Origin of the sequence: Blastococcus saxobsidens (genome assembly GCF_002938435.1) — a bacterium.
In the GTDB taxonomy this organism is placed as follows: domain Bacteria; phylum Actinomycetota; class Actinomycetes; order Mycobacteriales; family Geodermatophilaceae; genus Blastococcus; species Blastococcus saxobsidens.
The window spans coordinates 1-57,545 of the sequence record NZ_POQT01000014.1 but is presented as its reverse complement, the minus strand read 5'-3'; the positions used below and the strand labels follow the sequence as shown (position 1 = coordinate 57,545).

Below are 57,545 nucleotides of genomic sequence, written 5' to 3'. Positions count from 1 at the left end.
CCCGGATTGGCGATGCCGTCGGGGTCGAAGGCGCAGCGCAGCAGCTGCATGGTGTCGAGGTCCTCGGGGGTGAACTGCTTGGCCATCTTCATGCGCTTCTCCTGGCCCACCCCGTGCTCGCCGGTGATGGAGCCGCCGGAGGTGATGCAGAGCTCCAGGATCGCCCCGGCCAGCTCCTCCGCCTCGTGGGCCTGGCCCTCCACCGCGTCGTCGAAGAGCACCAGGGGGTGCAGGTTGCCGTCCCCGGCATGGAACACGTTGGCCACGCGCAGGCCTTTCGCGTCGGCCATGCGCTTCATCTCGGCCAACACCTCGGGCAGCTTGGTCCGCGGGATGACGCCGTCCTGCACGTAGTAGGAGGGGCTGATCCGGCCGACGGCGGCGAACGCCGACTTGCGCCCCTTCCACATCAGCGCCCGCTCCGCGTCGTCGGCCGCGATCCGGACCTCGAAGGCGTTGCGCCGCTGCGCGATCTCCTCGACCTGCCGGAACTGGGCCTCGACCTCGACCTGCGGACCGTCGAGCTCGATGACCAGCACCGCCACGGCGCCCGCAGGGTAGCCACAGTTGACAGCCGCCTCGGCGGCCTCGATGGCCAGGGCGTCCATCATCTCCACGGCGGCGGGCACGATGCCGGCCCCGATGATGTCGCTGACCGTGCCGGCTGCGTCCTCGACCGACCGGTACCCGACGAGCATCGTCTGCACCGCCTCGGGGACGCGGATCAGCCGAAGGGTCAGTTCGGTCGCGACCCCGAGGGTGCCCTCGCTGCCGATGAAGGCGCCCAGCAGGTCGTAGCCGGGGTGCTCGGGAGCGCGCCCGCCCAGGTGCACGACCTCGCCATCGGGCAGCACCACCTCAGCGCCCAACACGTGGTTCACCGTGAAGCCGTACTTCAGGCAGTGCGCACCGCCGGCGTTCTCGGCGACGTTCCCGCCGATCGAGCACACCAGCTGGGACGACGGGTCCGGTGCGTAGGCGAGGTCGTAGGGTGCTGCGTCCCGGGTCACCCACAGGTTGATCACGCCCGGCTCGACGGTCACCTGACGGTTGTCGGCGTCGACCGCGCCGAGAGAGCGCAGCCGGGACAGCACGAGCAGGACGCCGTCCGAGCTGGGCAGCGCGCCGCCGGACAGGCCGGTGCCCGAGCCGCGGGCGACGAACGGGACGCGAGCTTGCGAGCACAGCCGCACCGTGTCGACGACGTGCTGGCGGCTCTCGGCCAGGACGACGATCGCCGGCGTGACCTTGAAGTTTGCCAGGCCGTCGCACTCGTAGGTCCGGGTCTGGGTCCGGTCGGTCAGCACCCGCTCGGTGCCGACCGTCGCCCGCAGCCGTTCGGCCAGGGCGGCGGTCAGGTCGGAGACCGACGGTTCGGCGACGGCGGTCATGGCGTCACGGCATCCGCTCGTAGGCGGGCAGGGTCAGGAAGTCCTGGTACTCGTCGGCCACCGCGGTCTCCAGGAACAGCGCGCGGGCGTCGTCCCAGCGGCCGGAGGCGAAGGCCTCGCCGCGGGCCTGCTCGATGGCCTGCATCTCCTCGTCGGTGAGACGCTCGACCAGCTCGCGGGTGACCGTCTCCCCGTTCGACAGCTGCACGTCGTTGTGCAGCCACTGCCACACCTGGCTTCGGCTGATCTCCGCCGTGGCGGCATCCTCCATCAGGCCGTTGATGCCGGCCGCGCCCTGGCCGCGCAGCCAGGACTCCAGGTACTGGATGCCGACGCTGACGTTGGCCCGCAGGCCGGCCTCGGTGACCTCCCCGGGGGTGGAGCGCACGTCGAGCAGCTGCTCGGCAGCGACCCGCACGTCCTCACGCTTCTTGTCCAGCTGGTTGGGCTTGTCGCCGAGGACCTTGTCGAACACGTCCATCGCGGTCGCGACCATGCCGGGGTGGGCGACCCAGGAGCCGTCGAAGCCGTCGTTGGCCTCACGGGTCTTGTCCTCGGTGATCTTGTTGAACGCGAACTCGTTCTTCGCCGGGTCCTTCGAGGGGATGAAGGCCGACATGCCGCCGATGGCGTGCGCCCCGCGCTTGTGGCATGTGCGCACCAGCAGCTCGGTGTAGGCCCGCATGAACGGGACGGTCATCGTGACCGAGTTGCGGTCGGGGAGAGTGAAGTCCCCGCCCCGGGTCCGGAAGGTCTTGATGACGCTGAACATGTAGTCCCAGCGGCCGGCGTTCAGCCCGGCGGAGTGCTCGCGGAGCTCGAAGAGGATCTCCTCCATCTCGAACGCCGCGGGATAGGTCTCGATCAGGCAAGTGGCGCGGATGGTGCCACGCGGGATGCCGAGGTGCTCCTGAGCCAGGACGAACACGTCGTTCCACAGCCGCGCCTCGAGGTGGCTCTCCATCTTCGGCAGGTAGAAGTAGGGCCCCTGGCCGCGGTCGACCTGCTTCCGCCCGCAGCTGGCCAGGTAGAGCGCGAAGTCGACCAGGCTGCCGGAGGTCTGCTCGCCGTCGACGGTGATGTGCTTCTCGGGCAGGTGCCAGCCGCGCGGGCGGACGATGATCGTGGGCAGCTGGACGTCGTCGCGGACGCGGTACTCCTTGCCCTCGGGGCTGGTGAACTGGAGCGTGCCGTCGATGGAGTCCATCAGGTTCAGCGGCCCGTTGACGACGTTCTCCCACAGCGGGGAGTTGGCGTCCTCCTGGTCGGCCAGCCAGCACCTGGCGCCGGAGTTCAGCGCATTGATGGTCATCTTGCGGTCGGTCGGGCCGGTCATCTCCACCCGGCGGTCGACCAGACCGGGTGCCGGGTCGGCCACCCGCCACGAGTCGTCCGCACGGATGTGCGCGGTCTCGGGCAGGAAGCCCAGCGTGCCGCCGGCGGCGAGGTCCCGGAGCCGCTCCTGCCGGGCCCGCAGCCGCTCCTGCCGGCGAGGCTCGAACTCGCGGTGCAGCCGGGCGATCAGCTCCAGCGACTCGGTCGTCAGCACCTGCTCGTAGCCGTCGCGCCACTCCCCCCGGACCTCGACGCCAGGGACGTGGGGGGCACTGCTCATGGGAGGTTCTCCTCGGTTGCTACGGCGGCGGTACCAGCGCCGAGTGCATGGGCGGTGGACGCACTCTGATGCACCGCCCGGCGCCCGCGCCATCCCTTCCGGAAAACCCTTTCCGCTACTCGGAAACCCGCCGGCCTCCGCCCGGCGTGTGCCGCAGCCAGGCGCGGGCGAGCTGATCGGCGGTCCGGTGGAGCGCCTGCACGACCTCGGGCTGGCCGTGGTCCAGGCGACTGGCGGGAGCCGACACCGACAGCGCCGCAACTGCGTCAGCGCCCGGACCGACCGGCACCGCCAGGCATCGCACGCCCAGCTCCTGCTCCTCGTCGTCGACGGCCCAACCTCGCTCCCGGACCGCCGCCAGCTCCGCCCGGAAGGCCCCCAGGCTGGTCAGGGTGTGCGAGGTGTGCCGCGGCATCCCCAGCCGGAAGATCACCCGGCCGAGCTGATCCTCCTCGTGCCAGGCGAGCAGCACCTTGCCCACGGCGGTGCTGTGCGGGAGCACCCGGCGGCCCACCTGGGTGAACATCCGCATCCGATGGCGCCCCGGCGCCTGCGCGACGTAGACGACGTGGTCGTCCTCGAGGACGGCGAGATTGACCGTCTCGCCGCAGTCCTGCGCCAGCTCGGACAGGAACGGCAGCGCCCAACTGCTGAGCAGCCGCCGGGTGGCATCTCCCAGCGGGAGCAGCGCCGCTCCCAGCGCGTACCGGCGGTCGTGGTCCTGGCGCACGTAGCCACGCGCGGCGAGGGTCGCCAACAGCCGGTGGGCGGTGCCCAACGACAGGCCACTGCGCTGGGCGAGTTCGGACACGGGCAGCCGACCCCCGCCCTGCGCGAGGAGTTCGAGCAGCAACAACGCCCGGTTGACCGACTGCACGGTGCCGGACGGACCCTCCGCCACGGCACCCATTGTGGCACCGTCCCCGTCGCCCGCCGCCCCACGCCGGCCGGGGAGGCCCCGGTGCGGACGCTCAGGCGGTGGCGAACCCGGCGGCCTGCACCGCCGCGGCGCACACCGCCTCGTCCTGGTCGCCGGTGCCCCCACTGGCGCCGACGGCGCCGAGCAGTGTCCTGCCCCGGTACACGGGGACGGCACCGGTCTGGGGGGTGAACCGCCCGCCGGTCACGGTCGTGATGGCCGCGGCGAAAGCCGGCATGGGCATCATCTTCTCCTTCTGCGCCGCGCTCGGGACCCCGTACGCGGCGGAGGTCCACGCTTTCCCCTGCGCGACGTCGGCGCTGATCCACGGGGCGCCATCCATGCGCACCAGCGCGATCAGGTGCCCTCCGGGATCCATCACCGCGATGGACATCGGCACCCCGAGGTCGGTGGCGGACCGGCAGGCGGCGGCACACAGCCGCAGGGCATCGTCCGAGGTGAGCACGTGGCCATGACAGCAGCGGCCGGATCCGCCGGCAACCCGGGACCGCCACTACATTGAGGTGATGACGAGCAGCCCGCTACCGGATCCGCGCGTGCGCCCTGCCGTGGCCGCCGCCCCGGGCGGTGTCGGGCTCGTGGACCGGTACGGCCGCACGGCCACCGACCTGCGGGTCTCGCTGACCGACCGCTGCAACCTGCGCTGCAGCTACTGCATGCCGCCCGAGGGGCTGGACTGGCTGCCCAAGGTCGAGGTGCTGACCGACGACGAGATCGCCCGGCTGGTCCGCATCGGCGTGGAGCAGCTCGGCATCCGCGAGGTCCGCTTCACCGGTGGGGAGCCGCTGCTGCGCCCCGGCCTGGTCGGCATCGTCGCGGCGGCGACCGCGCTGCGCCCCCGGCCCGAGGTCAGCCTCACCACGAACGCCATCGGCCTGGCCCGCGTGGCCCCCGCGCTGGCCGAGGCCGGGCTGGACCGCATCAACGTCAGCCTGGACACCCTCGACCGCGACCGGTTCAAGCAGCTCACCCACCGCGACCGGCTCGACGACGTGCTGGCCGGTCTCGCCGCCGCCCAGCGCGCGGGGCTCACCCCGGTCAAGGTCAACGCCGTGCTCATGCGGGGCATGAACGAGGCCGACGCCGTCCCGCTGCTGGACTTCTGCCTGGAGCAGGGCTACCAGCTGCGGTTCATCGAGCAGATGCCGCTGGACGCCCACCACGCCTGGACGCGGGGCGAGATGGTCACCGCCGAGGACATCCTGGAGCGGCTGTCCGCGGCGCACACGCTCACGCCGGACACCGAGGCGCGCGGCTCGGCGCCCGCGGAGCGGTGGCTGGTCGACGGCGGCCCGGGGACGGTGGGCGTCATCGCCTCGGTCACGCGGTCCTTCTGCGGCACCTGCGACCGCACCCGGCTCACCGCCGACGGGCAGATCCGCAACTGTCTGTTCGCCCGCGAGGAGTCCGACCTCCGCACCGCCATGCGCGACGGCGCCTCCGACGAGGAGCTGGCCGACCGCTGGCGGATCGCCACCCTCGGCAAGCTGCCCGGCCACGGCATCGACGACCCGAGCTTCCTGCAACCGTCCCGGCCGATGTCGGCGATCGGGGGATGAGTGCCGTGCCTCCCGTCACCGTGCGCTACTTCGCCGGGGCCCGGGCCGCCGCCGGCACCGGCACCGAGGCCCGCGAGGCGGCCAGTCTCGACCAGCTCGTCGGGCAGATCGTCGCCGACCACGGCGAACGGCTCGAGCGCGTGCTGACCGCCTGCTCGTTCCTGATCGACGGCGCCCAGGCACGCGACCGGACCGCCCCGCTGTCCCCCGGAGCGGTGGTGGACGTGCTCCCCCCGTTTGCCGGCGGCTGACCGCACCGGAGGATGAGCGCATGAGCATCTTTGACAAGGCGAAGGCCAAGGCCGAGGAACTGCTGGGCCGCGCCGAGGAGCTGTACGGCCGGTCGCACGGGGATGCCGCAGCCACGGTCGCCGGCGAGGCGCACGTCATGGAGGCCGAGGCCGAGGAGGAAGCGCTGGAGCGCGGCACCGACCGGCCGGCCGACGACGACGGCCTCGCCGGCGCGCGCTAGCCCGGGCCGCCGAGCGGCGTCCGGCAGGGCCGTTCGTCCCTGTGTGCGGCCGCCGTACGGCGGGAATAATGGACGACATGGTTCCGGCGGGGGTCGCCGACGTCGCACCGTGGCGGGATTGGGCGTCCGCCGCGGACGGAGCGCTGCGCTTCCTGCACGGGCACGTCGGCTGGGACGTCTGGCTGGTCACCCAGCTCGTCGACGACCGGCAGGTGGTGCTCCGGGCCTGGCCGGAGCACCGCGTGCCGCCGGGCGCCGAGATCCCGTGGACGCAGAGCCTGTGCTGCGCCATGGTCGAGGGCCGCGGCCCGCGGCTGGCCACCGTCACCGCCGCCGTCCCGGCCTACGCCTCCCGCACCTCGGGGGCGATCCGGGACATCGCCGCCTACGTCGGCGTCCCCCTGGTCACCGGGGACCTGGAGCTCTTCGGCACGCTCTGCGGGATCGCCTACCGGGCCAAGCCGCGCAGCGCCGCCCGGGAGCTGACGGTGGTCGAGGCCGCCGGCCGGATGCTGAGCACGCTCATGGCCGCGGGCATGGAACCCCCGCCGCTGGTGGTGCCGCAGGAGCGGTCCGCCTGAGCGCGCACCCGCCGCCGACCTGCGACAGGATCGGCGCACCAGGCGGAGGGGGAGCAGGTGCGCGCCGAGCAGGTGACCGGGCCGGTGGCCGAGCACGGCGAGGGGCCGGTCTGGTGGCCCGGCTGGGGCGGGCTGCGCTGGGTGGACCTGACCGTCGGCGACGTCCTCTCCCTCGGAGCGGACGGAACGGTCCACCGCGTGCACGTCGGCGCCGTGGCGGCGGCGCTGCGCCCGCGGCGCGCCGGCGGTGCGGTCATCGCCGTCGAGCGGGGGTTCCTGCTGGAGGCCGCCGACGGTGCCCTCACGCCGCTGGGCGAGCTCTGGACCGACGACGGCGTCCGGATGAACGACGGCGGCTGCGACCCCGACGGCCGGTTCTGGTGCGGGACGATGGCCTACGACCAGACCCCGGGCGCCGCCGCGATGTACCGGCTGGACCCCGACGGCAACGCGCGGCAGGTCTTCGCCGACGTCACCGTCTCCAACGGCCTGGAGTGGAGCCCCGACGGGGCCCTCGCCTACTACGACGACACCGCCACGCACCGCGTCGACGTCTTCGACTACGACTCCGACGGCGGGCTGACCGGCCGCCGCCCGTTCGTCACCCTCGACGACGACGGCCTGCCCGACGGGCTCACCGTCGACGCCGAGGGTGGCGTGTGGGTGGCGCTCTACGGCAGCGGCGCCGTGCACCGGTACGACACGACCGGCCGGCTCGACGCGGTGGTCGAGGTGCCCACGCCCAAGGTGACCGCCTGCACGTTCGGCGGGCCGGGGCTGGACCAGCTGTTCGTCACCACGTCGCAGGAGGGCATGGCGCCGGGCGAGGACCCGCTGGCCGGAGCGCTGTTCCGCGTCGACACCGGCGTGCGGGGCCTGCCCGCCCGCACCTTCGCCGGCTGAGACCGCCGGTTCAGACGGGGACCGGCGCCGCCGTCCCGGACGGCGGGACGAGGGCCCGCGGCGAGGACCGGAAGCCCCGCGCGAGCAGGTGGACGGCGAGACTCATCTCCCAGGCGAACACCGGCAGCGCGGCGAGCGCGCCGACCACCGAGACCTGCTCGTAGCGGCCGAGGAGCACGGCGACGCCCGAGGCGAGGATCAGCGGCCCGCCGACGAGCCCGAGGGTGGCGATCCACCGCGGCACCAGCCCGGACCGGTGCATGATCCCGGCCAGCAGCAGGGTGTTCAGCCCCAGCGCGACGTTCGGCCCGAGCAGGAACGTCCAGTCCTTGACCGCCACCAGGGCCTCCTGGACGACCAGGAGCGCGCCGTCGTCGGCACCGGAGGCGTCCTCGCGCAGCGTGACGACCACCAGGACGGCGACCAGGCCGACGGCGATCAGGGCGCCTTCCATCAGCCGGCCCAGGGCGTAGCCGAGCGCGGCGGCGTGGTGCTCGCGCCGGAGAACGGGATAGAGCGCGATCCCGGTGCCCATGACGGCGGCGACCGTGACGATCTCGAGCAGCGCGCCCAGCAGCACCTGCCCGTCGGCCCCCGCACCGAGGACGTAGCGCGCGTCGCCCAGCACCGGCTGGAAGAGCCCCAGCGCCGGGATGGAGGCGGCAGCTGCCACCAGGAAGAACACACCCGCGACCATCGCGGTCCGTCTCGTCGAGCCCATGTCCCCAGCTTCCCTTTCGAGGTGTACGGCGTACACTGGCAGTCGTCACGGTAGGTGTACGATGTACACCTGTCAACCTCCCCGAGAGCTGCGAGGAGAGTGGGTGCGTGGCGGAGCAGTCCGAGCCGACCCGTCGGGCGCCGCTGAGCAGGGACCGGGTGCTGCGCACCGCCGTGGCGCGCGCGGACGCCGCCGGCATCGGGTCGATCAGCATGCGCGGGCTCGCCCAGGAGCTCGGGGTCGTCCCGATGGCGCTCTACAAGCACGTCGCGAACAAGGACGAGCTGCTCGACGGCATGGTCGACCTGGTCATCGAGGAGTTCGACCCGCCGGCCGACGGCCTGGACTGGAAGGCAGGGGTGCGCTCGCGCGTCCTGTCGGCGCGCCGCGCGGTGCTGCGCCACCCCTGGGCCCGGCTCGCGATCGAGTCCCGTACCCGCCGGACGCCCACCGTCCTCGGCTACATGGACTCCCTCGCCGGGGCGTTCCGCGGCGGCGGCTTCTCCGCCCACCTCACTCACCACGTGATGCACGCGCTGGGCAACCGCATCTGGGGGTTCACCCCCGAGCTGTTCGACGAGCCGCGGGGCGACGACGCCCTGCCACCCACCGCCGAGGAGCAGGAGGCCATGGCCCGGGAGTTCGCGCAGCGGTACCCGCACATCCTGGAGATCGCCATGGCCGCCACCGACGGCGACCTGTCAGGCGTGGGCGGGGGGTGCGACGAGCAGTTCGAGTTCGAGTTCGCCCTCGACCTGCTGCTCGACGGGTTCGAGCGGCTGCAGCGGCAGGGCTGGGTCAGGCGACCGGGCTAGCGGCCGGCCTACGGGCAGGCGACCCATTCCTCCTGGCCGTCGGTGAAGACCTGCCGCTTCCAGATCGGCAGCCGCTTCTTCACCTCGTCGACGAGCTCGGCGCAGGCGGTGAACGCCTCGCCGCGGTGCGAGGCGCTGACCGCGCAGGCCAGGGCGACGTCGCCGATGCCCAGCAGGCCGATCCGATGGCTGACCGCGACCGCGTGCACGCCGGGCCGCGCGGCGAACTCCTCGGCCAGCTCGACGATCACCTCGGTGGCGGTGGGGTGGCCGACGTACTCCAGCTCGGTCACCGACCGCCCGCCGTCGTGGTCCCGGACCACGCCGGAGAACGAGACGACGGCACCGGCGGCCTTGTCGGCCACGGCGTCCTCGTGCTGGGCGACGGACAGCGGCTCGTCGACGACCCGGGCGATCACGGCGCCGAAGGTACTCCGGGTGGCGGGACGTCGAGGTCGGCCGGATCCGCGAGACCGGCGCAGTCGACCTCGACCACCTCGTGCTCGGCCAGGTAGCGGCGGGCGCCCTCGTCGCCGGTCGCGGTGGCGATCACGCCGGCCCAGTGGTCGCGGCCGAGCAGCACGGGGTGCGCCCGGACGCCGTCGTAGGTGGCGACGGCGAGCGCGTCGGGGGCGGCGTGCGCGGCGAGGGCGGCCAGCGCGGCCGGCGTCATGCCGGGCATGTCCACCAGCGTGACCAGCGCGGCGTCGACGGTCCCCGGGAAGGCGCGCAGCCCGTCGAGGCCGGTCCGCAGCGAGGAGGCCATCCCGGTCTCCCAGTCCTCGTTCGCCAGCACGGTGGCCCCGGTGAGGTCGGCGGCGCGCCAGACGTCGACGGCCCGTGCGCCGAGGACGACGAGCACGACGTCGCACGCCGCCCGCGCCGTCCGCACCGCCCGCTCGACCAGCAGGCTGCCCTCGTACTCGACCAACGCCTTGGGCATCCCGTAGCGGCGGCCGCCCCCGGCGGCGAGGACGACGGCGGCGACGCTGCTCATGCCCCCACCCTCCCAGGACCCCGCGGATGACGATCAGGTCTCCTGATCGAAATGGGTCCTCCCTCGCGGTCGACGGTGAGGGAGGACCCAGAACGATCAGCTTCCCTGATCATCAGCGCGTGTAGACGGCGACCTCGGTGGCCTTCACCGTCGCCCACACCTCCGCGCCGACGGTCAGCCCGAGCTCGGCGAACGCGGTGGCGGTCACGTCGGCGACCAGTGGCACCTCCCCCGCCAGGTCGCACCGGACCGTGGCGCCGTGCGGGGTGGCGCCCACGACGCGCGCCCGCCACACGTTGCGCGGGCTGCCCTCGGGCCGGGCTACGTAGAGGGCGACCGACTCAGGCCGCACCGCGGCGAACACCGGGCCCGTCGCGTGCTCGGCCACCGCGACCGTCGCGCCGCCGTCGAGCCGGACCTGGCTGCCCTCCCCCGTGCCGGGGAGCAGCGAGAGGCCCACCAGCCGGGCGACGTAGTCGGTGCGCGGCCGGCGGGCGATCTCCTCCGGCGTCCCGGCCTGCACGACCCGGCCGTCCTCCACGACGACGACGCGGTCGGCCAGCGCCAGGGCGTCCACCGGGTCGTGGGTGACCAGCACGGTGCTGCCGGGGAAGTCCGCGAGGTGCCGGCGCAGTTCCGCCCGCACCACCAGCCGGGTACGGGCGTCCAGCGCCGACAGCGGCTCGTCCAGCAGCAGCAGCGCGGGCCCGCCCACCAGCGCCCGGGCGAGCGCCGCCCGCTGCGCCTGCCCGCCGGACAGCTCCGCGGGACGCCGGCCGCCCGTGCCCGCCAGCCCCACGCGCTCCAGCCAGGCCTCGGCGGCCGCCCGCGCGGCCGCCTTGGCGGTGCCCCGGGTGCGCAGGCCGAAGGCCACGTTGTCGGCGACGCTCAGGTGCGGGAAGAGCAGCGCGTCCTGGAAGACCATGCCCAGCGACCTGCGGAAGGCCTCGAGGTGGACGCCGTCCCCGTCCCAGGTGCGCCCGTCCACGACGACGACGCCGTCGTCCGGCGGCAGCAGCCCGGCCAGCACGCGCAGCAGCGTGGACTTGCCCGCGCCGTTCGGGCCGAGGACGGCGAGCACCTCGCCGTCGGCGACCTCGAGGTCCACGGCCAGGTCGAGGGTCCCGCGGCGCACGGCGACCGCTGCGCGGAGGCTCACGCCGTCGCCCGCCCGAGCCAGCGGTCGCGCAGCAGCAGCAGGGTGGCCAGGGAGACCGCCAGGAGCAGCACCGACAGCACGATGGCGGCGTCCGGATCGCGCTGCAGCGCCAGGTAGACGGCCAGCGGCATCGTCTGCGTCGTCCCCGGGAAGTTGCCGGCGAAGGTGATGGTCGCGCCGAACTCGCCCAGCGCCCGGGCCCAGCAGAGCACCGCGCCGGCCGCGACGCCCGGTGCGACGAGCGGCAGGGTCACGCGGCGGAAGGTCGTCCACCGGCCGGCGCCCAGGGTGGCCGCGACGTCCTCGAACCGGGCGTCGGCGGCCCGCAGCGCGCCCTCCACGCTGATGACGAGGAACGGCATCGCCACGAACGTCGCGGCGATCACCACGGCGGTGGTGGTGAACGGGATGGTTACGCCGAAGGCCTCGTCCAGCCACGACCCGACGATGCCCTGGCGGCCGAGGACCAGGAACAGCGCGACGCCGCCCACGACGGGGGGCAGCACCAGCGGCACGGTGACCAGCGCCCGCAGGACGGTGCGGCCCCGGGCCCGCGACCGCGCGAGGACCCAGGCGAGCGGGACGCCGAGCAGCAGGGAGACGGCGGTGGCGAGCGTGGCCGAGACGAGGGAGAGCCGCAGCGCCTCCCCGACGCCCGGCGCGCCGAGCTGGGTGCCCAGCTGGGACCACGGCGTGCGTACCAGCAGGCCGACCAGGGGCAGGGCGAGGAACAGCACCCCCAGGGCCGCGGGCACCAGGAGCGGCGCCGGGACGCGGGCGCCGTCGTGGCGGCTCACGGGGCGGCGAAGCCGGCGCCGGCCAGCGCCTCGCGCCCCTCCGGGGACAGCACGAGCTCGACGAACGCGCGAGCGGCCGCCGGGTTGGGGGCGTCGGCGAGCACGCAGACGGGGTAGTCGTTGGCCGCCTGCTCGGCCTCCGGGAAGGAGATCCCCTCGACGGCGCCCTCCGCCGAGTCGACGTCGGAGGCGTACACCAGGGCGGCGTCCACCTCGTCGAGCTCCACCTTGGTCAGCGCGGCGCGGACGTCCTCCTCGAGGGTGTCCGGGCGCGCGGTCACCCCGGCCGCGGCGAACACGTCCTCGGCGGCCGCCCCGCAGGGGACCTCGGCGGCGCAGACGGCCAGCGCGAGCTCCTCGCGCGCGAAGTCGGCCAGCCCGGTGACGCCCGCCGGGTTCCCGGCGGGCACGACGATCTCCAGCACGTTCCGGGTGAAGACCTGCGGCTCCCCGTCGGCCAGGCCGGCGTCGGTGACCACGGCCATCTGCGCCTCGTCGGCCGAGGCGAACACGTCGGCCGGTGCACCCTGGGAGATCTGCGTGGCCAGTGCCGAGCTGCCCGCGAAGCTGAACCGCACCTCCAAGCCGGGGTGGTCGTCGGCCAGCCGGTCCCCCAGCTCGGTGAAGACGTCGGTGAGCGAGGCGGCGGCGAAGACGGTGAGCGTGCCGGTCAGCTCGTCACCGCCCCTGGGCTCCGCTCCGTCCGCCCCGGCGCAGCCCGCGGCGGTCAGCGCGAGGACCGCCAGCCCGGCGAGCCGCCGCCTCACGGCACGTCCACGCTGACCTGGGTGGCCTTGACCGTCGCGACGGCGCGCACGCCCGGCTCCAGCCCCAGCTCGTCGGCGGCCTCCCGCGACATCAGCGACACCAGCCGGAAGGGGCCCGCCTGCAGCTCCACCTGGGCCATCACCGCGTCCCGGACGACGCGGGTGACGATGCCGGCGAGCCGGTTGCGCGCCGACGACGGAGTGGCCCCCGGCTCGGGCGCCTCGCGCAGTTCGGTCGCGAGCCGCGCGAGGCCGGGGCCGTCGACGACGGTCGGCCCGCCCTCCCGCCGGGCCGACAGCCGGCCGCTGTCGATCCACCGGCGCACCGTGTCGTCGCTGACACCGAGCAGGGATGCGGCCTCAGCGATCCGGTATTCAGCAGCCACCATGCCACCATAGTTCCGCATGTGCGGACGATCAACGCCCATCGATCCGCATACGCGGTCAGGGCCGGCTAGGCGACGTGGACCGGCGCCCGTGGTCAGTGGCGGAGGGACCCCCGGGGAGCGCCCGGCCAGACCGTTGGCGCATCTGTGGACGCGGCCCGACCGTCCACAACCGCCGCGGGACCCGTCGGCGGAACGGGGGCAGCATGCCCCACGTGATCGATGAAGCCTGGCTCGCGGGCCTGTTGCAGGACCGGGCCCTCCTCCTCTCCGACGCCGGGATAGGCGAGCTGGCCACCACCCTCGGGACCGCGGGCGTCGACCTCGGCACCGGCGGCCTCCTTCCGCAGGCGCTGCTCGCCGCGCTCGACGACACCTGGGAACGCGGCTGGCAGCCGGCCGACGTCGCACACGCCGCCCGCCGCCAGGTGGGAGCCGGTTCGGTGCCGCTGGTCGTGGCGCTGATCGCCGAGCACGCCCGGCGGACCGACGCGATCTCGCGGGCACCCGACGGCTGGGTGGCCCAGCTCGCCGAGCTCGGCGCACGGGAGGCCGGGGACTCCCCCGTGCCGACGGCCTGCCACCGGCTGCAGCGGCGGGCGCCGGCCGAGGCGTGGCGCATCGCGCTGTTGCTGGTCGGGTTGCTGCGCACCACGCCCCGGATCGAGGTCCTCGTACCGCCGCCGTCGCGGTGGGGCGCCGCGCGCGTGCGCCCGGACCGGCCGGCCGCCGACGACGACCGCGCTCTGCGGCGCATCCGCGGCCTGCTGGCCAAGGCGGAGTCGACGGAGTTCGCCGAGGAGGCGGAGGCGCTGACCGCCAAGGCCCAGGAGCTCATGACCCGGCACGCGGTCGACGCCGCCCTGCTGGCGGAGGCCACTCCCGCAAGCACCCACGTCGGCACCCGCCGGGTCCACGTGGCCGATCCCTACGTACGGGCGAAGATGCAGCTGTTGGCCGCGGTCGCCGAGGCCAACGGCGTGCGGCTGGTCTGGTACCAGGGCCTGGGGATCGCCAACCTGGTCGGCGTGCCCACCGCTCTGGACGCGGTGGAGCTGCTCTTCACCTCGCTGCTGCTCCAGGTGTCGCAGGCGCTCTCCACCGCCGAACGGGCCGCCGGGCTGCGCTCGGCGGCACGGACTTTCCGCCGGGCGTTCCTGCTGGGCTACGCACACCGCATCGGGGAGCGCCTGACCACCGCCCGCCGTCAGGCGACCGCCGAGGCAGCGACCGAGCGGGGCGTCGATCTCCTTCCCGTGCTCCGGTCACAGCAGGCCGCCGTCGAGGCCAGGGCGGCCGAGCTGTTCCCCCGCGTGCGGGCCACCCGCAGCCGTGCCTCGGTCGACGCGGGTGGCTGGTACGCGGGCCGGGCTGCGGCGGAGCAGGCCGACGTGGCAGCGCGCCGGGAGTCGCTGGACTGAGCGCGCCGCGCCCTCCCGATTCCGAGATGTTCCCGCGCGGGAACGCCCACCCGGCCACGTTCCCGGTCCGACAGGTTCACCCGTCGCCCCGGCCCCGCACCCCGCGCGTTCCGAGACGTTCCCGCGGGAACGTCGGGCGGGGCGGGACCGCGGCATTCTGTCAGTGGGGTCACCTATCGTCCGAACATGCGTTCGAACGATGAAGGCGGCGTCCGGCCGCTCGACGAACTGGCGGCGGCGATCACCTCCGGAGCCGTGCGACTCGCAGCGGCCACCGCGTCCTGGCTGAGGATGGTGGCCGAGTTCGACGCCCGGGGCGGCTGGCACGGGGTGGGCATCCGCTCCTGCGGTCACTGGTTGGCGTGGCAGTGCGGCATGGGCCCCGGCGCCGCACGGGAGCACGTGCGCGTGGCCCGGGCGCTACCCGCCCTCCCCCGGATCGAGGCCGCGTTCAGCTCCGGTCGGCTGTCCTACTCCAAGGTGCGCGCCCTCACCCGCATCGCCGAGCCCGACTCGGAGGCAGCGCTCCTGGAGTTCGCCCTCTCGGCCACCGCGCACCAGACCGAACGCTTCTGCCGCACGTGGCGGCGCATCGACGACAAGGCGGCCGCAGGCGACCAGAGCCGGGCCGCCCTCGACCAGTCGTTCGAGTCCTGGACCGACGACGACGGGTTCCTCGTGCTCAAGATCCGCATGCCCGCCGAGCAGGGCGCCCCGCTGCTGACGGCGGTCGAGGCGCGGGCCGAGCGGGACCTGCGCCGCGACAGGGCCCTGGCGACGAAGGCGGCCGCCGGTCATGCCGCCATCCGGCAGGCGGGCGGCACCGTGGACGAGGACGTGGAGGATCGGTGCGCCGGGGACGCCGAGGTCGGCATGGCCCGCGAGCGCGCCGCGGCCCGTCGCATCGCCGCTCTGGCCGAGCTGGTGGAGGCCGGGACGCATGCCGACCGCCGCCCCGGTGATCCACCCCGGCGCGAGGTCGTCGTGCACGTCGACGCCACGGTCCTGGCCGATGACACCGCTGCCGGACGGGCCCACTTCGAGGGTGGGCCGGCGATCACCGGCGCCCAGGCACGCCGGATGCTCTGCGAGGCGACGGTCGTCGCCATGATCGAGCAGGGGCGGGAACCGCTGGCCGTGGGCCGCCGGAAGCGCCGCGCCACGCGCCCGCAGAGGCGCGCGCTGCTCCGGCGTGATGGCGGGTGCGCCCGACCCGGCTGCCCCGAGACGCGGATCGAGCGCCTCCACGCGCACCACCTGCGGCACTGGCTGTTCGGGGGCAGGACCGACCTCGACAACATGGTGCTGCTGTGCGACGTCGACCACGGACTCGTCCACGACCAGGACCTGGTCATGAGCCGCGCCGACGGCCGCCTCGTGGTCAGCACTCCCGACGGCCTCCGCGTGTGGGGTGCTGCCGACGCGGCGTTCGCCAGCGGACTCGCCGGGGCTGCACCGGAGCCGGTCCAGGGCGACGACGTGTACGCCGGGGTCCACCCCTTCGACACGACGATCGGCCGACGGCCGATCGCGGCGCCTGCGGCAGGCCGCGCCACGGCTGGAGCGAGCGTGACATCGAACCCCGATCCGGACCCCGCCGCGCCGACCGCGCCGACCCCGCCGACCCCGCCGACCGCATCGTCCCGACGACGTGCCGGCGCCGGGACCGCATCGCGCACGCCGCGTTCGCGCCGGAGGTCGCACCGGAGGTCGGGCACAGGCCAGCACCCCCGCAGGACCTGCCTCCGCACCGCGACAGGGGCAGTGATCCGCGGCTCACGCGGGACCGTCAGCACGGTGGTCGAGACCTGCACGCGGCTTCCGCTCGTCGAGGAGGTGCTCTTCCCCGAGGGCGCGCCCGCGCCGGCCGGCCCGCCGCAGGCCCCGTACGAGCGGCTGGACATGGCCCACGCCATCGGCGTGCTCATGGGTAATCGCGACCTCGTCCGCCGGCTCGCCGCCGAGTCGGGCGTTCCGGTCGATGGCTGACCGGGGACGTTCCCGCGGGAACGCCGCGTGCACCTGCACACAGTTTGTCGATCTCGGGGCACGGGGAGAGGGAGCCGGTGCCCCGCGCCTCCACCCCCTCCTCGGCCGACGACAACCCCGCCGGGGCGAGCGCCTCCGTGCGCACCCGCCGGATCCGGCAGTTCGCCCGCGAGGTGCTCGGCTACGACGGCTTCCGCCCCGGTCAGGAGCGCGCGATGCAGTCCGTGGTCGGCGGGCGGGACACCCTCGCCGTGCTGCCGTCGGGGGCGGGCAAGACCGCGATCTACCAGGTCGCCGGACACCTGCTCGACGGGCCGGTCGTGGTGGTCTCGCCGCTCATCGCGCTGCAACGGGACCAGGTGGAGCGGCTGGCCGAGCTCGCCGACCAGGCCGGGGCCGCCGCGCAGCTGAACTCCACGCTCTCGGCGGCCGACCAGCGGGAAGCCCTGGACGGCCTGCGGGACGGAACGGTCCGCTTCCTCTTCCTGGCCCCCGAGCAGCTCACCAAGCCGGACGTGGTCGACGCGGTCGCCGAGACCAAGCCGGCGCTGTTCGTCGTCGACGAGGCGCACTGCGTCTCGGCCTGGGGGCACGACTTCCGCCCCGACTACCTGCGCCTCGGCGGCGTCATCGAGCAGCTCGGCCACCCCACCGCCCTGGCTCTCACCGCAACCGCGGCCCCGCCGGTCCGCGCCGAGATCGTCGAGCAGCTCGGGATGGTGGACGCGGAGATCGTGGTCGCGGGCTTCGACCGGCCCGAGATCCGGCTGGAGGTCGACCACCACGCCGACGCGCACGGCAAGGACCAGGGCGTGCTCGACCGGGTGCTGGCCGAGGTCGGTGAGGGCCGCGGTCCGGGCATCGTCTACAGCGCCACGCGCCGCGGCACCGAGGACGTCGCCACCGCGCTGGCCGACCGCGGGCTGCGCGCCCGCCACTACCACGCCGGGTTGAAGAAGGCCGACCGCGAGGACACCCAGCGCGCCTGGATGGACGACGAGCTGGACGTCGTCGTCGCCACCACCGCGTTCGGCATGGGCATCGACAAGCCCGGCACCCGCTTCGTCGTCCACGCCGAGCCGGCCGACTCGATCGACAGCTACTACCAGGAGATCGGCCGGGCCGGCCGCGACGGCGACCCGGCGCTCGCCGTCCTGGTCTACCGCCAGGAGGACCTCGGCCTCCGCCGCTTCTTCGCCGCCGGGACACCCGCCGAGGAGGAGCTGCAGCAGGTGGCCGGGCTGGTCCAGGCCGCGGCGGCCGCCGGCATGGACGACGGCGTGGACGTGAAGGAGCTGCGCGAGGAGACCGGCCGCGCCGCCACCCCCCTGGCGCGCGACCTCAACCTGCTCGAGCAGGTCTCGGCGGTGGTCCTCGACGAGGAGGGTGCCGCCTTCCCGGCCGAGGGTGCGCCCTCACCCGCCGCGGCTGCCACGCAGGCCCGGCAGCTGGCCGAGCACCACGAGAAGGTGGACCAGAGCCGCGTGGAGATGATGCGCGGCTACGCCGAGACCACCGAGTGCCGGCGGCAGTTCCTCCTCGGCTACTTCGGCGAGCAGCTCGACGAGCCCTGCGGCAACTGCGACAACTGCTCCGCCGGCACCGCGCAGGAGCACCCCGGTGCCGACGACCACGACACCCCCTTCCCGGTGGAGACCCCGGTCGAGCACACCGAGTGGGGCCACGGCGTCGTGATGCGGGTAGAGGACGACCGGGTCACCGTGCTGTTCGACGAGGTCGGCTACAAGACGCTCGCGCTAGCCGCCGTGCTCGAGCACGACCTGCTCCGGACGCGCGCCTGAGCGGCCCCCAGGGCGGGAGCGCTCGGGCTGCGGGACGCGCGCCCGGGCTTGATCATCAGCAGGACGACGGGTCGAGGCCTCGAACAGACGGGCAGTGACCCGAGGAGAAGGAGTGCGCGCGTGAAGGTCCTGGGCATCAACGCGATCTACCACGACCCGGCGGCGGCGCTCGTCGTCGACGGGAAGATCGTGGCCGCCGCCGAAGAGGAGCGGTTCAGCCGCCGCAAGCACGGGAAGCGCCCGCTGCCCTGGAGCGCCTGGGAGCTGCCCGAGCTGTCGGCCGCCTGGTGCCTGGCCGAGGCCGGCCTGCACCCGGAGGACCTCGACGCCGTCGCCTACTCCTTCGACCCGGCCCTCATGGGGTCGCCGGAGGACTCGGGGCTGAACGACCCGGGCGACGTCATGCGGAAGATGTACGCGGAGAAGGCGCCGGAGTTCCTCGCCCACGCGCTGCCCGGGCTGGACCCCGCGAAGGTCCGCTTCGTGAAGCACCACGTGGCGCACGCCGCCTCGGCGGGGCTGGCCGCACCCGCGCAGGACAACTCCGTGCTCGTGCTCGACGGGCGCGGCGAGGCGCACAGCCACCTGGCCGGCCGCTACGTCGACGGGCAGCTGGAGATCCTGGCCGGGCAGGCCCTCCCCCACTCCCTCGGCCTGCTCTACGAGGACCTCACCGACCACCTCGGCTTCCTGCGCAGCAGCGACGAGTTCAAGGTCATGGCCATGGCCTCCTACGGCAAGCCGCGGTTCGCCGGCGAGCTGTCCGAGCTCGTCGTCGCGACCGAGGACGGCGGCTTCCGCACCCCGAAGATCGACTTCTCCGAGTTCGCGCCGCGCCTGGGCAAGGGCGACGACTGGACGGAGGACCACGCCGACCTCGCCGCCAGCGTGCAGCAGCGCACCGAGGAGGTGCTGGTCGAGCTCGCCCGCTGGCTGCACGAGCGCACCGGGGACAGGACGCTCACCCTCGCCGGCGGCGTCGCGCTCAACTGCGTGGCCAACACCCGCATCTTCGCCGAGACGCCGTTCGAGCAGGTGTGGGTGCAGCCCGCCGCCGGCGACGCCGGCACCGCGCTGGGCAGCGCCCTGCACGTCGCCCGCGGCCTCGGCGAGACCACCGAGCCGATGCCGGGCGCCGACCTCGGCCGCGGCTGGTCCGACGAGGAGATCGAGCAGTACCTGACGACGGCGGCGATCGAGTACGAGCGCCCGCGCGACGTCGCCGACGCCGTCGCCGAGGTGCTGGCGAACAACGGGATCGTCGCCTGGTTCCAGGGCCGCAGCGAGTACGGCCCGCGCGCGCTCGGTCACCGCTCCCTGCTGGCCCACCCCGGCTACGAGGCCAACCTGGAGCGGATGAACGACGTGAAGGGGCGGGAGCAGTTCCGCCCCGTGGCGCCGATGGTGCTGGCCGAGCGGGCGCCGGAGATCTTCAGCCGCGGTCCCATCCCCTCGCGCTACATGCTCTTCGTGCACGACGTCGCCGCCGAGTGGCGTGACCGCATCCCCACCGTCACCCACGTCGACGGCACCGCCCGCATCCAGACCGTGGACCGCGCCGAGGAGCCGCTGGTCGCCCGCATGCTCGAGTGCTTCGAGCGGCGCACCGGCATCCCGGTCGTGGTGAACACCAGCCTCAACACCGCGGGCCGCCCGATGGTCGACGACCCGCGCGACGCCCTGGAGTGCTTCGGGTCCGCTCCGGTGGACCTGCTGGCGATCGGCCCGTTCGTCGTGCGGCGGTCGAAGGCCACCTCCCGCACCGGCCTGGACTGAACCGCCCGCGCCCTCGCAGCCGAACGCCGGGACGAGGGCCGCACGGCCGTCCGTCGCGCAGGTGACGGTTCTGCATCGACCGTCGCCCCAACGGGGGACGTCCGTTACTCCTGCTCAGGCAGGGGTACCGGCCCGACAGCAACCCGCCAGGACCTGGCGGGTCGACCACATGGGAGGACACGATGTCTGCAGCACACGGCAACACCGGTGCGGACCGGCCGGGCATGACCTGGCCGCAGATGCTGGCGCTGGCGTTCGGCGTCATCTACCTGCTCGTCGGGATCGTCGGGTTCTTCGTCACCGGCTTCGACGACTTCTTCGCCCACGACACCGGCGAGACGCTCCTCGTGTTCGAGATCAACGGCATGCACAACGTCGTGCACATCCTGATCGGCGCCGTGGGCATCGCGCTCTCGCGCACGCTGGCCGGCGCCCGGACCTACGGCTGGCTGCTCGCGGTCGGCTACGGCGCCGCGTTCGTCTACGGCCTCATCGCCATCGGCGAGACCTGGGACTTCCTCAGCATCAACGCCGCCGACAACGTCCTGCACATCGCCACCGCGATCGTGGGCCTCGTCATGGCCCTCGGCCCGGTGCGGGACGCCGTGACGGGTCGCACGCGCGCCTGACACATCTCGGGGCCACCACGGTGGCCACCGGCGCAGGAGCCGGGTCCGGTCGTCCCCAGGGGCGGCGGGGCCCGGCTCCTCGGCGTTGCACGCCGGGATGCGGGCGCACCCCGATGCGACGACGGTCACGTCCCGGCGCTACGTTGCCGGGCATGGACTTCGCTCTCTCCGCCAAGGCCGAGGACGTCTGCGCGCGCGCGTGGGACTTCATGCGGGAGCACGTGTTCCCCGCCGAGCCGGTCTACGACGCCTGGCGTGCCGAGCGCGGCCACGACAACCACGAGCACCCGCCGGTGCTGGAGGAGCTCAAGGCGGAGGCGCGCAAGCGCGGCCTGTGGAACCTCTTCCACCACGAGGTCGGCGGGCTGTCCAACCTCGAGTACGCCTCCGTCGCCGAGATCACCGGCTGGTCGCCGGTGATCGCCCCCGAGTCGATGAACGTCGGCGCGCCGGACACCGGCAACATGGAGACGCTCATGCTGTTCGGGACGCCCGAGCAGAAGGATCGGTGGCTGAACCCGCTGCTGGAGGGCGAGATCCGCTCCGCCTTCGCGATGACCGAGCCCGACGTCGCCAGCTCCGACGCCCGCAACATCCAGACCTCGATCGTCCGCGACGGCGACGAGTACGTGATCAACGGCCGCAAGTGGTGGATCACCGGAACGGCCGACGAGCGCTGCCAGATCTTCATCGTCATGGGCAAGACCGACCCCGACGGCCCGCCGCACCGGCAGCAGTCGATGGTCCTCGTCCCCCGCGACACCCCAGGGCTGGAGATCATCCGCCACCTGCCGGTGTTCGGCTACCAGGACCAGCACGGCCACAGCGAGCTGCGGTTCACCGACGTCCGGGTGCCGGTGAGCAACATCCTCTCCGGCGAGGGCGACGGCTTCATGATCGCCCAGGCCCGGCTCGGCCCCGGCCGCATCCACCACTGCATGCGGGCCATCGGCATGGCCGAGCGCGCGCTGTCGCTGATGGTCGCGCGCAGCAAGAACCGCGTCGCCTTCGGTCGCCCGCTGGCCGACCAGGGCACGGTGCGCGAGGCGATCGCACTCTCCCGCATCGAGATCGACCAGGCCCGGCTCTACGTCCTCAAGACCGCCGACTTGATCGACAAGTACGGCGCCAAGGGGGCCCGCACCGAGATCTCGGCGATCAAGGTGGCCGCGCCCAAGGTCGCGCTCGACGTCATCGACCGGGCCATCCAGGTGCACGGCGGCGCCGGGGTCAGCAACGACACGGTGCTGGCCCGCTTCTACGCCAGCGCGCGCACCCTGCGCATCGTGGACGGCCCGGATGCGGTGCACATCCGCGGCGTCGCGAAGGAAGAGCTGGCCCGGGAGCGCCCCTACACCGGCTGAGGGGGTCAGGGGCTGCGGGGGTCAGGGGCTGAGTGTCGTCCCGAAGCCACCGCCGGCCAGCTTGGCCATCAGCTGCGTGCGGTCCAGGCCCGCCGCGGCGAGCTCGTCCCCGTGCTGATCGGTGTCGATCTGCTCGGGCAGGCCACTGCCCTCGATCCGGTCGGCGGTGTCGTTGTCGCCCTCCGTGCGGAGCACCCGCACGAGCTCCTCCTTGGCCAGCAGCACCTGGATCCTCCATCCCTCGGTTCCCAGGAGTGTGCTGCCGGTCACACCGCACCGCAACGGGATGGGCACCTCAGCCGCGGGCGGCCCGCCGCAGCAGGAAGGCCCCGGCGGCCGCCAGGACGACGGCCACGAGGAGCTGGGCGACCCCGACGACGACCCGGTCGCCGGCGAACCACGTCGGTGACGACACGAGCAGCACGACGGCGATCCCCACGAGGAGCAGCCCGACCAGCCGCCCGCTGGGGGCACGGGGGGACGGCGACGGCGACGGCTCGTGCGCAGACATGCCCCCACCCTGCCGCATCCGCCCACGGGCGGTCATCGGCGGTCGGCCGGGTCCGGCGAGCGGCGGGACGGCGGGCCGCGCCGGGCCCCCGCTGGGGGCGCGCCGGGCGGTCGGATCGGCGTAGGTTGCGAGCACGAAGGTGGAGTCGACCCGGAGGTCCCCGTGCCCCAGACGTCCCCGCAGGCAGCCGTCCTGACCGAGCTCGAGCCGGTGGTCGCGGAGAACCTCGACCGCCACATCCGGATGGCCAAGGAGTGGCACCCGCACGACTACGTGCCCTGGGACGAGGGGCGCAACTTCGCCTTCCTCGGTGGCGAGGACTGGTCGCCCGAGCAGTCCCGGCTGGACGCGACGGCCAAGGCCGCGATGTTCGTGAACCTGCTGACCGAGGACAACCTGCCCAGCTACCACCGCGAGATCGCCACCCGGTTCGGGCGGGACGGCGCCTGGGGCCAGTGGGTGGGCCGCTGGACCGCGGAGGAGGGGCGGCACGGGATCGCACTGCGCGACTACCTCGTCGTCACCCGCGGCGTGGACCCGGTGGAGCTCGAGCGGGCCCGGATGGACTACATGACGACCGGCTACGACTCCGGCGACAAGAGCCCGCTCGAGGCCGTCGCCTATGTCTCCTTCCAGGAACTGGCCACCCGGGTCTCGCACCGCAACACCGGCCGGGCCACCGGCGACCCGGTCGCGGACAAGCTGCTGGCCCGCATCGCCACCGACGAGAACCTGCACATGATCTTCTACCGGAACCTGGTGACCGCGGCGTTCGACATCGACCCCGACGAGACCATGAAGGCCGTGGCCACCGAGGTCATGAACTTCGAGATGCCCGGCGCGAACATGGCGAACTTCCGGAAGAACTCGACGATCATCGCCAAGGCAGGCATCTACGACCTCCGGCTGCACCACGACGAGGTGGTCGCCCCGATCCTGCGCACCTGGAAGGTGTTCGACCGCAGCGACTTCGGGCCCGAGGGCGAGCAGGCCCGCGAGCGGCTGGCGGAGTTCCTGACCGGGCTCGACGCCCAGGCGACCAGGTTCGTGGAGAGCCGCGAGCGCATGCGGGCCCGCATGGCGGCCAAGGGGGAGACGCCCGTCCAGGTCTGAGGGTGGTGGCGAGGTCTGAGGTGGTGGCGAGCCCCGCCGGCGCGGCGCTCAGAGCGGGCAGGCCATGACGATCTCGTCGCGGTCGTCACCGGGCGCGACGCGGATCGCACCGGGCAGCCGGCCGACCTCGTGGTAGCCCAGGCCCTTGTAGAACTCGTCGACACCCGTGCCGCCGCGGGCCGTCAGGTGCAGGAACTCCCACCCGCGCTCGCGGGCGATCCGGTGCACCCCGTCCATGAGGACCCGGCCGAGCCCCTGGCCCTGGCGCGAGGGGTGCACCTGCACCCGCAGCACGGTTCCCCAGTGGCGGCGCAGCGGGCTCAGCGACCCGACGACGCTGGCGAAGCCGGCCATCCCGCCGTCGACGGTCAGCAGGGCGAGCACGTCCCGGCCGGAGTGGACCCCCTCGAGCAGCTTGTCCAGCAGCGGGACGACGTCCTCCTGCGTCACCGGGGGCACGAAGCCGACGGCTCCCCCGGCGTTGGTGACGTCGGTCCAGCAGGCGAGGAGCTCCGAACGGAGCGCCTCGTCGACGGAGGTGACGGGACGGACGACGGCGGCGGGCACACCGGCATTCTCCGCTCCCCCGCCCCGGCCCACGCGGGGGCGGTCCCCCGGTCGCCGTCGGAGGCCTTGTCATGCAAGCAGGTGCTTGCCTATGGTGTCCGCGTGGGGGACGTGTTCAAGGCCCTCGCCGATCCGACCAGGCGGGCCATCCTCGACGAGCTCCAGGAGCGGAGCGGCCAGACGCTGTTCGAGCTGATCACCCGGCTGATCTCCCGGCACGGGCTCACCTCCACGCGGCAGGCCGTCTCCCAGCACCTGGAGGTCCTCGAAGGCGCCGGGCTGGTCCGGACGCGGCGCGAGGGCCGCTACAAGTTCCACGAGCTGGACACCGCCCCGCTGAGAGCCATCACCGACCGGTGGCGGATCGATCCCTGAGGAGGGAACCGTGCGGATCACCCTGACCAGCGTGTTCGTCGAGGACCAGGAGAAGGCGCTGCGCTTCTACACCGACGTGCTCGGCTTCGTGAAGAAGAACGACGTGCCGATGGGCGAGCACCGCTGGCTCACCGTCGTCTCCCCCGAGCAGCCCGACGGCGTGGAGCTGGTGCTCGAGCCCGACGACCACCCGGCGGCGAAGGCCTACAAGGCGGGGCTGGTCGGCGACGGCATCCCGTACAACTCGTTCACGGTCGCCGACGTGCAGGCGGAGTACGACCGGCTGACCGGCCTGGGCGTCACCTTCACCCAGCCGCCGACGGCGATGGGCCCGGTGACGACCGCCGTGCTGGACGACACCTGCGGCAACCTGCTGCAGATCGCCGCGATGAACTGAGCGCTCACCCCTGCCGCGTCGGCGGCTCGCCCTGCGCGAGGGCCTCCTCCGCCCGCGCCCGGTCGTAGGCGCACGCGTCGGTGACGTCGTCGACCGGGGCGGGCGGGGCCTCCGGGGCCGGGCCACCGACCTGGTCCGCCGGCGGGGTCTCCTGCGCGGGCGGCGCGGACGGCTCGACGGCGGGCGGGTCGATGGCGTCCTGGACGAGCCGCCGCATCCGGTCGTAGTCCGGGTAGGCCGGGTCGATCACCGTGTCGTCGAAGACGACGCTGCGGATCCCGGCGTCCTTGACCAGGAACGCCAGGTCGACGAAGTCGTCGAGCACCGAGCGGGGGATGTCGGTGCTGACGATGTCCTCGGTGGTGGCGGCGAGCTCCTGGTAGCGCTGCAGGAGGGTGACCGGGTCGGCCGCCTCGACGATCGCGTCGATCGTGCAGCGCTGCCGCGCCATCCGGTCGTAGTCGGACAGCCCGAAGCGACCGCGGGCGAAGGCCAGCGCGGTGGCGCCGTCCATCTCCTGGTTCGGCCCGGGCGCGATGTAGTCGTCGGGGAGCTGACGGGTGTCCGGGATGCCGTTGATCGGCACGTAGTAGTTGACGTTGACGGTGATGCCACCCAACGCATCGACCAGCCGGCTGAACCCCTCCAGGTTCACCAGCACGTAGTAGTCGATCCGCAGCCCGAGCGCCTCGCCGACCCCCAGCTTGAGGAAGTCCGCCCCCGGGTCGTCCGTGGCGCCGAGGATGTCGGGGTGGGCGGCCGGGCCGTTGCGGTAGACCGCGTTGAGCAGGCTCTCGCTCTCGCTGCCCGCGTCGAAGCCCTCCGGGTACACCTCGGCCAGCGGGGAGGTCGCCGGGAACGGCAGGTCCTCGAGGTTGCGGGGCAGGCTGAACAGCACGGTGTCGCCGGTCTCGGTGTCGGTGCTGGCCACGATCACCGTGTCGGTGCGCACGCCCTCACGACCCTCGCCGCCGTCGCCACCCAGCAGCAGCACGTTCACCCGTTCCCGGTTGCCGAACAGGTCCTGGGCCTCGGGCAGCGTGGCCGACCGGCGGTCGTCGGCGAAGACGCCGTCGATCAGGTCCCGCGAGGTGACGACGACGTGCCCGGCCAGCGCGGCGGGCACGGCGATCCCCGCCACGAGCAGCGCGACGACGGACGCGCCCAGCACGTGGCGCCCGCGCGGCATGCCCCGCGGGACCAGCATCCGGTAGCCGGTGACCACCACGACGATCCAGAGCAGCGCCAGGACGCCGATGCCGGCGGTCGCCCACAGCAGGACGTCGGAGTCGACCGCGGTCCGGGCGGCCAGCCGCTGCCCACCCGTCGCCAGCCAGGCGGCGCCGGCGGCGAGCAGCAGGAAGACGGCGAGCACGATCGCGCCCAGACGGCGGCGACCGGCGGCGAGGTAGCCGGCCCCCGGCACCAGGGCGCCGAGGGCGGTCCAGCCCAGCGCCGCGCCGAAGCCGCGCCGACGGCCCGGGGTCTCGGGTCCCTGACCATCGCTCCCCGGCATGGGCGGTGCCGTCCCGACGGTCATCCCGCCACCTCTCGCCGCCGCTCCATTCCGCCATGATCGCACCGTTCGAGCAGGTGGGGGCGCCTCCGACGTCGTCGTCCGGCGGGACCGCCCGATCCAGGGACACGGCCGCCCCGGCAGCGTCCCTCCGCCTCCGTAGACTGCGGTCCCGTGCGCCTGGCCACCTGGAACGTGAACTCCATCCGTACCCGCGCCGACCGGGTGGCGACCTTCCTCCAGCGGCACGACGTCGACGTGCTGGCGCTGCAGGAGACCAAGTGCCGCGACGACCAGTTCCCCGAGATGGTCTTCAACGCCCTGGGCTACGAGGTCGCGCACGTCGGCCACTCGCAGTGGAACGGGGTCGCCGTCCTGTCCCGCGTCGGGCTGGCGGACGTGCAGGTCGGCTTCCCCGGCATGCCGACGTGGTCGGCGAAGGAGGGCCAGGAGCCGGCCGCCGAGGCCCGCGCGCTGGGGGCGACCTGCGCCGGCGTCCGGGTGTGGAGCCTCTACGTGCCCAACGGCCGCACGCTGGCCGACCCGCACCTGCAGTACAAGCTCGAGTGGCTGACGGCCCTGCGCTCCGCCGCGGCGGGCTGGCTGGCCGAGGACCCGTCCACCCCGGTCGCCCTCGTGGGCGACTGGAACATCGCGCCGCAGGACGACGACGTGTGGGACATGTCGGTGTTCGCCTCCTCCACGCACGTCTCCGAGCCCGAGCGCGCCGCCTTCCGCGCCGTGGTCGAGGCGGGCTTCGCCGACGTCGTCCGGCCGCACACCCCCGGGCCGGGGGTCTACACGTACTGGGACTACACGCAGCTGCGCTTCCCGCGCCGCGAGGGCATGCGGATCGACTTCGTCCTCGGCTCGCCCGCGCTGGCCGCTCGCGTGGAGGGCGCCTTCATCGACCGCGAGGAGCGCAAGGGCAAGGGCGCCAGCGACCACGCGCCGGTCGTCGTCGACCTGACCTGAGGCAGGCGTCCGTGCTCGTGCTGCTGCCACCCTCGGAGACGAAGGCTCCCGGAGGGGACGGCGCGCCCCTGGACCTCGCCGCCCTCTCCGCCGCGGAGCTCACCCCCGTGCGCACCGAACTCGTCGAGTCGCTCGTCGAGCTCTCCGGGGACGTGCCGGCCGCGCGGGCGGCCCTGGGGCTGTCCGCCAAGCAGGACGCCGAGATCGCCAGGAACGCCGCGCTCTGGTCGGCGCCGACGCTGCCCGCCCTGCAGCGTTACACCGGCGTCCTCTACGACGCGCTCGACGTCGGCTCGCTGAGCCGCGCCCAGCGGGGCCGGGCCGACCGCCGGCTGGCCGTGGGGTCGGCCCTGTTCGGTCTGGTCGGCGCGGGCGACCGCATCCCGGCCTACCGGCTGTCCGCGGGGTCGGCGCTGCCGGGCCTGCCGACGCTGCGCTCGTTGTGGAAGCCGGCGCTCGGCCCGGTCCTGGCCGGGTTCGAGGGGCTCGTCGTCGACCTGCGCAGCGGCTCCTACGCCGCGCTCGCCCCGGTACCGGGCGCGGTGACCGTCTCGGTCCTGAGCGAGCGCGCCGACGGCACCCGTGCGGTGGTCAGCCACTTCAACAAGACGCACAAAGGCCGCCTCGCCCGGCTGCTGGCCACGACGACCGCCGAACCCTCCGACGTCGGAGCGCTGCGGCGGCTGCTGAGGCGGGCGGGGTTGCACGTGGAACATGACGGCGGTACGGCCCTGACGCTCGTCGTCCCGGCCGAGTGAGCCAGAACTCTCGACCTGTTCGCCTGGTTGGTTGCGCCCAACCGGTCAGCCGTGACATAACTGCGGGGACCGCGCCACTCCAACAGTCGGGAACAGCGGTCCGCGACTCCGGCGACGGGCCGGGCAGAAGGGCATCGGTGGACGGACCCACGGACCGCATGATCGCCGCGGAGGGTTCCCTCGCCGATCGTGCGGCCACCCGACTGCGCCGCGACCCCGTCCGGGTCGGCGCCGCGCAGCGCCTGCTGCCCACCGGGAACCGCCCGGGCCTCGACCGGCTGGCCGAGCTCGCCGCACGGCTGATGGGCACGGCGGGCAGCCAGGTGTCGCTGCTCGTCGACCACCAGCTGATCGCCGCCGGCACGGGCGCGGCCGCGGTCGGCAGCACCGGCCCGCTCGAGGAGTCGCTCTGCACCGTCACCGCGGCGCTGCCCGCGGGCGAGTGCCTCGTGGTCACCGACGCGCGCGACGACCCGCGGGTCGCCGACCTGCCGCCGGTGCGCGCGGGCGCCGTCGGCTCCTACCTCGGCACCGCGCTCACCGACGGCAGCGGTCAGCCGGTCGGCGCGCTCTGCGTCTTCGGCCCGGAGCCGCGCCGGTGGGCGCCGTCGGAGATCGCGACGCTGCAGCAGCTGGCCGCCTCGGTGATGACCGAGCTGGAGCTGTCGGCCCTGCTGCGCCAGTACGAGAACGAGCGGCTGCGCTGGGAGCTGGCCAAGGAGGCGGGCGAGGTCGGCACCTTCGACTTCGACCCCTCCACCGGATTGCTCCTGTGGGACGAGCAGCTCCAGCGGATGTTCGGCTACGACCCGGTCACGTTCGACCGGTCGCTGGACGCCTTCAACGCCCGCGTGCACCCCGACGACATGGGGTGGCACGCCGACGCCCTGCAGGCCAGCGTGGACACGCTCGGCGAGTACGACGTCGAGTACCGGATCGTGCTCCCCGGAGGCCAGACCCGCTGGATCCACGCCCGCGGGCGCCATGTCCCCGGACCGGACGGGCGCACCGACCACCTCATCGGCGCGGCGTACGACACCACCGGTGAGCGCGAGGCGTCGACGCGCGTCACCCGGGTGCTCGAGGCCATGCCGGCCGGCTTCTACTCCCTGGACCGCGAATGGCGGTTCACCCACGTGAACGCGCAGGCGGAGCGACTGCTCGGGCTCAGCCGCGACGAATTGCTGGGCGAGGTGCTCTGGGAGGCCTTCCCCGCGACGCGCGGCAGCATCTTCGAGCAGAGCTACCGCGAGGCCGTCAGCAACGGCGATCCCGTCCTGTTCGACGCCTACTACCCGCAGCCGCTGGACGGCTGGTACGAGCTGAGCGCCTGGCCGACGCCCGACGGCTTGTCGGTGTACTTCCTGGAGGTGACCGAACGACGCGCGGCGCAGGAGCAGGCCGAGCGGTCGGCCCGGCGGCTGGCACTGCTGGCCGGTGTCAGCGCCGACCTCGCCGGTGCCCTGGACCCGCAGACCGCGACGGCCCACCTGCCCGAACTCGTGGTCCCGGCGCTCGCCGACTTCTGCATCGTGACGGTCGTCGGCGCCGACGGCCGCGCTCGCGACGTCGGCTCCTGGCACGCCGACGAGGACATGCGCCCCGTCCTGGACCGCTACACGCAGCTGCGGTTGGACGCGATGCCCCCGGACTCCCCGGCGCTCACCGCCCTGCGCAGCGGCGTGGCCGTCCGCCGCGACGGGCGGGACGTGGTCGCCCTCCTGCTGCCCGGGGAGGCCCGCGACCTCGCCGCCCGGCTCGCGCCGCGGGAGGCCGTCGTCCTGCCGATGCGCGGCCGCAACCGCACGCTGGGCCTGCTGACGGTCTACTACGCCGACGGCACGCCCGCCCGCGAGGAGGACCTCTCCACGGCCCAGGACGTCGCCGAGCGGGTCGGCCTGGCGCTGGACAACGCCCGGCTCTACGGGGCGCAGCAGCAGCTGGCGGAAGGGCTGCAGCGCAGCCTGCTCACCGAGCCGCCGGAACCCGACCACGCCGAGATCGCCGTCCGCTACCTGCCCGCCGCGGAGGCCGCGCGGGTCGGTGGCGACTGGTACGACGCCTTTCTGCAGCCGGGCGGCACCACGATGCTGGTCATCGGCGACGTCGTCGGCCACGACACCGAGGCTGCCGCCGCCATGGGGCAGCTCCGGGGCCTGCTGCGCGGCATCGCCACCTACAGCGATGCCGGACCGGTGGAGGTGCTGCGCGGGCTGGACACCTCGATGACCACGCTGCAGATGACCACGCTGGCCACCGCGGCCGTGGCCCGCTTCGAGCAGACGCCCGACGAGCTCTCCCGGGGGATCACCCGCATGCGCTGGGCCAACGCGGGGCACCTGCCGCCGCTGGTCATCAACCCCGACGGCAGCGTGGCGGAGCTGGCGGAGTGGAACGGTGACCTGCTGCTCGGCGTCGACCCGGAGGTCAAGCGCCGCGAGTCGGTGGTCACCCTCGACCGCGGCGCGACCGTCCTGCTCTACACCGACGGGCTGGTCGAGCGGCGGGACTCCGACCTGGACGAGGGCATCGTCCGGCTGCGCGAGGCGCTGATCGAGCTCGCCGACCTGCCGCTGGAGGTGCTGCTCGACGAGCTGCTCGAGCGCCTGGTGCACGGCCGGCCCGAGGACGACGTCGCGCTGGTCGCCGTGCGCCTGCACCCGCAGGACCGCCCCCGGCCGGTCGAGGCCGGCCCGAACCGCGTGCCGCCGACCGTCCCGCCGGAGCGGTTGCCCGGCGACTAGCTCCGGTCGCGGCGGACCGGCGCCTTGCGCCCCTTGATCATCGTGGCGCGCAGCGCCTGGACGACCTCGTCGGCCGCGGACTCGGGCACCTCGACCAGCGCGAACCGCTGGTGGATCTCGATCGAGCCGACGTCGCGGCCGGACAACCCGGTCTCGCCGGTGATCGCCCCGACGAGGTCGCCGGGCCGGATGCCGGCGTCCCGGCCGGCGCCGACGAACAGCCGGGCCACCCGGCCGCCCGACGACCGGCCACCCCGGCCCTCGCCGCGGCCGTCGCCACGCGCCTCGCTCCGAGCGCCCCGGCCGCCGGCCGGGCCGTCGGGACGACGCCCGGAGGCCTTCTCGCCGCGGTCGGGGCGGAATGCGACGTCGGGGATCTCCTCGTCGTCGTCGGTGCCGCCGGCCGCCTCGTGCGCCAGCTTCACCGCCGCCAGCGCGACCTCCACCAGGTCGAACTCGTCGGCGAGGGTCTCCACGACCACGCGGAAGCGGTCGAGGTCGTCCTCGAGCAGCGTCTCGCGCAGCGCGGCCCGGGTGAGGTCGAGCCGGCGGGCACGCAGGTCGGCGACCGTGGGGACCTTCTCGACCTTGATCGGCGCCCCGGCGACCCGCTCGATCGTCTTGAGCATCCGGTGCTCGCGCGGCTCGGCCAGCGTGATGGCCACCCCCTCACGCCCGGCCCGGCCCACCCGGCCGATGCGGTGCACGTAGGACTCCGGCGCCGACGGGACGTCGTAGTTGACGACGTGGGTGAGCTGCTCGATGTCCAGGCCGCGCGCGGCGACGTCGGTGGCGACCAGCAGGTCCGCCGTCCCGCTGCGCAGCCGGCCCATGACCTTGTCCCGCTGCTCCTGGCTCATGCCGCCGTGCAGCGGCTCGGCGCGGTACCCGCGGCCGTTGAGCGTCTCGGTGAGGGTGTCGACCTCCTCGCGGGTGCGGCAGAAGACGATGGCCGCGGTCGGCGCCTCGACGTCGAGGATCCGGCCGAGCGCGGCCGGCTTGGCCCCCCGGGGCACCACGTAGGCGGTCTGCCGGACACGCGGGGCCTCCCCCGCGACCGCCTGCTCCTTGGCGATGGTGATCCGCACCGGGTCCGACAGGTGCCGCCGGGCGAGCGCGTCGAGCCGGCGGGGCATCGTCGCGGAGAACAGCACGGTCTGCCGGTCCTCCGGCGTCGCCTCCAGGATCGCCTCGAGGTCCTCGGCGAAGCCCATGTCCAGCATCTCGTCGGCCTCGTCCAGCACGACCGTGGTGACCTGGCCGAGATTCAGCGCGCCGCGGTTGAGCAGGTCCAGCGCGCGGCCCGGGGTGGCGACGACGACGTCGACCCCCGACTCCAGCGAGCGCAGCTGCCGGACGATCGGCGCACCGCCGTAGACGGGGAGGACCCGGGCGCCGAGGTCCTTGCCGTAGCGGTGCAGCGCCTCCGACACCTGGACGGCGAGCTCGCGGGTGGGCACCAGCACCAGCGCCACCGGGGCACGGTCGGTGCGGTGGGCCTCCAGGCGCTGCAGCACGGGCAGCGAGAAGGCGGCGGTCTTCCCGGTGCCGGTCGCGGCCTGCCCGAGCAGGTCCCGCCCCTCCGCCAGCGGCGGGATCGCCTCCTGCTGGATCGGGGTGGCCTCCTCGTAGCCGAGGGCGGCCAGGGCGGCGAGCAGCTCGGGACGCAGCCCCAGGTTCTCGAAGCTGGCGCCGTCGCCGGGGGTCTCTCGTTCGTCGCTCATCGGCGCCCATCCTTCCCCGGTCGCGACGGCCCCACGCACCCGGGCGTCCGCGACGCTGCCGACATGGCCGCCGCCGCGCTCACCACGCTTAAAGCTTCTGCGCCTCTCTAGCGCCTCCGCTAGACGACCCGAGAACCTCCGATATGCGCATGGCCGCGGTCATGGCCGCCCGATAACCGCGCGCATGCGCATATCGGCGGGAGCGGGTGCATGCGTCGGTCAGCCGGAGACCGGCCCGTCGGAGCCGGCGGGGTACTCCAGCAGCGGCACCTCGTCGGCGGCCCACGCGGCGAGGATCGGCTCGACGATCCGCCACGACTGCTCGGCCTCGACGTCGCTGATCGACAGCGCCGCCTCGCCCGCCAGGAGCTCGTGCAGCAGCAGCCCGTAGGCCGACAGCCGGGCCGGTGGCAGGTCCACCTCGAGCGACCGGCGCTCCAGGTCGAACGGGCGCCCTGCACCGTTGAGGTTCAGCTCCAGGCTGATGCCGTCCGGGAGCAGCCGCAGCCGCAGCACGTCGGGCGGGACCTGGCCGCCGGCCGCCGTCCCCTGCTCGAACGCCAGGTGCGGCACCGGCTTGAACCGGAGCACGATCTCGTGCCGGTCGGCCCCGAGCGCCTTGCCCGAGCGCAGCCGGAACGGGACGCCGGCCCAGCGCCAGTTGTCGATGCCGACGGTGTACTCGGCGTAGGTCTCGGTGCCGCGGTCGGACTCGACGCCGTCCTCGGCCGTGTAGTCCGGCAGCTCGCGCCCGCCCACGCGCCCGGCGGTGTAGCGGGCGCGCACGGTGTCCCGCCGCACGTCCTCCGGCGAGCGGACTGCGCGCAGGACGTCGGCCTTGCGGGCGGCCAGGCTGCGGGCGTCCAGCGCGGCCGGGGGCTCCATCGCCACGACGGCCAGCATCTGCAGGAGGTGGTTCTGCAGCATGTCGCGCAGCGCCCCGGCGGTGTCGTAGTAGCCGGCCCGCCCCTCCAGGCCCAGCGTCTCGTCGAACACGATGTCGACCCGCTCGACGTGCTGGGCGTTCCACACCGGCTCGAACATCCGGTTGGCGAACCGCAGCCCCAGGATGTTGAGCACGGTCTGCATCGCCAGGAAGTGGTCGGTGCGGAAGACGCGCTCCTCGGGGACCAGCCGGTGCAGGACGGCGTTGAGCCGGCGGGCGTCCTCCAGGCTCCGGCCGAACGGCTTCTCGACGGCGATGACCGCGCCCTCGGGCACCCCTGCCTCGGCCAGCGCCTCGAGGGTGGGCAGGAAGACGGTGTTGGGCAGCGCCAGGTAGAACACCGGGACGCCGCCGGCGCGCTCGACGGCGGCCCGCAGGTCGGCGGCGACGGTCACGTCCCCGCGCCGGTGGCCCAGCCGGCCGACGAGCCGTTCCCGCGACTCCTCCGGGACGTGACCGGCGTGCTCCGCCAGCCGCCCGCGCGCCCAGTCGCGGTACTCGTCGTCGGTCCAGTCCTCCCGGCTGACGGCGAGCACCCCCACCGGCTCGGCGAGGACGCCGGCGGCCACGAGCTCGGCGAGGCCGGGCAGCAGCAGGCGGCCGGTGAGGTCGCCGGTGCCGCCGAGGACCAGGAACGAGCGCGTCAACGCCGCGCCTCCTCGGCGCGGGCCAGGTTCCAGCCGCTGGTGATGACCCCGACGTGGCTGAAGGCCTGGGGGAAGTTGCCCAGGAACGCGCCCGTGGAGGGGTCGATCTCCTCGGCGAGCAGGCCCAGCTCGCTGGCCCGCCCGCACAGCGAGTCGTAGAGGTCGTGCGCCTCGTCCAGCCGCCCCTGCCCCGCCAGGTTGTCGACCAGCCAGAAGCTGCAGAGCAGGAACGCCCCCTCCCCGCCCTCCAGACCGTCCGGCGACTCGGTGTGCAGGTAGCGGTAGAGCAGGCCGTCCCCGGCGTCGAGGTGCCGGCGCACCGCCTCGGTGGTGGCGACCATCCGCGGGTCGTCGGCCGCGACGAGCCGGCGCAGCGGCAGGGTGAGCAGCGAGCCGTCCAGGCCGCCGCGGTTCGCCTCGCCGGGCGGGGCCAGGTGCTCGGTGAACGTCTTCCGATCGGGGTCCCAGGCGCGCTCGAGCAGCGTGCCGTGGATCCGTCCGGCCTCCTGGCGCCACCGCCCACGCGGGTGCGGCAGCCCGCAGAGCTCGCCGATCCGGAGCGCGCGGTCGACGGCGACGTGGCACATCGCCACCGAGTAGGTGAACGGGCGGCCGGCGTCGCGGATCTCCCAGATCCCGTTGTCCGGGGTCTGCCACCGGGCGATGGCCTGCTCGGTCAGCTCCTGCAGGGTCGCCCACAGCGGCTCGTCCAGCACGCCGCCCGAGCGCACCCACTGGTAGGCGACGTCGAGCAGTTCGCCGTAGACGTCGTTCTGCACCTGACGGGCCGCGCCGTTGCCCCACCGGACGGGCCCGGACCCGCGGTAGCCCGACAGCGCCAGGTCCTCCCACTCCATGCCGGGGCGCCGCCCGTCGATGGTGTAGCAGATGCTCGCGCGGTCGTCCCGCTCCACGTTGCGCAGCGTCCAGGCGAGGAAGGCGTCGGCCTCCTCCTGCATGCCGATCCGGCGCAGCGCGTAGCTGGAGAAGGCCGCGTCCCGCACCCAGGTGAACCGGTAGTCCCAGTTGCGGCCGCCACCGATCTCCTCGGGCAGCGACGACGTGGCCGCCGCCATGATCGCCCCCGTCGGCGCGTGGTCGAGCAGCTTGAGCGTGAGCGCCGACCGGCGGACGAGGGCGTCCCGCGGGCCGGTGTACTGCAGGGAACCGGCCCACCGGCGCCAGGCTGCCGCGGTCTGGTCGACGAGCTGGTCCGGGTCGGTGCGGAACCGGGACTGGGTCTGGCCGGACCACTGGAGCGCGACGGTGAGCCGCTCGCCGTCGCGCAGGGGAACCCGGCCACGGATCGCGCCGTCGCGGCCGACGGTCAGCGGGGCGGATGCCGAGAGCAGGATCTCCAGGCCGGGCTGCGCCGCCCAGGAGATCCGCCAGGCACCGAGCTCCTCCCGCACGAGCACGCCGTCCATCGGGGCCAGCCGGACGTCCACCTCCACCGGGCCGCCCACGGCGCGGGCCAGCCGGAGCAGCTCGCCACGACCGGAGGGCACCGGCTCGGAGAGGTCGGCGCCCGAGCGGAGGGTGAGGCAGTCGGTCAGCTCCAGGCGCCCGTCGGGGCCCTGCATCTCGGTGACCAGGATCCCGGTGTCGGGCAGGTACCGCTGGCCCGACTCCCGCAGGTCGACGGGTGCGACGTCGAAGCTGCCGCCCCGCGCGGTGTCGAGGATGCCCGCCAGGAACGGCCGGCTGTCGAAGTCCGGGAGGCACAGCCACGGGATCGAGCCGTCCCGGCCCACCAACGCGCAGGTGATGCCGTCCCCGATCAGGCCGTGGTCCTCGATGGGCAGGAATCCGTCGGTTCGGACGAGCGGGCGCATGGGCAAGGCAGTCCTCGGCTGGACGACAGGTCGCCCTGGACCGTTCCCCCGCCGGCGGCGCGCAACCCCCTCGGCACGTGACGGTCCCGCGACGACCGATCTCTGCACCTCTCTAGCGTGGGAGCTAGAGAGGTGCAGAGGTGCCCAGAGGTACCGGGCTACTCCTCACCGGGGCGGGGGATGCGGCGGGCCTGACGGCGCTTGCGCAGACCTCGCAGGGTGCGGACGGCGACCAGCAGCTCGGCCAGCTCCTGCCGGTCGCCCGCCGTGATGTCGGCGAGCTGACCCGCCGCGCGTCGCTGCGCTCCGTCCCAGCCCTCCTCCCAGCGCGCCACGAGGTCGGCCGGGCTCGCGTCGTCGCCCGACCGCAGGCCCAGGACGTCCTCGGTGAGCGAGGACTGCTCCATGGCCAGGTCGTCGCGCAGCGAGGCCCGGGCCATCGAGGGCCAGCGCCGGTCACGGGGCAGCGCGGTCACCAGGTCGCGCAGCGCGACCAGGCCCAGCCGCTCGCCCAGCAGCTGCATGACCTGCCCGGCCAGCGCCACCGGGGCGCCCGTCCGCTCGGTCACCACGGCCAGGTCCAGCGCGGCCGGCAGCAGGGACGCCGCCGACACCCGTGCCGCGAGCTCCTCGGGCAGCCCCGCCTCGCGCAGCCGGGTCGCCCGTGCCGTGTAGGCCTCGGCCTCGCTGCCCTGCAGCCACTGCGGCAGGCCCGCCTGCACCGCCGCCACCGGGTCGGCGAACCTCGCCGTCACCTCGGCCAGCGGCGGTGGGTTCTCCGCGGTGAGATCCGGCTGGCGCAGCAGCCAGCGGGTCGTGCGCTCGGCCAGCCGGGTGGCCTCGGTCCGCACCTCCACCTGGACGGCGGCCGGCACCCGGTTGTCCAGCGGCCGGACGGCGTCCCACATCCGGTCGATCGCGAAGACGGCGCGGGCGACGGCGTGCGCGCGCACGACCGCCGGCAGCCGGACGCCGGTCTCCTCGACCAGGCGGAACAGCCCGGTGACGCCGGCGACGTTGACCGCCCGGTTGGTCAGCGCGGTGGCGATGATCTCCCGGCGCAGCGGGTGGTCGGTCACCGCGGCCGGGAAGCGCTCGCGCAGCGGTGCCGGGAAGTAGTCGACCAGCAGTTCCTCGAACGCCGGGTCGTCGGGCAGCGCGGACTGCAGCACGGCGTCGCCGGCCTGCAGCTTGGCGTAGGCCAGCAGCACCGAGAGCTCGGGGCTGGTGAGCGCCTGGCCGTCGCGCCGGCGCTCGGTCAGCGCGCGGTCGTCCGGCAGCGCCTCGACGGCGCGCAGCAGCCGCCCGGAGCGCTCCAGGAACCGGATGAAGCGCTCGTGGGCGTCCATCAGGCTGCGCGCCGACGCCGTCTCGGCGGCGAGCGTGGCGTTCTGCGCGTGGTTGTCGGTGAGGACGGCGGCGGCGACGTCGTCGGCCATCTCCCCCAGCAGCGCCGCCCGGCCCTCGGGGTCGATCCGGCCCTCGGTCACCGGCCGGTTCAGCGCGATCTTGATGTTGACCTCGTGGTCGGAGGTGTCGACGCCGGCGGAGTTGTCGATGGCGTCGGTGTTCACCCGGCCGCCGGACAACGCGTACTCGATGCGGCCCCGCTGGGTCAGCCCCAGGTTGCCGCCCTCCCCCACGACGCGGACCCGCAGCTGCCCGCCGTCGACCCGCAGGGCGTCGTTCGCCTTGTCCCCGACCTCCAGATGGCTCTCCGCCGCGGCCTTCACGTAGGTGCCGATGCCGCCGTTGAACAGCAGGTCCACGGGCGCCAGCAGGATGGCCCGCATGAGGTCGACCGGGCTCAGCGAGGTCACGCCGTCGGCGAGCCCGAGCGCGGCCCGCATCTGCTCGGAGACCGGCACCGCCTTGGCGGTGCGCGGCCAGACGCCCCCGCCGGCGCTGATCAACGACGGGTCGTAGTCCGCCCAGCTCGACCGCGGCAGCTCGAAGAGCCGCGTGCGCTCGGCGAACGACGTCGCGGCGTCCGGCGTCGGGTCGACGAAGACGTGCCGGTGGTCGAAGGCGGCCACCAGCCGGATGTGCTCCGACAGCAGCATCCCGTTGCCGAAGACGTCACCGGACATGTCACCGACGCCGACGACGGTGAAGTCCTCGCGCTGCACGTCCAGGTCCAGCCCGCGGAAGTGCCGGGTCACCGACTCCCACGCGCCGCGGGCGGTGATGCCCATGGCCTTGTGGTCGTAGCCGACCGAGCCGCCGGAGGCGAAGGCGTCGCCCAGCCAGAAGCCGCGCTCGAGGGCGACCGAGTTGGCCAGGTCGGAGAAGGTCGCCGTCCCCTTGTCGGCGGCGACCACCAGGTAGGAGTCGTCCCCGTCGTGGCGGACGACCTTGGCCGGCGGGACGATCGAGCCGCCGACCAGGTTGTCGGTGAGGGTCAGCAGCGCACCGATGAAGAGCTTGTAGCAGGCCTGGCCCTCGGCGAGCACCTCGTCCCGGGAGGCCCCCTCCGCCGGCGGCCGCTTGACCACGAAACCGCCCTTGGCGCCGGTGGGCACGATGACGGTGTTCTTCACCATCTGCGCCTTGACCAGGCCGAGGATCTCGGTGCGCAGGTCCTCCCGGCGGTCGGACCAGCGCAGCCCACCACGGGCGACCTTGCCGAACCGCAGGTGCACCCCCATGACGCGGGGCGAGCTGACCCACACCTCGTGCTTCGGCCGGGGGTCGGGCAGGTCGGGCACCTCGGCGGGGTCGAGCTTGAGCGCCAACGGTCCGCCCGCGTAGTACGTCGTCCGCTGGGTCGCGGTGACCGCGGCCAGCAGCGAGCTGAGCACCCGGTCGGCGTCCAGGGAGGCGACCTCACCGATGGAGCGGCGCAGCGCCTCCACCAGGTCGGCCTGCCGGGCTTCGCGCCCGGTGACCCGTCCCGGGGAGAAGCGGGTCTCGAACAGGGCGACGAGCCGGGCCACCACGCCGGGGTGGGCGGCGAGCGTCTGCTGGACGTAGGCCTGGCTGAACGGCAGCCCGGCCTGGCGCAGCCACTGGACGTAGGCGCGCACCACGGTGACCTGGCGCCAGTTCAGGCCGGCCAGCATGACCAGCGCGCCCAGGCCGTCGTCCTCGGCCTCGCCGCGCCACACCGCGCCGACGGCCTCGGTGAACCGCTCGGGCAGCGAGCGCAGCAGCGGCAGCTCGACCTGCGGGACGGCGACGCCGAAGTCGTAGATCCAGGTGGGCGGGGCGCCGATCCGGTCCAGCTCGTAGGGACGCTCGTCGACGACGTCGACGCCCATGTTCTGCAGCATCGGCAGGATCTGCGACAGCAGCAGCCGCTCACCGACCCGGTAGACGCTCAGCCGGCGCTCCCCCGGCGCCGCCTTGCTCGGCGTCCAGAGCCGCAGCGCCAGGTCGCCGGCCTGCAGGCCCTCCAGCCGGGCGAGGTCCTCCACGGCCCGCTCGGCCGGGAAGTCCTCCTGGTAGGCGGCCGGGAAGGCGTCCGCGACGCGCGCGAACACCGTCTCGGCGTCCGCGCCGAACCGCGCGGCCAGGGCGTCGGAGAGCTCGTCGCCCCAGCTGCGCGCGGCGGCTGCCAGCTCGTCCTGCAGGGCGTCGACGTCGACGTCCACCCGGCGCGGGGCGCCCTTGCGCCCCACCGGCAGCCGGACGACGAAGTGCAGCCGGGCCAGCACCGACTCCGTCGAGCGGGCGGTGAACTCGATGCTCGTGCCACCCAGCCGCTCGAGCAGCAGCTTCTGCATCGCCAGCCGCACCTCGGTGGTGTATCGGTCGCGGGGCAGGTAGACCAGCGCCGACCAGAACCGGCCGGTCGGGTCCTGCCGCAGGAAGAGCCGCGTCTGCCGGCGCTCCTGCAGGTGCAGGACCGCCGTGGCGACCGGGAGCAGCTCGTCCGCGTCGAGCTGCATCAGCTCGTCGCGCGGGTAGGTCTCCAGGACGTCGAGGAGCTCCTTGCCGGTGTGGCTGTCGGCGGGCACCCCCGAGCGGGAGATCACCTCGGCGACCCGGCGCCGCACGATGGGGACGTCGAGGACGCTGCTCGTGTAGGCCGACGACGGGAAGAGCCCGACGAACCGGTGCTGCCGGCGGGCACCCGACGCGTCCGCCGGGGCCGTGACGGCGACGAGGTCGAGCCAGGCGCGCCGGTGCACCGAGGAGCGGGTGTCGGCCTTGGTCACGCTGAGCAGGTGGTCGGCCGGTGCCTGGCCCGCCTCCGGGGTGACCGCCTTGCCGCTCATGTCCGCGTCGCTGCGCAGCACGCCCAGCCCGGTGCCGGGCACGGGGCGCGCGGTGGGCCGGGCACCGGCGGGCAGCTCGACCTCGCGGGCACCCAGCAGCACGAAGTTGCCGTCGGCCAGCCAGCGGAGCAGCGCCGCGGCCTCGGCCGGGTCGTCCGACGGCGTGAAGGTGCCGGCCGCCGGGGGCGCCATCCGGTCGAGCCGAGAGGCCAGCTCGCGGACCCGCTCGCGCAGGCGGGCGGTGTCCTCGTGCACGGCCCGGACGTCGTCGAGGACCGTGCGCAGGCCGGCCACGAGGTCCTCGGCCGCCTCGGCGTCGAGCGGCCCGTCGAGCACGACGGCCATCCAGGACTCGGCGACGGCGTCCGCACCGCAGGCCGCGACGTCACCGCTGTCGCAGAACTCGGTGATCCGGCCGCGGAGGTCACGGCGGACCACGAGCACCGGGTGCACGATGTGCTCCAGCGCGAAGCCCTGGCGGACGACCTCGGCGGTGACGGAGTCGACCAGGTACGGCATGTCGTCGGTGACCAGCCGGACGACGGCGCGGGCGCGCTCGCCCGCCGCCTGCTGGACGTCCACCGTCGCGGCGCCGGGCGGCCGTACCTCGGCCACCGCCAGGTGGCCGAGGGTGAGCGCGGCGAGCTGCGTCGGGTCGTGCCCGACGACCTCCTCGGCCGGCTCGCTCCAGTAGTAGCGCCGCATCAGCGCCGGCAGGTCCTCGGCCCGGCAGCCGGCGGGCAGCGCCCCGTCCGGGCCCGCTCCCCCGGCGGCGACCTGGGCCGCCCGGGCGAGCACCCGACGCTTCTCCTCGCGAGCGGCCTCCAGCGCGGCGAGCTCGGTCAGCGAGCCGCCCGGGGAGCCGCTGTTCCGGTCGCGCACCGGGATCTCCGGGGCGACACCGGTGTCACTGGCCATGAAAGGCCACGCTACTGCCCGGTGAGAGGTGCGTCATGGCGACGCGGCGGGCAGCCCGGAACGGCGGCGGGTCAGCGGTCGAGCAGTTGGTCGGCCGCCCAGCCGGCCAGGGCGAGGATCAGGCCGCCGAGCAGCGCGGTGACGAACCCGTCGATCTCCAGCCGGCTGGTCAGCGCTGCGGTGATGCCGAGCAGGGCCGCGTTGATGACGAGCAGGAACAGTCCGAGGGTCAGCACGACGAAGGGCAGCGAGAGCAGCCGCAGGAGCGGGCCCACGATCGCGTTGACGATGCCGAAGATCAGCGCGATCCACAGGTAGGTGCCGTACACCCCGAGCGGGCTGTCCGGGTTCTCGACGACGTCCAACCCCGGCAGGACGTCGTACTTCGTGAGGGCGAAGAAGACCGCCCCGAGGACGACGACCTTGAGCAGGAACTTGATCACGAGGGCGACGCTAGCGGTGCCCGGGCCGCCGTCGTGGGATCTGGACCGATATCGGCGTCTCTAGCGTCGTCACTAGAGGCGCCCAGACGCCGATCGACGAACACCCGTCGGAGGTTTAGCCGGTGGGGCCGACGTATGGCCGCGCCGTGACGCGGCTGGACGTCGGGCGGCGCGGCTGGAGCCGGTGGCCGACACGCGCTAGACCGTTCTACCGATCTCTAAGGCCTGGGGTAGAGAAAGCCATACGGTGGTCGACATGGACCCCGTGCGGAACCCGTACGCCCCCGGCGCCGGCCAGCGCCCGCCCGAGCTCGCCGGCCGGGACACCGAGCTGACCGCCTTCGACGTCGTCCTCGAGCGCATCGCGCACGGCCGCCCGGAGCGCTCGCTGGTGCTGACCGGGCTGCGCGGCGTCGGCAAGACCGTCCTGCTCAACCAGCTGCGCTCCGCGGCCATCTCCCGCGGCTGGGGCACCGGCAAGATCGAGGCGCGGCCGGAGCAGTCGCTGCGCCGGCCGGTGAGCTCGGCGCTGCACATGGCGCTGCGCGAGCTCGGCCCACGGCACGGCGACCAGGACTCGGTCGCCGAGGTGCTGGGCGTCGTGAAGGCCTTCGCCCAGCGGGTGGCGCCGGCGGACGCGAAGGTCCGCGACCGCTGGCAGCCGGGCATCGACGTCCCCGCCGCCACCGGACGGGCCGACTCCGGCGACATGGAGATCGACCTCGTCGAGCTGCTCAGCGACGCCGCCGGCGTGGCCGCCGACATCGGCAGCGGGATCGCGCTGTTCATCGACGAGATGCAGGACATCGCGCCCGACGACGTGTCGGCCATCTGCGCCGCCTGCCACGAGCTCTCCCAGCAGGGTGCGCCGCTGATCGTCGTGGGCGCGGGCCTCCCCCACCTGCCGGCCGTCCTGTCCGCCTCCAAGAGCTACTCCGAGCGGCTGTTCCGGTACCTGCGGATCGACCGGCTGGACCGCGAGGCGGCCGACCGCGCGCTGCTCGCCCCCGCCGAGCGCGAGGACGTCACCTTCGAGCCCGCGGCGCTCGACGCCCTCTACGAGGCGGCCGACGGCTACCCCTACTTCGTCCAGGCCTACGGCAAGGTCACCTGGGACGTCGCCGCCTCCTCCCCCATCACCGCCGACGACGTCGCCATGGCCGCCCCCGCCGCCGAGGCGGAGCTCGCCGTCGGGTTCTTCGGCTCGCGCTACGACCGCGCCACGCCCGCCGAGCGCGAGTACATGCACGCGATGGCCGAGCTCGGGGGACCGAGCGGCGCCGCCGTGGCCACCTCCGAGGTGGCCGCGGCCCTGGGGCGGAAGCCCGCGTCCCTCTCCCCCGCGCGCGACTCGCTGATCAAGAAGGGGCTGGTCTACTCCGCCGAGCGCGGCCAGATCGCCTTCACCGTCCCGCACTTCGGCAGGTACCTGCTGCGCCACCCGGACTGAAGAAGGACCCCGCTGCCCCCCACCACTCGCCCTGCCCGGTGCGCCCGCCCGGGTCGACCCTCGCCGGCGACCGTCGAGCCGCGCCATGGCGCGGCCCGGGAGACGCCCGCGCGGGTCAACCCTGGCCGGCGACCGCGGGGAGCGCCGGAACCGCGCCGGAGCACCGGTCAGCCCACGGGCGGGAGGACCTCGGGACCGGCCTCTGCCGGGCGGTCGGCACCGAGCGGGTGCGCCCGGACGGCCAGCACGGCGACGTCGTCCTCGACGCCCTCGCCGAGCATCTCCTCCAGCAGCCGGTCGCAGACCTCGCGCAGGGAGAGCCCCGCCGACCGCTCGAGCAGGGCCCGCACCTGGGCGCGGCCGTCGTCGAGCGGCACCCCGCGCCGCTCGAAGAGCCCGTCGGTGAAGAGCAGCAGGGTGGCGCCGTCCGGCAGTTCGGCCGTGCCGTCGCGCCGGGCGCCCGACCACCCGATGCCCAGCGGTGGGCCGACGCGCACGGTCAGGTCGAGGACGCGGCCGTCGGGCAGCAGCAGCATCGGGTCGGGGTGGCCTGCCGATGCCCAGTGCAGCCGGCGGACGCCCGCCGCGCGGTCGTCCTCGTCGTGCTCCATGCGGCACACCAGCGCGGTCGCCATGGCGGGCACGCCCAGTCCGACCAGCGCGTGGTCGACCCGGCTCAGCAGGTCGGCCGGCGCCTCCTGCCGGTCGAAGGCGATACCGCGCACCAGGGTCTTCACCTGGCCCATGGCCGCAGCGGCCTCGATGTCGTGGCCCATGACGTCGCCGATGACCAGCACCGTGTCGCCGTCGGGCTGGAGGAAGGCGTCGTACCAGTCGCCGCCGATGGAGATGCCCTGGGTCGCCGGGCGGTAGCGCACCGCCAGCTCCAGGTTGTCCGGCTGCACCGGCGGTGAGAGGAGGCTCATCTGCAGCCGCTCGGCCACCTGCTGGCTGGCCAGCGCCAGGCGCGCGTTGTCCAGCGCCAGGGCGGCCCGCCGGGCGGCGATCTCCGCCGTCCGCAGCTCGGCCGGCGTGTGCGGCCCGCGCTCGACCCCGTTGACCAGGGTGAGCGCGCCGAACACCTCGCCGCGGGCCATCAGCGGGAAGGTGGCCACGGCCGAGGGGGCCAGCGGTGCGAGCGCCGCGCGGCTCTCGTCGCTGGTGATCATGGTCCGGAAGTGGTGCTCGCCGAGCTCGGGGATGACGACCGGTCGCCCGTCGCGCAGCGCCACCGGCACCGGCGCCGTCGCGTCGTTGGTGGCCACGCGCGAGTCGGCGTACCGGTGCATGGCCTCGACCAGGGCCGGGTCGCGATGGGCCCGGCCGACATCGCGCCGGGTGCCGTGCGCGTCCACCACGCTGACCAGGCACCAGTCGGCCAGCAGGGGGACCACCCGCTCGGCGAACCGTGCCACCGCCTCGTCGGTGTCGAACGTCGAGGTCATCGCCAGGTTGATGTCGCCGAGCAGCATCAGGTGCCGGCCGGCCTCCTCGGCGGCACCCGCCGCGCGCGCGGCTTCGGCCACCGCCTGCTCGCGCGCGGCGACGGCGGCCACCCGCTCGTCGTCGGCCCGGCGGCGCTCGCTGACGTCGTCGTAGCTCACCACCAGGCCGGCATCGGTCAGGAAGGCGTCCGCACGGAACCACTTGCCCAGGGGCTCGAACCACGCCTCGACACCGTCCGCCCGGCCGGTGCGGAGGACGGAGCGGTAGAGGGACTCGAAGGGACCCCCGACGGCCTCCGGGAACTCCGCCCAGATGTCGCTGCCGACGAGGTCGGCGACCTCCCGGTCGAGCACGCGGGCCCCGGCCGGGTTGACGTAGGCGCAGCGCCAGTACTCGTCGAGGACGAACAGCGGGCGGTCCATGCCCTCGACGGCCTGCAGGAGCAGATCGCCACGCACCGGCGTGGTGTCGTCCCGCCCCATGCCACAGCTCCCCCGGTCGGCCGCGCCGACCGGCAGCAGATGACGCAAGCCTGAATGGTGAGCCCACGCAGATCAATGCGGCCGCCCGGAGGTCACCCTCCCCCGATCGGGGTGACCCTGCGCACAGTCGATCCGGAGATACCCGCGACCGGCGGTTGGCGCGGCGTCATCCGGGGCACCACCCTTCCCGTCGAGACCCGAGCCGAGGGGGAGGCATGGTGCGACTCGTGTGGCCTGTGCGCCCGCTGCCCGACGGCCGCGGCGAGGTGTGGCGCTGGCGCCTCGCCCGCCTCTCCGAGCTCTCCGCCGCACGGGCGGGGCTGCGCGCCCGGCTCTGCGGCGTGGGTCGTCCTCCCGGGGGCGACGACCCCTCCAGCGAGCAGCTGATCCTCGCCTTCGACGAGCTGGCGTCCAACGCCCTCCGGCACGGCGCGCGGCCGGTCGTCGCGACCGTGGTGGCCGGCAGCGGCGGGTGGCTGCTGGACGTGAGCGACCGGGCGCCGCACTCGATGCCCGCGCCGACCTGCGACCGGGATCCCGCCCATGGCGGCATGGGTCTGCAGCTGGTGGCCCGGCTGTCGGTCGCGCACGGCTGGTACGTGGACGAGGACCGCAAGCACGTCTGGGCCTGCCTCCCGACCGAGGTCGACGACCGGGAACCAGCGATCGCCTGAGAGCGAAACGCCCGCGACCCCCGCTGCACGGAGCAACGGGGGTCGCGGGGAACGCGCGGAGCGCCTACGCCGAGTGGGGCCCGGAGGGTCCCGCGCAGGCGTAGATCAGCGGCTCGTCGCCGCAGGGGACGGCACCTGGTCGCGGTGTCGTCCGGAGGACGACGGTGTCATCTCGTCACGGGATCACGAAGGAGAGCGAGCCCTTGCCGTAGGTGGGCACCTCGATGTCGAGGTCGACCCGGTTGAAGGCGGCCAGCATGCCCTCCAGGTCCCCCGGCAGCTCCTCGCCCGGGGCGTACAGCTTGTGCAGCTTGGAGTGCGGGGCGCCCGGGGTGTTGAACAGCGCGGAGAGCACGTTCACCACCTCGTGCAGCGCCTCGACCTGCATGCCGGACAGCTCGCCGTCCTCCTCGACCGCGTCCTGGGCCCCACCGGGGGGCAGCAGGGCCAGGGCGGAACCGGTGTAGGCGGCCGCGCCCAGGTCCATGAGGCACAGCGCGTTGACGTTCATGTACGGGTCGACGTAGACGGCGACGGACACCGGGCGGTCCGGCGTCGGGGTCACCGGAGCGCCCGGGGAGACGGTGACCGGCTTGCCGACCAGACCGGTCAGCATGTCGCGGACGTCCTTGGCGGCGGGCAGCTGCACGCCCGCGGGGGCGGTCACGCGATCACCCCGTCCAGGTGCTCCTTGAAGGTGTCCTCGTTGAACGGCTTGGCGATGAGGAACATGGCGCCGGCGTTGGCGGCCTTCTCCCGCATCTCCGGCGAGCCCTCGGAGGTGACGAAGCCGAACGGCACGGCCGAGCCGGACGCGCGCAGCGCCTGGAGGCACTCGATGCCGGTCATGTTGGGCATGTTCCAGTCCGACAGGACCAGGTCGGGGTTCTCCGAGCCCACCTTGGCCAGCGCGTCGGCGCCGTCCTCGGCCTCGACGATGTCGTGGTCGTCGTACCCCGCCTGGCGCAGGGTCCGGATGACGATCTGCCGCATCACGCGGCTGTCGTCGGCGATCAGGATCTTCACAGTGGCACCTCGTTCTCGCGCAGTGGGACTAGTGGGTGGGGGAGGAAACCGGCAGCGGCGGGAGCGCGCCCTGCACGGAGATGGAGACCGGCTCGCCGCGCCACACCACGTCGACGCGGCACACGTCGGCGGGGTTGCGGACGACCGGGGCGTTCCCGACCTGCGGGAGGCTCAGGCCGGACGGACCGGGGAGGGCGGCCTTGACGTTGCCGCCGACCACGTTGGCGATCTCGCCGAAGGCGTCCTCGACGTCCTCGTGCTCGAGCACCTCGGGAGCGGCCTCGCCCAGCAGGGCGCGGGAGAGCTCCTCGGCGGTGTCGCGGCCGGTGGTGAGGACCACGCTGCCGGTCCAGGGGCCGACGACGTCGACCCAGCTGGACAGGATGTCCACCGGGAGGTCGCCGGCGAGGGGGACGAGGACCTCGTCCTCCCCCACGAGGGCGACCCACGCCTCCTCGACGATCGACAGGATCGTGGCCTCGTCGATCAGGTCCGGGATGACCGGGCGCGCGTCGCTGCTGCGACGGCGCTGGCCGGTGTCGGTGCTTGTCACAGGGCGACCTCCTGCGGGAGCAGGCCGAGCAGCGCGAGCTTGTCGCGGATGGCATCGGCGGTGAACGGCTTGATCACGTACTCGTGCGCGCCGGCGGCCAGCGCACGCACGATCTGGGTGTGCTCGCTCTCCGAGGTGACCATCATGATCGTCACCGAGCGCCACTTCGGGTTGGACCGGACGGCGGACACGAACTGCAGACCGTCCATCACCGGCATGTTCCAGTCGACGCAGACCAGGTCGGGCCGCCAGCCCTCGTCGAGGACGTCGAGCCCCTCGCGGCCGTGGCCGGCGTCGCGGACCTCGTAGCCGAGACCGGTGAGGATGCTGGTGACGATCCGGCGCATCGCACGGGAGTCGTCGATCACCAAGGCACGCATGTCAGGCCCCCTTCACAGGGCGGTAGGCGGAGCTGCGGCCGATGACGACCCGCTCCCAGGAGTCGTCGACACCGAGGGTGGTCTCGGCAGCACCGAGGAACAGCCACCCGTCGGGCCGCATGAGGTCCCGCACACGGCGGAGGATCGACTGCTTGGTGGGCAGGTCGAAGTAGATGAGCACGTTGCGCAGGTAGACAACGTCGAACGGGCCCATCCGGGGGAGTGGTGCGGCCAGGTTGCACTCGCTGGCGTTCACCATGCGCCGGAGGTTGCTGGAGACCTCCCACTCGTTGCCGGTCCGCTGGAAGTGGCGGACGAGCATCGGCGCGGGCAGTCCCCGGTTGACCTCCAGCTGGCTGAACTTCCCGGCCCGGGTGCGCTGCACCATCTCCCGGGACAGGTCCGTCGCGGTGATGGAGACCCGCGAGGCGGCGTTGGGCAGGGCGTCGTCCAGCAGCATCGCGATCGTGTACGGCTCCTGCCCGCTCGAGCAGGCGGCCGACCAGATCTGCAGGCGCTCGTTGGCGCCGCGCGAGGTCAGCAGGGACGGCAGCACCGTCGAGGTCAGCGCGGTGAACGGGTCACCGTCGCGGAACCAGGAGGTCTCGTTCGTGGTCAGCGCCTCGACGATCCGCCGCATGCTGTCGGCGTCCGGGCGCACGCGCACGGTCTCCACCAGCTTGCCGACGTCGGCCAGTCCCATCTGCCGGGCGATCGGCAGGAGGCGGGCCTCCACGAGGTACTCCTTGCCCGGCTGGAGAACGATGGCGCTCTCCTTGCGGACGAGTTCACGGACCCAGTCGAAACTGGTCGCGGTCAGGCTCATCGACGACCTCCCACGGCCATGGTTGTTGCGGAATTGACGGTCGCGGTGCCGGCGAGGTGCCGGTGGATCGCCTCGGCGATCCGGTCCAGCGGCAGGACCTCGTCGGCGTAGCCGGCCTGGGCGACGGCGCCCGGCATGCCCCACACGACCGAGGTGGCCTGGTCCTGCACGACCACCGTGCCGCCGGCGTTGCGGATCTCGCCGCAGCCGTTGCGGCCGTCGGCGCCCATGCCGGTCAGGACGACCCCGAGGACGGCGCCGTCGAAGGCGGCCACCGCGGAGCGGAACAGCGGGTCGACAGCGGGCCGGCAGAAGTTCTCCGGCGGGTTCTGGTTCAGGGACGTGGCGAAGGACGACCGGCCGTTGGCCCGCACGACGAGGTGGTGGTCACCGGGCGCCAGGTGCACGGTGCCGGGCACCAGCGGGGTGCCGTCGACGGCCTCCACCACCCGGAGCGGGCACAGGCGGTCCAGCCGCTGGGCGAACTGGCGGGTGAAGACCGGCGGCATGTGCTGGGCCAGCAGGACCGGGACGGGCAGGTTCGCCGGCAACGCCGGGAGGACCCGGGCCAGCGCCTCGGGGCCGCCGGTGGAGGAGCCGATGACCAGGACGGCGGGCACCTTGTGCGGGCCGGTGCGCGGTGCGGCGGCCCGCGGCGGCGGGGGAGGGGGCGCGAACGCCGAGCGGGGCGGGGTCACCGGCCGGCCCGTGAGCGCCTTGATCTTGGGGATCAGCTGCTCGCGGACGCTCTCCATCGACTGCGCGACGCTGCCGACGTTGGCCGGCTTGGTGACGTAGTCGTTGGCGCCGCCGGACAGCGCGTCCAGGGTCGCGGTGGCGCCGCGCTCGGTGAGGGTGCTGAACATGATGATCGGCACGCGGTTGCGCGTGGCGCGGATCGCGCGGACCGCCTCGATGCCGTTCATCTCCGGCATCTCGATGTCCATGGTGATCAGATCGGGCTTGAGCAGCTCGACCTTGCCCAGGGCGACCTTGCCGTTGACGGCGGTGCCCACGACCTCGATCCCCGGGTCCTCGGAGAGCACGTCGGTGACGATCTTGCGGACGACGACCGAGTCGTCGACCACCATCACCTTGATCGGATTCACACGTCCTCCTGGGCCCGCCCCCGTCGATGTGCGGGGGCGATATCTGTATCGGCATGTCCGCGCCCGGCTTGAGCCCTGCGACGGCCCGCGACGCCACTCCTTCCCCACCGAGGGCGGGACGAGGACGGACGACGCCACGGCGCAGCGCGGCCCCCGGACGCGTCGGGCACGCCACCGGCGCCCGGGTTCACCGGGCGGAGGAGGTGGGGGACGACGTGGTCCGGGCGTTCGCGGCACGCCTCGGCCCCCTGGCTGCGGTGGCACGGGTTCGAGGCGGACTGGCGCTGTCGGGAAGATTCTCGGCGCCGATCGCTGTGAATTCAGCCGACACGCAGAAGGTCTGACGCGATCTTTTCGCCGACAATTGGCGTCGACGAATGGCGACGAGATCACCGTCGCGCCGGGAATCGACACATGTCCCCGGCAATACCCGGCGACCGCCGGTGGTCAGTTCCGGCGGGGAACTCCGGCGATGATCAGGAGAGGCCGACGACCCGGTCGCGCGGGGCGCGCAGCACCACCGCGGACTCCTCGCCGAGCAGGTCGGCCAGGACGATGCCCTGCACGCACCCGGCCACGGCGTTCCAGACACCGGCGGCACCGTCGCGCAGGTCGAACCCGCCGTCGAGGAAGGCCTGGACGGCCAGCAGCTGCGCGGCCGCCAGGGCGCGCGTGCGGCCCGAGACGTGCGCTCCCCACGAGGCCTCGTGCATGGCGGTGGCCCACGGCCGGTGGGCGGCGCGGCCCTCGTCGACCGCGAGCCGCCAGCGGGTCCGGCCGGCGTCGTCGAGGTCGCGGACGGCGTCGAGGAAGGCAGCCAGCTCGCCGGCCGCCGGGCCCAGGCCCCAGCCCTCGGGCGTGGCCAGCGAGCCGGCGTCCTGGGCGCGGTCGAAGGCGGCGGTCAGGTCGCGGCGGACCAGCGGGGGCAGCACCCCGGCGGCCCAGAAGCCGACGGCGGCATCGGCGAGCACCTCGGTGGCCTCGTCCCAGGCGTCGACGTCGACGACAGCGCGCAGCGCGTGCTCGTGCCCCAGCACGTCCTCGCGCAGCAGCCGCTCCAGCGTGGGCGCGTCACCGATGGTGCCCTGCTCCAGCTGGGCGACCAGCAGCGCGGTGCGGTCACCCGCCCCTCGGCCGGCCTCGGCCGCCGAGCGCATGTGCGGCACCCCGGCTGCCATCTCCCGGGCCCGGCGGGAGCGCACCACCCGCACACCGCGCTGCTCGCGGTCCAGCCCACGACCGGGATGGACGGCCGCCAGCCGGGCGAAGCCGGCCTCGTCGGCGCCCAGGCCGGTCAGGAGGACCTCCGCCACCGCGCGTCCGGCAGGCAGGCGGACCAGGTCGAAGCCGAGCGTGGCGGCACTCACCAGCGAGTAGGGCATGGCGGCGCCTCCAGCGTCTCGGGACCGGTCGAAAGTCCCATGCTGGTGCCCCGGCCCCCGAAAAGCCACGCGACCGTCACCCCTTCGCAGGAGAGCGAGGGAGCGACGGCCGCGTGTCCGGGTGAGCTGTGTTATCGGGCGATCACGGAAAGTGATCAACTAGGCGCTGTTGACGGCCTTCTGGACGTCCAGCGCCAGGAGCAGCTGCCCGTGGAGCTTGTAGGCGCCGCGGATGAGGTCGCGGGCCTGGCCCTCCAGCGTGTCCGGCGGCGCCTCGAAGTCCCCGGCGTCCACGTCGACGACGTCGGCGATGGAGTCCACCAGCATGCTGACGGCCTCGCCGTGCAGCCGGACCACGATGACGACCGGGTCCGTGCCCTCCGGGCGCGGCGGGCGGCCGAGGCGCTCGCGCAGCTCGATGGCGGTCACCACCTGGCCACGGAGGTTGATCAGCCCGGCGACGGCGGTCGGGGCCAGTGGCACGCGGGTGAGCTGCTGGCTGCGCAGCACCTCCTGCACGTGCTCGACCTCGATGCCGTAGAGGTCACCGTCCAGCCAGAAGGTGGCCAGCTGCCCGCTGGTGGCGGGCGCGCTGCTCGAGAGGGTCGGTGCGGTCACGTCAGACCTCCAGCAGGGAGTCGGAGACGCCGGACGGCGCCGAGGGGGAGAAGGCCGCGGGGGCCAGGGTGGCGGGGTGGGCCGAGTAGAACTGCGGGTCGGCCGCCAGGATCGCGGCGCGGACGTCGAGCAGCTCGGTCACCTTGTCGCCCAGGACGGCGGAGCCGAGCAGGCCCATGTCGTCGATGTCGCTGCGGATCGCTGCCTCGCCGTCGACGATGTCGAGGATCTCCTCCACGACGATGGCCACGCTGCGGCCGTGGTCGGCGTAGACGATGACCTCGAGGACCTCGCGGTCGGTCTCGCCGTAGGCGCCGAGGTGCCGGTCCAGGCGCACCATCGGCAGGATCGCGCCCCGGTACTGCACGACCTCGCGGTTGCCGACCTTCTCCACCGCGTCGGTGCGCACCTGCTCGAGGCGGGTGACGGTGTCCAGCGGGATGGCGACGCGCCGGCCGCCGCCGATGGAGGCCAGCAGCATGCGCTGGCGGTCGGTCTCGGCGGCCGCCGCCGCGGCCACCGAGGCGCGGGACTCCTGGCGCTCGGTGGTCTCGGTGCGCAGCGCGCGCCGGGCGAGGGCCTGGACGTCCAGGATGAGCGCGACGGTCCCGTCACCGAGCACCGTGGCGCCGGAGTAGAGGCCGATGGCCTTGAGCTGGCCGCCGACCGCCTTGACGACGATCTCCTCGGTGTTGATCACCCGGTCGACCACGAGCCCGAAGCGCCGGCCCTCGGAGCGCAGCACGGCGATGACGACGTGGCCGTCGTGCCGCTCGGAGGTCAGGCCCAGGACGTCGGTCAGCCGGACCAGCGGGAGCAGCTCGCCGCGCAGGCGGTACACCTGCGCACCGCCGACCTCCTCGACGGCGTTGGCGGCCTTCTCCGCGTCCAGCGAGACGAGCTCCTGGAGGCTGATCTGCGGGATGGCGTAGCGGTCGGTGGCGCACTCGACGGTCAGGGCCGGGACGATCGCCAGGGTCAGCGGGATCCGCAGCCGGCAGACGGTGCCGCGGCCGGCCTCGGACTCGACCTCGATCGTGCCGCCGATGGCCTCGATGTTGGTCTTCACGACGTCCATGCCGACACCGCGGCCGGAGACGTTGGTGACCGCGGCGGCGGTGGAGAAGCCGGGCAGGAAGATCAGCTGCAGGATGTCGGCCGGGCTCATCCGGGCCAGCGCGTCCTGGGCGAGCAGCCCGCGCTGCACGGCCTTGGCACCGAGCTTGACCGGGTCGATGCCCGCGCCGTCGTCGGCGACCTCGACCACGACCTGACCGCTCTCGTGCCGGGCGCGCAGCGTCAGGACGCCCTCGGTCGGCTTGCCGGCCTTCTTCCGGTCCTCCGGGGCCTCGATGCCGTGGTCGACGGAGTTGCGGACCAGGTGGGTCAGCGGGTCCTTGACCGCCTCGAGCAGGGTCTTGTCGAGCTCGGTCTCCCGGCCCTCCATGTCCAGGCGGATGGACTTCTTCAGCTGCAGACCGAGGTCGCGGACGACGCGCGGCAGCTTCGACCAGATGTGGTCGATCGGCTGCATGCGCGTCTTCATGACGCCCTCCTGCAGCTCGCTGGCGATGAGGTTCAGCCGCTGCGAGGCCCGGATGAGGTCGGTGTCGGTCTGCCGGGCGACGTTCTGCACGATCTGGTTGCGGGTGAGGACCAGCTCGCCGACGAGCAGCATGAGCTCGTCGAGCAGGTCCACGTCCACGCGGATCGTGCTGTCTGCGACGGCGCGGCGGGTCTGCCCACCGGCGGCGTCGGGGGCGGCGGCCTCCCCTTCGGGGTGGTCGACGGCGGGCTCGGACACCGGGTGCTCCTCGGCGACGGCGGCCGGGAGAACCGGCTCGACGGGCAGGTCGTCGTGCAGTTCCTCGACCGGCTCCGGGGCGACGGGAGCGGGCTTCGGGACCGCCTTGGCGCGCGGCGCCCGCTTCGCGGGAGCGGCGGCCGTGGCGGGGCTCTTCCTGGCGGGGGCCTTCTTCGCCGCGGCCTTGGCGGGGGCCTTGGCGGGGGCCTTGGCCGCGGCGGGGGCCTTGGCGGGGGCCTTGGCCGCGGCGGGGGCCTTGGCCGCGACCGGCGCCGGGGCGGCGGCCGGCGCGTCAGCGGCCGGTCCGTCGCCGTTCTCCATCGCGGCGCTGATCCCGGCGACGACGGCGGAGACGTCCACGCTGCCCTCGCCACCGGTGGCCTCGATCGAGGTCAGCAGCGAACGCACAGTGTCCACCATCTGCAGCAGCACGCTGGTGCGGTGCGGCGTCAGGTCCAGCTCGCCGTCGCGCAGCCGGCTGAGCATGTTCTCGCCGACGTGCGTGACCTCCTCCAGCCGGTTGAAGGCCAGGAAGCCGCTGGTGCCCTTGATGGTGTGGATCGTGCGGAAGATGCTGGACAGACGCTCACGGGAGTTGGGCTCCTGCTCCAGCGCCACCAGGTCGGTGTCGAGCTGGTCGAGGTTCTCGTGGCTCTCGACGAGGAACTCCTCGACGATGTCGTCCAGACCGTCCACTGTTGCCTTCTCTCTGGTTGCGTCGGGGCACAGGCGGCCCCGTTGGGTCATCGGCGGGCCGGGCGCGGAGTCAAGGTGAACCCCGCGGCCGGCGCCGTCAGCGGTGTTATCGGCAGTCCGTGGCCCACGACCGACCATGCCGGGGGAGGAGGACGACCGGTCAGTAGGTGAAGCGGCCGACGGTCGTACGGAGGTCGGCCGCCACCCGGGCGTCGCCGAGCCGGCGGAACAGCGGGATCCCGGTGCGGCCCGCGGAGGGCGTGCGATCGGGACGGGCAACGGTCATCGCGAATGGCTCCAGGAGTGCGGGCGACGGGATCGTCGACCGGGCGGGAATGGTGCGTCGTCCTCGATGAACCGATCCGGTGTGCAAGAAGTGACTGGTGTGAAAATAGGTCTCCCTGGAACGCCCCGGCCGGATTTCTGCGCGTGTCCCCGGACGAGAGGAGAAAGGCCGGTGACCGCATTACCCGAGTCGACATGCGGCACCGCCGACTCGTGTCCGGAAACGGACACGGGCCGGGTGGCGACCGGGGAAGGGGTCACCACCCGGCCCGTGCCGGGGGAAGGTCGTCAGAGGGTCAGTAGGTGAACCTCCCGACGGTGGTGCGCAGGTCGGCGGCCATGCGGGACAGCTCGTCGACGGCGGTGCGGGTCTGGGTCAGCGCCTGGGTGGTGGAGTCCGCGGCGGTGGAGACCCCGGAGATGTTCTCCGCGATCTGGGTCGTGCCGCTGGCCGCCTCCTGCACCGAACGCGACATCTCGTTGGTGGTGGCGGTCTGCTCCTCCACCGCGGAGGCGATGGTGGTCTGCCGGTCGGAGATCTGGGCGACGATCGAGCTGATCTCACCGATGGCGGTCACGGCGGCGGTGGTGTCGCCCTGGATGGCCAGCACCCGGCGGGCGATGTCCTCGGTCGCCTTCGCCGTCTCCTGCGCCAGCTCCTTGACCTCGTTGGCCACGACGGCGAAGCCCTTGCCCGCCTCCCCGGCCCGGGCGGCCTCGATGGTGGCGTTCAACGCCAGCAGGTTGGTCTGCTCGGCGATGCTGGTGATCACCTTGACGACGTTGCCGATCTCGGCGGAGGACTCGCCCAGCTTGGCGACGGTGGCGGTCGTGGTCTCCGCGGCGGTCACCGCGCGGGCAGCGACCTCGGAGGCCTCCGCGGCGTTCGTGGCGATCTCCCGGATCGAGGCACCCATCTCCTCAGCACCCGCGGCCACCGTCTGCACGCTGCGGCTGACCTCCTCGGCCGCCCCGGAGACGACACCGGACTGCGCCGAGGTCTCCTCGGCACCCGCCGAGATCTGCGCCGAGGACGCCGACAGCTCCTCGCTGCTGGCCGCCACCGCGTCAGCGGACCCGGCCACCTGGCTCAGCACCGTGCGCAGGTTCTCCTGCGCGGCACCCAGCGAGGCGGCCATGCGGCCCAGCTCGTCACCGGAGCGCACGTCCGGGGTGACGGTCAGGTCACCGGCAGCGAGGGCGTCGACCGACTTCTGCACCGAGCGCACGGTGGCGACGATCTGCCGGACGACGAGGACGCCCACGAGGGCCGCGGCGCCGATGCCGATGGCGAGGGCGGTCCACAGCGTGACGCGGGCCGTGGAGGCGAGTTCCTGCCCGGCGGCGGCGTCGGCCTTGGCGTCCACACCCTGGCGGGCCTGCTCGGCGCCGAAGGCGTCGGAGAGAGCGCGGCCGGTGTCGGCGAGCGGGCCGCTGACCACCTCCTGGGCCGCAGCGCGGTCGCCGGTGGCGGCGACCGGGTACAGCTGCCCCTCCACGACGGCGAAGTAGGCGTCGGCCGCCTCCTGGACCGGGGCGAAGTCGGCCGGGTTGCCCAGCGTGTCCACGTAGACCTGCATCTCGTCGGCGAACTGCTGCGTACGGGACGCCAGGTCGGCCTGCAGGCTCTGCTGGATAGCCGCGTCGGACAGGCCGTACACGTTGTTGCGGGCGCGGATGCCCTGGAACGTGCGCTGGGCCTCGCCCAGCCGCTCGAGGGGGACGATCGAGTCCTCGTAGAGGGTGTCGCCGGCGTCGGCCAGGGTGCCGATCCGCTGGATGGCCAGCGCGGTCACACCGAACGCGACGATGGCGAGCACCGCCAGAGCGGCGGCGATCTTGACGGCGACGGGGCGGTCGGCGAACCAGCCTCCCCGGCCGGAGCGGGTGGTGCGTGCAGGAACGGTCATCGTGGTTCTCCAGGGCGAAGGATCGGTACGAGTCGATCGGGATCGCGCGTCCACGATGGCGCTCGTCGTCCTGATCTTCATCACGCACGTGCGGCGCGATGGAAGGACCATAGGAGAACTCCGGACCTGAGAAGACAGAAATGTGCACGTGTCGCGTGCGCCGCGGAAGAATGGTCGGCGACCGCATTTCCCGTGTCGACAAGGCGTCTGGAAATGGGTGCCGTCGAGCGGTGCCGTGCAGCCGGAATGCGACGGAGGCGTGAGAACCGATCGCTCGATTCCCACGCCTCCGCAGGTGGGCCCACGGCCCGGTGCACCGGATCAGTAGGTGAAGCGCCCCACCGTGGTACGCAGGTCCGCGGCCATCCGCGACAGCTCGTCGACGGCGGTGCGGGTCTGGGTCAGCGCCTGGGTGGTGGAGTCCGCGGCGGTGGAGACCCCCGAGATGTTCTCCGCGATCTGGGTCGTGCCGCTGGCCGCCTCCTGCACCGAACGCGACATCTCGTTGGTGGTGGCGGTCTGCTCCTCCACCGCGGAGGCGATGGTGGTCTGCCGGTCGGAGATCTGGGCGACGATCGAGCTGATCTCACCGATGGCGGTCACGGCGGCGGTGGTGTCGCCCTGGATGGCCAGCACCCGGCGGGCGATGTCCTCGGTCGCCTTCGCCGTCTCCTGCGCCAGCTCCTTGACCTCGTTGGCCACGACGGCGAAGCCCTTGCCCGCCTCCCCGGCCCGGGCGGCCTCGATGGTGGCGTTCAACGCCAGCAGGTTGGTCTGCTCGGCGATGCTGGTGATCACCTTGACGACGTTGCCGATCTCGGCGGAGGACTCGCCCAGCTTGGCGACGGTGGCGGTCGTGGTCTCCGCGGCGGTCACCGCGCGGGCAGCGACCTCGGAGGCCTCCGCGGCGTTCGTGGCGATCTCCCGGATCGAGGCACCCATCTCCTCAGCACCCGCGGCCACCGTCTGCACGCTGCGGCTGACCTCCTCGGCCGCCCCGGAGACGACACCGGACTGCGCCGAGGTCTCCTCGGCACCCGCCGAGATCTGCGCCGAGGACGCCGACAGCTCCTCGCTGCTGGCCGCCACCGCGTCAGCGGACCCGGCCACCTGGCTCAGCACCGTGCGCAG

At 73.8% G+C, this 57,545-nt stretch carries 53 protein-coding genes (1 of these 53 running past the window's edge); 20 read left to right on the top strand and 33 right to left on the bottom strand.

Translation table 11 applies throughout. From position 1 onward, the window contains the following. From C5507_RS10625 to C5507_RS10610, 4 genes are all read right to left on the bottom strand, one after another. A protein-coding gene (locus tag C5507_RS10625) for an FAD-linked oxidase C-terminal domain-containing protein (RefSeq protein WP_104528496.1) crosses the window boundary here: on the bottom strand, positions 1-1,391 show its 5' portion. 97 nt of this gene lie to the left of the window's left edge; only the first 1,391 of its 1,488 coding nucleotides appear in the window; it begins with the start codon at positions 1,389-1,391; the stop codon falls past the left edge of the window. Positions 1,392-1,395: 4 nt separating this feature from the next. After that, the gene (gene aceB, locus C5507_RS10620) at positions 1,396-3,006 is read right to left on the bottom strand and encodes a malate synthase A (RefSeq protein WP_104528495.1); all 1,611 of its coding nucleotides are present in this window, start codon (positions 3,004-3,006) and stop codon (positions 1,396-1,398) included. A gap of 115 nt (positions 3,007-3,121) precedes the next feature. After that, a complete protein-coding gene (locus C5507_RS10615) occupies positions 3,122-3,916 on the bottom strand; it encodes an IclR family transcriptional regulator (protein ID WP_104528494.1) in 795 nt (264 codons plus the stop codon). A 61-nt stretch (positions 3,917-3,977) separates the two neighbouring features. Next, a complete protein-coding gene (locus C5507_RS10610; protein ID WP_104528493.1) occupies positions 3,978-4,391 on the bottom strand; it encodes a GlcG/HbpS family heme-binding protein in 414 nt (137 codons plus the stop codon). Between the two features lie 61 nt (positions 4,392-4,452). Here C5507_RS10610 and moaA point away from each other — a divergent pair, with 61 nt between their 5' ends. The 5 genes from moaA (at position 4,453) to C5507_RS10585 (ending at position 7,461) form a co-directional block, all read left to right on the top strand. Further along, positions 4,453-5,505, top strand: coding sequence for a GTP 3',8-cyclase MoaA (gene moaA / locus C5507_RS10605; protein ID WP_104528492.1), 1,053 nt, complete (start codon positions 4,453-4,455; stop codon positions 5,503-5,505). Between the two features lie 5 nt (positions 5,506-5,510). Then, positions 5,511-5,756, top strand: coding sequence for a MoaD/ThiS family protein (locus tag C5507_RS10600; protein ID WP_242611228.1), 246 nt, complete (start codon positions 5,511-5,513; stop codon positions 5,754-5,756). 20 nt (positions 5,757-5,776) lie between these two features. Further along, positions 5,777-5,977: a hypothetical protein gene (locus C5507_RS10595; protein ID WP_104528490.1), complete on the top strand. Its 201-nt coding sequence runs from the start codon at positions 5,777-5,779 to the stop codon at positions 5,975-5,977. Between the two features lie 68 nt (positions 5,978-6,045). Next, positions 6,046-6,558, top strand: coding sequence for a histidine kinase (locus C5507_RS10590; protein ID WP_242611229.1), 513 nt, complete (start codon positions 6,046-6,048; stop codon positions 6,556-6,558). A gap of 57 nt (positions 6,559-6,615) precedes the next feature. Continuing rightward, complete coding sequence (locus C5507_RS10585; protein WP_104528489.1) at positions 6,616-7,461, top strand: SMP-30/gluconolactonase/LRE family protein; 846 nt, start codon at positions 6,616-6,618, stop codon at positions 7,459-7,461. 10 nt (positions 7,462-7,471) lie between these two features. On the opposite strand, the gene C5507_RS10580 is transcribed toward C5507_RS10585, so the two are convergent. After that, a complete protein-coding gene (locus tag C5507_RS10580) occupies positions 7,472-8,182 on the bottom strand; it encodes a DUF4386 domain-containing protein (protein ID WP_104528488.1) in 711 nt (236 codons plus the stop codon). A gap of 107 nt (positions 8,183-8,289) precedes the next feature. On the opposite strand from C5507_RS10580, the gene C5507_RS10575 reads away from it, so the two are divergent. Continuing rightward, positions 8,290-8,997, top strand: a complete 708-nt coding sequence (locus C5507_RS10575) for a TetR/AcrR family transcriptional regulator (RefSeq protein WP_104528487.1) — start codon at positions 8,290-8,292, stop codon at positions 8,995-8,997. An 8-nt stretch (positions 8,998-9,005) separates the two neighbouring features. On the opposite strand, the gene C5507_RS10570 is transcribed toward C5507_RS10575, so the two are convergent. From C5507_RS10570 to C5507_RS10545, 6 genes are all read right to left on the bottom strand, one after another. Beyond that, positions 9,006-9,416 (bottom strand): molybdenum cofactor biosynthesis protein MoaE, encoded by a 411-nt coding sequence (locus tag C5507_RS10570; protein ID WP_104528486.1) that lies wholly within the window; start codon positions 9,414-9,416, stop codon positions 9,006-9,008. Continuing rightward, complete coding sequence (locus C5507_RS10565) at positions 9,413-9,994, bottom strand: nucleotidyltransferase family protein (RefSeq protein WP_104528485.1); 582 nt, start codon at positions 9,992-9,994, stop codon at positions 9,413-9,415. The genes C5507_RS10570 and C5507_RS10565 overlap by 4 nt, the downstream gene beginning before the upstream one ends. 112 nt (positions 9,995-10,106) lie before the next feature. Then, positions 10,107-11,153, bottom strand: coding sequence for an ABC transporter ATP-binding protein (locus C5507_RS10560; protein WP_104528484.1), 1,047 nt, complete (start codon positions 11,151-11,153; stop codon positions 10,107-10,109). Then, a complete protein-coding gene (locus C5507_RS10555; RefSeq protein ID WP_104528483.1) occupies positions 11,150-11,950 on the bottom strand; it encodes an ABC transporter permease in 801 nt (266 codons plus the stop codon). The genes C5507_RS10560 and C5507_RS10555 overlap by 4 nt, the downstream gene beginning before the upstream one ends. Continuing rightward, positions 11,947-12,717, bottom strand: a complete 771-nt coding sequence (modA, locus tag C5507_RS10550; RefSeq protein WP_104528482.1) for a molybdate ABC transporter substrate-binding protein — start codon at positions 12,715-12,717, stop codon at positions 11,947-11,949. Before modA ends, C5507_RS10555 begins: the two co-directional genes overlap by 4 nt. Further along, complete coding sequence (locus C5507_RS10545; RefSeq protein ID WP_242611230.1) at positions 12,714-13,124, bottom strand: TOBE domain-containing protein; 411 nt, start codon at positions 13,122-13,124, stop codon at positions 12,714-12,716. The genes modA and C5507_RS10545 overlap by 4 nt, the downstream gene beginning before the upstream one ends. 194 nt (positions 13,125-13,318) lie before the next feature. Here C5507_RS10545 and C5507_RS10540 point away from each other — a divergent pair, with 194 nt between their 5' ends. The 6 genes from C5507_RS10540 (at position 13,319) to C5507_RS10515 (ending at position 22,084) form a co-directional block, all read left to right on the top strand. Further along, complete coding sequence (locus C5507_RS10540; RefSeq protein WP_158657565.1) at positions 13,319-14,524, top strand: DUF2786 domain-containing protein; 1,206 nt, start codon at positions 13,319-13,321, stop codon at positions 14,522-14,524. Positions 14,525-14,710: 186 nt separating this feature from the next. Then, positions 14,711-16,513, top strand: coding sequence for an HNH endonuclease signature motif containing protein (locus tag C5507_RS10535; RefSeq protein ID WP_165400472.1), 1,803 nt, complete (start codon positions 14,711-14,713; stop codon positions 16,511-16,513). Between the two features lie 77 nt (positions 16,514-16,590). Further along, a complete protein-coding gene (locus C5507_RS10530) occupies positions 16,591-18,315 on the top strand; it encodes a RecQ family ATP-dependent DNA helicase (protein ID WP_242611231.1) in 1,725 nt (574 codons plus the stop codon). Positions 18,316-18,435: 120 nt separating this feature from the next. Next, positions 18,436-20,091 carry a carbamoyltransferase family protein gene (locus C5507_RS10525; protein WP_104528479.1) on the top strand — a complete coding sequence of 552 codons (1,656 nt, stop codon included), beginning with the start codon at positions 18,436-18,438 and terminating at the stop codon, positions 20,089-20,091. A gap of 182 nt (positions 20,092-20,273) precedes the next feature. Next, positions 20,274-20,720: a DUF4383 domain-containing protein gene (locus C5507_RS10520; RefSeq protein ID WP_104528478.1), complete on the top strand. Its 447-nt coding sequence runs from the start codon at positions 20,274-20,276 to the stop codon at positions 20,718-20,720. A 152-nt stretch (positions 20,721-20,872) separates the two neighbouring features. After that, the gene (locus C5507_RS10515; protein WP_104528477.1) at positions 20,873-22,084 is read left to right on the top strand and encodes an acyl-CoA dehydrogenase family protein; all 1,212 of its coding nucleotides are present in this window, start codon (positions 20,873-20,875) and stop codon (positions 22,082-22,084) included. 21 nt (positions 22,085-22,105) lie between these two features. Here the strand turns inward: C5507_RS10515 and C5507_RS10510 are convergent, their stop codons facing one another. Together C5507_RS10510 and C5507_RS10505 are read right to left on the bottom strand one after the other, a co-directional pair. Beyond that, a complete protein-coding gene (locus tag C5507_RS10510) occupies positions 22,106-22,309 on the bottom strand; it encodes a hypothetical protein (protein ID WP_104528476.1) in 204 nt (67 codons plus the stop codon). Positions 22,310-22,379: 70 nt separating this feature from the next. Continuing rightward, positions 22,380-22,595 carry a hypothetical protein gene (locus tag C5507_RS10505; protein ID WP_104528529.1) on the bottom strand — a complete coding sequence of 72 codons (216 nt, stop codon included), beginning with the start codon at positions 22,593-22,595 and terminating at the stop codon, positions 22,380-22,382. Positions 22,596-22,757: 162 nt separating this feature from the next. Here C5507_RS10505 and C5507_RS10500 point away from each other — a divergent pair, with 162 nt between their 5' ends. Continuing rightward, positions 22,758-23,708 carry an acyl-ACP desaturase gene (locus C5507_RS10500; protein WP_104528475.1) on the top strand — a complete coding sequence of 317 codons (951 nt, stop codon included), beginning with the start codon at positions 22,758-22,760 and terminating at the stop codon, positions 23,706-23,708. A 48-nt stretch (positions 23,709-23,756) separates the two neighbouring features. Here the strand turns inward: C5507_RS10500 and C5507_RS10495 are convergent, their stop codons facing one another. Beyond that, entirely contained in the window at positions 23,757-24,275 is a 519-nt protein-coding gene (locus C5507_RS10495) for a GNAT family N-acetyltransferase (RefSeq protein ID WP_104528474.1), read from the bottom strand. Positions 24,276-24,377: 102 nt separating this feature from the next. Between C5507_RS10495 and C5507_RS10490 the strand changes: the two genes are divergently transcribed. Together C5507_RS10490 and C5507_RS10485 are read left to right on the top strand one after the other, a co-directional pair. After that, the gene (locus tag C5507_RS10490) at positions 24,378-24,650 is read left to right on the top strand and encodes an ArsR/SmtB family transcription factor (RefSeq protein ID WP_104528473.1); all 273 of its coding nucleotides are present in this window, start codon (positions 24,378-24,380) and stop codon (positions 24,648-24,650) included. A 10-nt stretch (positions 24,651-24,660) separates the two neighbouring features. Continuing rightward, on the top strand, positions 24,661-25,047 hold the full coding sequence (locus C5507_RS10485) for a VOC family protein (protein ID WP_104528472.1): 387 nt from the start codon (positions 24,661-24,663) through the stop codon (positions 25,045-25,047). A gap of 4 nt (positions 25,048-25,051) precedes the next feature. Here C5507_RS10485 and C5507_RS10480 read toward each other — a convergent pair whose 3' ends face one another. Further along, a complete protein-coding gene (locus tag C5507_RS10480; protein WP_104528471.1) occupies positions 25,052-26,587 on the bottom strand; it encodes an LCP family protein in 1,536 nt (511 codons plus the stop codon). 150 nt (positions 26,588-26,737) lie between these two features. On the opposite strand from C5507_RS10480, the gene C5507_RS10475 reads away from it, so the two are divergent. From C5507_RS10475 to C5507_RS10465, 3 genes are all read left to right on the top strand, one after another. Then, positions 26,738-27,538, top strand: coding sequence for an exodeoxyribonuclease III (locus tag C5507_RS10475; protein ID WP_104528470.1), 801 nt, complete (start codon positions 26,738-26,740; stop codon positions 27,536-27,538). 11 nt (positions 27,539-27,549) lie between these two features. Continuing rightward, complete coding sequence (yaaA, locus tag C5507_RS10470) at positions 27,550-28,296, top strand: peroxide stress protein YaaA (RefSeq protein WP_104528469.1); 747 nt, start codon at positions 27,550-27,552, stop codon at positions 28,294-28,296. 137 nt (positions 28,297-28,433) lie between these two features. Continuing rightward, complete coding sequence (locus C5507_RS10465; protein ID WP_242611232.1) at positions 28,434-31,040, top strand: SpoIIE family protein phosphatase; 2,607 nt, start codon at positions 28,434-28,436, stop codon at positions 31,038-31,040. Here C5507_RS10465 and C5507_RS10460 read toward each other — a convergent pair. The 5 genes from C5507_RS10460 to C5507_RS10440 all read right to left on the bottom strand — a co-directional run bounded on the left by C5507_RS10460 (position 31,037) and on the right by C5507_RS10440 (position 41,773). Then, positions 31,037-32,764 (bottom strand): DEAD/DEAH box helicase, encoded by a 1,728-nt coding sequence (locus C5507_RS10460; RefSeq protein WP_104528468.1) that lies wholly within the window; start codon positions 32,762-32,764, stop codon positions 31,037-31,039. The two genes, C5507_RS10465 and C5507_RS10460, sit on opposite strands and share 4 nt — an antisense overlap. A 219-nt stretch (positions 32,765-32,983) precedes the next feature. Then, positions 32,984-34,357 carry a glucose-6-phosphate dehydrogenase gene (locus C5507_RS10455; protein WP_104528467.1) on the bottom strand — a complete coding sequence of 458 codons (1,374 nt, stop codon included), beginning with the start codon at positions 34,355-34,357 and terminating at the stop codon, positions 32,984-32,986. Continuing rightward, positions 34,354-36,192, bottom strand: coding sequence for a glycoside hydrolase family 15 protein (locus C5507_RS10450; protein ID WP_104528466.1), 1,839 nt, complete (start codon positions 36,190-36,192; stop codon positions 34,354-34,356). Before C5507_RS10450 ends, C5507_RS10455 begins: the two co-directional genes overlap by 4 nt. 158 nt (positions 36,193-36,350) lie before the next feature. Continuing rightward, positions 36,351-41,330, bottom strand: a complete 4,980-nt coding sequence (locus C5507_RS10445; protein WP_207225874.1) for an NAD-glutamate dehydrogenase — start codon at positions 41,328-41,330, stop codon at positions 36,351-36,353. Between the two features lie 71 nt (positions 41,331-41,401). Continuing rightward, the gene (locus C5507_RS10440; RefSeq protein WP_104528465.1) at positions 41,402-41,773 is read right to left on the bottom strand and encodes a phage holin family protein; all 372 of its coding nucleotides are present in this window, start codon (positions 41,771-41,773) and stop codon (positions 41,402-41,404) included. 256 nt (positions 41,774-42,029) lie between these two features. On the opposite strand from C5507_RS10440, the gene C5507_RS10435 reads away from it, so the two are divergent. Then, complete coding sequence (locus C5507_RS10435) at positions 42,030-43,223, top strand: ATP-binding protein (protein WP_104528526.1); 1,194 nt, start codon at positions 42,030-42,032, stop codon at positions 43,221-43,223. A gap of 167 nt (positions 43,224-43,390) precedes the next feature. Here the strand turns inward: C5507_RS10435 and C5507_RS10430 are convergent, their stop codons facing one another. Continuing rightward, positions 43,391-45,199 carry a SpoIIE family protein phosphatase gene (locus C5507_RS10430; protein ID WP_130504287.1) on the bottom strand — a complete coding sequence of 603 codons (1,809 nt, stop codon included), beginning with the start codon at positions 45,197-45,199 and terminating at the stop codon, positions 43,391-43,393. A gap of 167 nt (positions 45,200-45,366) precedes the next feature. Between C5507_RS10430 and C5507_RS10425 the strand changes: the two genes are divergently transcribed. Next, the gene (locus C5507_RS10425) at positions 45,367-45,825 is read left to right on the top strand and encodes an ATP-binding protein (protein WP_104528463.1); all 459 of its coding nucleotides are present in this window, start codon (positions 45,367-45,369) and stop codon (positions 45,823-45,825) included. A 175-nt stretch (positions 45,826-46,000) separates the two neighbouring features. Here C5507_RS10425 and C5507_RS10420 read toward each other — a convergent pair whose 3' ends face one another. The 12 genes from C5507_RS10420 to C5507_RS10370 form a co-directional block, all read right to left on the bottom strand. Then, positions 46,001-46,492 (bottom strand): hypothetical protein, encoded by a 492-nt coding sequence (locus C5507_RS10420; protein ID WP_104528462.1) that lies wholly within the window; start codon positions 46,490-46,492, stop codon positions 46,001-46,003. Beyond that, positions 46,489-46,851, bottom strand: coding sequence for a response regulator (locus C5507_RS10415; protein ID WP_104528461.1), 363 nt, complete (start codon positions 46,849-46,851; stop codon positions 46,489-46,491). Before C5507_RS10415 ends, C5507_RS10420 begins: the two co-directional genes overlap by 4 nt. Positions 46,852-46,879: 28 nt before the next feature. Next, positions 46,880-47,404, bottom strand: a complete 525-nt coding sequence (locus C5507_RS10410) for a chemotaxis protein CheX (protein ID WP_104528460.1) — start codon at positions 47,402-47,404, stop codon at positions 46,880-46,882. Next, positions 47,401-47,784, bottom strand: a complete 384-nt coding sequence (locus C5507_RS10405; RefSeq protein ID WP_104528459.1) for a response regulator — start codon at positions 47,782-47,784, stop codon at positions 47,401-47,403. Before C5507_RS10405 ends, C5507_RS10410 begins: the two co-directional genes overlap by 4 nt. Position 47,785: 1 nt before the next feature. Next, positions 47,786-48,610, bottom strand: a complete 825-nt coding sequence (locus tag C5507_RS10400) for a CheR family methyltransferase (protein WP_104528458.1) — start codon at positions 48,608-48,610, stop codon at positions 47,786-47,788. After that, positions 48,607-49,719 (bottom strand): protein-glutamate methylesterase/protein-glutamine glutaminase, encoded by a 1,113-nt coding sequence (locus C5507_RS10395; protein WP_104528457.1) that lies wholly within the window; start codon positions 49,717-49,719, stop codon positions 48,607-48,609. Before C5507_RS10395 ends, C5507_RS10400 begins: the two co-directional genes overlap by 4 nt. Positions 49,720-50,195: 476 nt before the next feature. Beyond that, the gene (locus C5507_RS10390) at positions 50,196-51,101 is read right to left on the bottom strand and encodes a hypothetical protein (protein ID WP_104528456.1); all 906 of its coding nucleotides are present in this window, start codon (positions 51,099-51,101) and stop codon (positions 50,196-50,198) included. Between the two features lie 159 nt (positions 51,102-51,260). After that, the gene (locus tag C5507_RS10385; protein WP_104528455.1) at positions 51,261-51,719 is read right to left on the bottom strand and encodes a chemotaxis protein CheW; all 459 of its coding nucleotides are present in this window, start codon (positions 51,717-51,719) and stop codon (positions 51,261-51,263) included. 1 nt (position 51,720) lies between these two features. Further along, positions 51,721-54,219 carry a chemotaxis protein CheW gene (locus C5507_RS10380; RefSeq protein WP_104528454.1) on the bottom strand — a complete coding sequence of 833 codons (2,499 nt, stop codon included), beginning with the start codon at positions 54,217-54,219 and terminating at the stop codon, positions 51,721-51,723. A 160-nt stretch (positions 54,220-54,379) separates the two neighbouring features. Continuing rightward, positions 54,380-54,505 (bottom strand): hypothetical protein, encoded by a 126-nt coding sequence (locus C5507_RS23310; protein WP_278044328.1) that lies wholly within the window; start codon positions 54,503-54,505, stop codon positions 54,380-54,382. A gap of 295 nt (positions 54,506-54,800) precedes the next feature. Then, positions 54,801-56,414, bottom strand: a complete 1,614-nt coding sequence (locus C5507_RS10375; protein WP_104528453.1) for a methyl-accepting chemotaxis protein — start codon at positions 56,412-56,414, stop codon at positions 54,801-54,803. A gap of 321 nt (positions 56,415-56,735) precedes the next feature. Next, positions 56,736-57,545, bottom strand: an 810-nt coding sequence (locus C5507_RS10370; RefSeq protein ID WP_249027821.1) for a methyl-accepting chemotaxis protein, incomplete at its 5' end; no start/stop codon positions are given.

Coding starts and splice junctions, on each gene's coding strand:
- aceB (WP_104528495.1), bottom strand. CDS start 3,006: ATGAGCAGTGCCCCCCACGTCCCTGGCGTCGAGGTCCGGGGGGAGTGG.
- C5507_RS10615 (WP_104528494.1), bottom strand. CDS start 3,916: ATGGGTGCCGTGGCGGAGGGTCCGTCCGGCACCGTGCAGTCGGTCAAC.
- moaA (WP_104528492.1), top strand. CDS start 4,453: ATGACGAGCAGCCCGCTACCGGATCCGCGCGTGCGCCCTGCCGTGGCC.
- C5507_RS10595 (WP_104528490.1), top strand. CDS start 5,777: ATGAGCATCTTTGACAAGGCGAAGGCCAAGGCCGAGGAACTGCTGGGC.
- C5507_RS10590 (WP_242611229.1), top strand. CDS start 6,046: ATGGACGACATGGTTCCGGCGGGGGTCGCCGACGTCGCACCGTGGCGG.
- C5507_RS10580 (WP_104528488.1), bottom strand. CDS start 8,182: ATGGGCTCGACGAGACGGACCGCGATGGTCGCGGGTGTGTTCTTCCTG.
- C5507_RS10565 (WP_104528485.1), bottom strand. CDS start 9,994: ATGAGCAGCGTCGCCGCCGTCGTCCTCGCCGCCGGGGGCGGCCGCCGC.
- C5507_RS10545 (WP_242611230.1), bottom strand. CDS start 13,124: ATGCGGAACTATGGTGGCATGGTGGCTGCTGAATACCGGATCGCTGAG.
- C5507_RS10535 (WP_165400472.1), top strand. CDS start 14,711: ATGCGTTCGAACGATGAAGGCGGCGTCCGGCCGCTCGACGAACTGGCG.
- C5507_RS10520 (WP_104528478.1), top strand. CDS start 20,274: ATGTCTGCAGCACACGGCAACACCGGTGCGGACCGGCCGGGCATGACC.
- C5507_RS10515 (WP_104528477.1), top strand. CDS start 20,873: ATGGACTTCGCTCTCTCCGCCAAGGCCGAGGACGTCTGCGCGCGCGCG.
- C5507_RS10505 (WP_104528529.1), bottom strand. CDS start 22,595: ATGTCTGCGCACGAGCCGTCGCCGTCGCCGTCCCCCCGTGCCCCCAGC.
- C5507_RS10480 (WP_104528471.1), bottom strand. CDS start 26,587: ATGACCGTCGGGACGGCACCGCCCATGCCGGGGAGCGATGGTCAGGGA.
- C5507_RS10460 (WP_104528468.1), bottom strand. CDS start 32,764: ATGAGCGACGAACGAGAGACCCCCGGCGACGGCGCCAGCTTCGAGAAC.
- C5507_RS10450 (WP_104528466.1), bottom strand. CDS start 36,192: ATGCGCCCGCTCGTCCGAACCGACGGATTCCTGCCCATCGAGGACCAC.
- C5507_RS10445 (WP_207225874.1), bottom strand. CDS start 41,330: ATGGCCAGTGACACCGGTGTCGCCCCGGAGATCCCGGTGCGCGACCGG.
- C5507_RS10435 (WP_104528526.1), top strand. CDS start 42,030: ATGGACCCCGTGCGGAACCCGTACGCCCCCGGCGCCGGCCAGCGCCCG.
- C5507_RS10425 (WP_104528463.1), top strand. CDS start 45,367: ATGGTGCGACTCGTGTGGCCTGTGCGCCCGCTGCCCGACGGCCGCGGC.
- C5507_RS10405 (WP_104528459.1), bottom strand. CDS start 47,784: ATGCGTGCCTTGGTGATCGACGACTCCCGTGCGATGCGCCGGATCGTC.
- C5507_RS10400 (WP_104528458.1), bottom strand. CDS start 48,610: ATGAGCCTGACCGCGACCAGTTTCGACTGGGTCCGTGAACTCGTCCGC.
- C5507_RS10390 (WP_104528456.1), bottom strand. CDS start 51,101: ATGCCCTACTCGCTGGTGAGTGCCGCCACGCTCGGCTTCGACCTGGTC.
- C5507_RS23310 (WP_278044328.1), bottom strand. CDS start 54,505: ATGACCGTTGCCCGTCCCGATCGCACGCCCTCCGCGGGCCGCACCGGG.
- C5507_RS10375 (WP_104528453.1), bottom strand. CDS start 56,414: ATGACCGTTCCTGCACGCACCACCCGCTCCGGCCGGGGAGGCTGGTTC.